46 protein-coding genes, 2 pseudogenes and 1 riboswitch (1 of these 49 cut by a window edge) are annotated in these 57403 nt (G+C 73.4%); of the genes and pseudogenes, 32 read left to right on the forward strand and 16 right to left on the reverse strand.

Features of this window, described 5'->3' with window-relative positions; translation table 11 throughout:
• Positions 1-120 precede the first annotated feature (120 nt).
• From ACFYTE_RS37080 to ACFYTE_RS37090, 3 genes and pseudogenes are all read left to right on the forward strand, one after another.
• A pseudogene (locus tag ACFYTE_RS37080) lies at positions 121-573 on the forward strand (HAD family hydrolase); the annotation flags it as partial.
• 448 nt (positions 574-1021) lie between these two features.
• Positions 1022-1810 carry a carbon-nitrogen hydrolase family protein gene (locus ACFYTE_RS37085; protein ID WP_388720327.1) on the forward strand — a complete coding sequence of 263 codons (789 nt, stop codon included), beginning with the start codon at positions 1022-1024 and terminating at the stop codon, positions 1808-1810.
• A gap of 49 nt (positions 1811-1859) precedes the next feature.
• On the forward strand, positions 1860-3557 hold the full coding sequence (locus ACFYTE_RS37090; protein WP_388720330.1) for a flavin monoamine oxidase family protein: 1698 nt from the start codon (positions 1860-1862) through the stop codon (positions 3555-3557).
• A gap of 6 nt (positions 3558-3563) precedes the next feature.
• On the opposite strand, the gene ACFYTE_RS37095 is transcribed toward ACFYTE_RS37090, so the two are convergent.
• The 4 genes from ACFYTE_RS37095 to ACFYTE_RS37110 form a co-directional block, all read right to left on the reverse strand.
• Positions 3564-4493 (reverse strand): LLM class F420-dependent oxidoreductase, encoded by a 930-nt coding sequence (locus ACFYTE_RS37095; RefSeq protein WP_388720333.1) that lies wholly within the window; start codon positions 4491-4493, stop codon positions 3564-3566.
• An 89-nt stretch (positions 4494-4582) separates the two neighbouring features.
• Positions 4583-5278 carry a DUF5995 family protein gene (locus tag ACFYTE_RS37100; protein WP_388720335.1) on the reverse strand — a complete coding sequence of 232 codons (696 nt, stop codon included), beginning with the start codon at positions 5276-5278 and terminating at the stop codon, positions 4583-4585.
• 154 nt (positions 5279-5432) lie between these two features.
• Positions 5433-6842 (reverse strand): uracil-xanthine permease family protein, encoded by a 1410-nt coding sequence (locus ACFYTE_RS37105; protein WP_388720338.1) that lies wholly within the window; start codon positions 6840-6842, stop codon positions 5433-5435.
• A gap of 154 nt (positions 6843-6996) precedes the next feature.
• The gene (locus ACFYTE_RS37110; RefSeq protein WP_388720341.1) at positions 6997-8208 is read right to left on the reverse strand and encodes an MFS transporter; all 1212 of its coding nucleotides are present in this window, start codon (positions 8206-8208) and stop codon (positions 6997-6999) included.
• 143 nt (positions 8209-8351) lie between these two features.
• On the opposite strand from ACFYTE_RS37110, the gene ACFYTE_RS37115 reads away from it, so the two are divergent.
• The 10 genes from ACFYTE_RS37115 to ACFYTE_RS37160 all read left to right on the forward strand — a co-directional run bounded on the left by ACFYTE_RS37115 (position 8352) and on the right by ACFYTE_RS37160 (position 17775).
• Entirely contained in the window at positions 8352-9545 is a 1194-nt protein-coding gene (locus ACFYTE_RS37115; protein WP_388720344.1) for an ROK family transcriptional regulator, read from the forward strand.
• A 464-nt stretch (positions 9546-10009) separates the two neighbouring features.
• A riboswitch (FMN riboswitch) is annotated at positions 10010-10140 on the forward strand.
• A gap of 149 nt (positions 10141-10289) precedes the next feature.
• The gene (locus tag ACFYTE_RS37120) at positions 10290-10892 is read left to right on the forward strand and encodes a riboflavin synthase (protein ID WP_388720347.1); all 603 of its coding nucleotides are present in this window, start codon (positions 10290-10292) and stop codon (positions 10890-10892) included.
• Complete coding sequence (locus ACFYTE_RS37125; RefSeq protein WP_388720349.1) at positions 10889-11533, forward strand: nicotinamide riboside transporter PnuC; 645 nt, start codon at positions 10889-10891, stop codon at positions 11531-11533. The genes ACFYTE_RS37120 and ACFYTE_RS37125 overlap by 4 nt, the downstream gene beginning before the upstream one ends.
• Positions 11530-12873: a bifunctional 3,4-dihydroxy-2-butanone-4-phosphate synthase/GTP cyclohydrolase II gene (locus ACFYTE_RS37130; protein WP_388720352.1), complete on the forward strand. Its 1344-nt coding sequence runs from the start codon at positions 11530-11532 to the stop codon at positions 12871-12873. The genes ACFYTE_RS37125 and ACFYTE_RS37130 overlap by 4 nt, the downstream gene beginning before the upstream one ends.
• A gap of 21 nt (positions 12874-12894) precedes the next feature.
• Positions 12895-13380, forward strand: coding sequence for a 6,7-dimethyl-8-ribityllumazine synthase (ribH, locus tag ACFYTE_RS37135; RefSeq protein WP_388720355.1), 486 nt, complete (start codon positions 12895-12897; stop codon positions 13378-13380).
• 33 nt (positions 13381-13413) lie between these two features.
• Positions 13414-13686, forward strand: a complete 273-nt coding sequence (locus ACFYTE_RS37140) for a phosphoribosyl-ATP diphosphatase (RefSeq protein ID WP_007491392.1) — start codon at positions 13414-13416, stop codon at positions 13684-13686.
• A 113-nt stretch (positions 13687-13799) separates the two neighbouring features.
• Positions 13800-14666: an ATP phosphoribosyltransferase gene (hisG, locus tag ACFYTE_RS37145; RefSeq protein WP_388720359.1), complete on the forward strand. Its 867-nt coding sequence runs from the start codon at positions 13800-13802 to the stop codon at positions 14664-14666.
• Between the two features lie 22 nt (positions 14667-14688).
• Complete coding sequence (locus tag ACFYTE_RS37150) at positions 14689-15153, forward strand: PH domain-containing protein (RefSeq protein WP_388720362.1); 465 nt, start codon at positions 14689-14691, stop codon at positions 15151-15153.
• Between the two features lie 205 nt (positions 15154-15358).
• On the forward strand, positions 15359-16693 hold the full coding sequence (locus ACFYTE_RS37155; RefSeq protein WP_388720364.1) for a hemolysin family protein: 1335 nt from the start codon (positions 15359-15361) through the stop codon (positions 16691-16693).
• Positions 16690-17775, forward strand: coding sequence for a hemolysin family protein (locus tag ACFYTE_RS37160; protein ID WP_388720367.1), 1086 nt, complete (start codon positions 16690-16692; stop codon positions 17773-17775). Before ACFYTE_RS37155 ends, ACFYTE_RS37160 begins: the two co-directional genes overlap by 4 nt.
• 33 nt (positions 17776-17808) lie before the next feature.
• On the opposite strand, the gene ACFYTE_RS37165 is transcribed toward ACFYTE_RS37160, so the two are convergent.
• Positions 17809-19683 (reverse strand): AAA family ATPase, encoded by a 1875-nt coding sequence (locus tag ACFYTE_RS37165; RefSeq protein ID WP_388720370.1) that lies wholly within the window; start codon positions 19681-19683, stop codon positions 17809-17811.
• A 430-nt stretch (positions 19684-20113) separates the two neighbouring features.
• Complete coding sequence (locus tag ACFYTE_RS37170; RefSeq protein WP_388720373.1) at positions 20114-20713, reverse strand: uridine kinase; 600 nt, start codon at positions 20711-20713, stop codon at positions 20114-20116.
• A 308-nt stretch (positions 20714-21021) separates the two neighbouring features.
• On the opposite strand from ACFYTE_RS37170, the gene ACFYTE_RS37175 reads away from it, so the two are divergent.
• The 3 genes from ACFYTE_RS37175 to ACFYTE_RS37185 all read left to right on the forward strand — a co-directional run bounded on the left by ACFYTE_RS37175 (position 21022) and on the right by ACFYTE_RS37185 (position 23380).
• The gene (locus ACFYTE_RS37175; RefSeq protein ID WP_388720376.1) at positions 21022-22392 is read left to right on the forward strand and encodes a peptidase C39 family protein; all 1371 of its coding nucleotides are present in this window, start codon (positions 21022-21024) and stop codon (positions 22390-22392) included.
• A 139-nt stretch (positions 22393-22531) separates the two neighbouring features.
• Positions 22532-22669: an SCO1431 family membrane protein gene (locus tag ACFYTE_RS37180; RefSeq protein WP_388720379.1), complete on the forward strand. Its 138-nt coding sequence runs from the start codon at positions 22532-22534 to the stop codon at positions 22667-22669.
• 51 nt (positions 22670-22720) lie between these two features.
• Positions 22721-23380, forward strand: a complete 660-nt coding sequence (locus ACFYTE_RS37185) for a TetR/AcrR family transcriptional regulator (protein WP_388720382.1) — start codon at positions 22721-22723, stop codon at positions 23378-23380.
• 52 nt (positions 23381-23432) lie between these two features.
• On the opposite strand, the gene ACFYTE_RS37190 is transcribed toward ACFYTE_RS37185, so the two are convergent.
• Positions 23433-24674: a glycoside hydrolase family 18 protein gene (locus ACFYTE_RS37190; RefSeq protein WP_388720385.1), complete on the reverse strand. Its 1242-nt coding sequence runs from the start codon at positions 24672-24674 to the stop codon at positions 23433-23435.
• A gap of 338 nt (positions 24675-25012) precedes the next feature.
• On the opposite strand from ACFYTE_RS37190, the gene ACFYTE_RS37195 reads away from it, so the two are divergent.
• Positions 25013-26188 (forward strand): acyl-CoA dehydrogenase family protein, encoded by a 1176-nt coding sequence (locus tag ACFYTE_RS37195; RefSeq protein ID WP_388720388.1) that lies wholly within the window; start codon positions 25013-25015, stop codon positions 26186-26188.
• 775 nt (positions 26189-26963) lie between these two features.
• On the opposite strand, the gene ACFYTE_RS37200 is transcribed toward ACFYTE_RS37195, so the two are convergent.
• A complete protein-coding gene (locus ACFYTE_RS37200; RefSeq protein ID WP_388720391.1) occupies positions 26964-27407 on the reverse strand; it encodes a hypothetical protein in 444 nt (147 codons plus the stop codon).
• 268 nt (positions 27408-27675) lie between these two features.
• Between ACFYTE_RS37200 and ACFYTE_RS37205 the strand changes: the two genes are divergently transcribed.
• The 4 genes from ACFYTE_RS37205 (at position 27676) to fxsA (ending at position 31792) form a co-directional block, all read left to right on the forward strand.
• Complete coding sequence (locus tag ACFYTE_RS37205; protein ID WP_121888443.1) at positions 27676-28116, forward strand: Lrp/AsnC family transcriptional regulator; 441 nt, start codon at positions 27676-27678, stop codon at positions 28114-28116.
• A gap of 110 nt (positions 28117-28226) precedes the next feature.
• Positions 28227-29840 carry an amidohydrolase gene (locus ACFYTE_RS37210; protein ID WP_388720394.1) on the forward strand — a complete coding sequence of 538 codons (1614 nt, stop codon included), beginning with the start codon at positions 28227-28229 and terminating at the stop codon, positions 29838-29840.
• A gap of 534 nt (positions 29841-30374) precedes the next feature.
• On the forward strand, positions 30375-31178 hold the full coding sequence (locus tag ACFYTE_RS37215; protein ID WP_388720396.1) for a polyprenol monophosphomannose synthase: 804 nt from the start codon (positions 30375-30377) through the stop codon (positions 31176-31178).
• A 47-nt stretch (positions 31179-31225) separates the two neighbouring features.
• Positions 31226-31792 (forward strand): FxsA family membrane protein, encoded by a 567-nt coding sequence (gene fxsA / locus ACFYTE_RS37220; protein WP_388720399.1) that lies wholly within the window; start codon positions 31226-31228, stop codon positions 31790-31792.
• A 131-nt stretch (positions 31793-31923) separates the two neighbouring features.
• Here fxsA and ACFYTE_RS37225 read toward each other — a convergent pair whose 3' ends face one another.
• From ACFYTE_RS37225 to ACFYTE_RS37240, 4 genes are all read right to left on the reverse strand, one after another.
• Positions 31924-32298 (reverse strand): RNA polymerase-binding protein RbpA, encoded by a 375-nt coding sequence (locus ACFYTE_RS37225; RefSeq protein WP_003977404.1) that lies wholly within the window; start codon positions 32296-32298, stop codon positions 31924-31926.
• Between the two features lie 278 nt (positions 32299-32576).
• On the reverse strand, positions 32577-33920 hold the full coding sequence (locus ACFYTE_RS37230) for an MFS transporter (RefSeq protein ID WP_388720403.1): 1344 nt from the start codon (positions 33918-33920) through the stop codon (positions 32577-32579).
• A 67-nt stretch (positions 33921-33987) separates the two neighbouring features.
• The gene (locus ACFYTE_RS37235; protein ID WP_388720406.1) at positions 33988-34755 is read right to left on the reverse strand and encodes a glycerophosphodiester phosphodiesterase; all 768 of its coding nucleotides are present in this window, start codon (positions 34753-34755) and stop codon (positions 33988-33990) included.
• Positions 34752-35405 carry a YitT family protein gene (locus ACFYTE_RS37240; protein ID WP_388720409.1) on the reverse strand — a complete coding sequence of 218 codons (654 nt, stop codon included), beginning with the start codon at positions 35403-35405 and terminating at the stop codon, positions 34752-34754. The genes ACFYTE_RS37235 and ACFYTE_RS37240 overlap by 4 nt, the downstream gene beginning before the upstream one ends.
• Before the next feature lie 99 nt (positions 35406-35504).
• Here ACFYTE_RS37240 and ACFYTE_RS37245 point away from each other — a divergent pair, with 99 nt between their 5' ends.
• Positions 35505-37013: a PLP-dependent aminotransferase family protein gene (locus ACFYTE_RS37245; RefSeq protein WP_388720412.1), complete on the forward strand. Its 1509-nt coding sequence runs from the start codon at positions 35505-35507 to the stop codon at positions 37011-37013.
• 258 nt (positions 37014-37271) lie between these two features.
• Here ACFYTE_RS37245 and ACFYTE_RS37250 read toward each other — a convergent pair whose 3' ends face one another.
• On the reverse strand, positions 37272-39245 hold the full coding sequence (locus ACFYTE_RS37250; protein WP_388720414.1) for a hypothetical protein: 1974 nt from the start codon (positions 39243-39245) through the stop codon (positions 37272-37274).
• Positions 39246-39285: 40 nt separating this feature from the next.
• Positions 39286-39480, reverse strand: coding sequence for a hypothetical protein (locus ACFYTE_RS37255; protein WP_121888451.1), 195 nt, complete (start codon positions 39478-39480; stop codon positions 39286-39288).
• Between the two features lie 337 nt (positions 39481-39817).
• Here ACFYTE_RS37255 and ACFYTE_RS37260 point away from each other — a divergent pair, with 337 nt between their 5' ends.
• The 5 genes from ACFYTE_RS37260 (at position 39818) to ACFYTE_RS37280 (ending at position 45355) form a co-directional block, all read left to right on the forward strand.
• On the forward strand, positions 39818-40210 hold the full coding sequence (locus ACFYTE_RS37260; protein WP_388720418.1) for an ankyrin repeat domain-containing protein: 393 nt from the start codon (positions 39818-39820) through the stop codon (positions 40208-40210).
• Between the two features lie 301 nt (positions 40211-40511).
• Complete coding sequence (locus ACFYTE_RS37265; protein WP_388720420.1) at positions 40512-41930, forward strand: HEAT repeat domain-containing protein; 1419 nt, start codon at positions 40512-40514, stop codon at positions 41928-41930.
• A 139-nt stretch (positions 41931-42069) separates the two neighbouring features.
• Entirely contained in the window at positions 42070-43197 is a 1128-nt protein-coding gene (locus tag ACFYTE_RS37270) for a glycosyltransferase family 4 protein (RefSeq protein ID WP_388720422.1), read from the forward strand.
• On the forward strand, positions 43194-44501 hold the full coding sequence (locus tag ACFYTE_RS37275; protein WP_388720425.1) for a glycosyltransferase: 1308 nt from the start codon (positions 43194-43196) through the stop codon (positions 44499-44501). The genes ACFYTE_RS37270 and ACFYTE_RS37275 overlap by 4 nt, the downstream gene beginning before the upstream one ends.
• Entirely contained in the window at positions 44498-45355 is an 858-nt protein-coding gene (locus ACFYTE_RS37280) for an SGNH/GDSL hydrolase family protein (protein WP_388720428.1), read from the forward strand. Before ACFYTE_RS37275 ends, ACFYTE_RS37280 begins: the two co-directional genes overlap by 4 nt.
• 4 nt (positions 45356-45359) lie before the next feature.
• Here ACFYTE_RS37280 and ACFYTE_RS37285 read toward each other — a convergent pair.
• Positions 45360-45972 (reverse strand): annotated as a pseudogene (locus ACFYTE_RS37285) (biotin-dependent carboxyltransferase family protein); the annotation flags it as partial.
• Positions 45973-46280: 308 nt separating this feature from the next.
• Between ACFYTE_RS37285 and ACFYTE_RS37290 the strand changes: the two are divergent.
• The 3 genes from ACFYTE_RS37290 to ACFYTE_RS37300 all read left to right on the forward strand — a co-directional run bounded on the left by ACFYTE_RS37290 (position 46281) and on the right by ACFYTE_RS37300 (position 53537).
• Entirely contained in the window at positions 46281-47807 is a 1527-nt protein-coding gene (locus ACFYTE_RS37290) for a hypothetical protein (RefSeq protein ID WP_388720431.1), read from the forward strand.
• 52 nt (positions 47808-47859) lie between these two features.
• Entirely contained in the window at positions 47860-48738 is an 879-nt protein-coding gene (locus ACFYTE_RS37295) for a hypothetical protein (RefSeq protein ID WP_388720434.1), read from the forward strand.
• A 95-nt stretch (positions 48739-48833) separates the two neighbouring features.
• Complete coding sequence (locus ACFYTE_RS37300) at positions 48834-53537, forward strand: hypothetical protein (RefSeq protein ID WP_388720437.1); 4704 nt, start codon at positions 48834-48836, stop codon at positions 53535-53537.
• Between the two features lie 69 nt (positions 53538-53606).
• On the opposite strand, the gene ACFYTE_RS37305 is transcribed toward ACFYTE_RS37300, so the two are convergent.
• Entirely contained in the window at positions 53607-54140 is a 534-nt protein-coding gene (locus ACFYTE_RS37305) for a hypothetical protein (RefSeq protein ID WP_388720488.1), read from the reverse strand.
• Between the two features lie 421 nt (positions 54141-54561).
• On the opposite strand from ACFYTE_RS37305, the gene ACFYTE_RS37310 reads away from it, so the two are divergent.
• Together ACFYTE_RS37310 and ACFYTE_RS37315 are read left to right on the forward strand one after the other, a co-directional pair.
• Entirely contained in the window at positions 54562-57396 is a 2835-nt protein-coding gene (locus tag ACFYTE_RS37310; protein WP_388720440.1) for a nitrate- and nitrite sensing domain-containing protein, read from the forward strand.
• A protein-coding gene (locus tag ACFYTE_RS37315; RefSeq protein WP_388720443.1) for a roadblock/LC7 domain-containing protein crosses the window boundary here: on the forward strand, positions 57393-57403 show its 5' portion. It continues 424 nt past the right edge of the window; only the first 11 of its 435 coding nucleotides appear in the window; its start codon is at positions 57393-57395; the stop codon falls past the right edge of the window. The genes ACFYTE_RS37310 and ACFYTE_RS37315 overlap by 4 nt, the downstream gene beginning before the upstream one ends.

Raw genomic sequence — 57403 nt, forward strand, 5'->3', positions numbered from 1 at the left:
GGGGGGGGGGGGGGGGTGGGGGGGGGGGGGGGGGGGGGGGCGCGCGCCCCCCCGGGGCCGGCGCCCCCCCGGGGGGGGGGGGGGGCGGGCGGGCCCCCCCCCCCCGGGGGGGGGCGGCCCGCGGCGGCCGGACGCCCGGCCGCCGACCTCGCGGACGCGCTGCACCGGGAGTTCACGGCCCGCGTCCGCACGGGCGTCGTGCCCCGCCCCGGCGCCGTCGACCTGCTCGACGCGCTCGGCCGGGCCGGCACCCCCACCGCCCTGGTCACCGCATCCCCGCGCACCGTGGCCGACATCGTGCTCGACGCCCTCGGACCCGGCCGGTTCGCGGTCTCCGTCACCGCCGACGACACCGGCCGCACCAAGCCCGCCCCGGACCCCTACCTCGCCGCCTGCCGCGCCCTCGGCGTCGACCCGGCGTCCTGTGTGGCGGTCGAGGACACCCACACCGGAGTCGCCTCCGCCGAGGCGGCCGGCTGCGCCGTCCTGGCCGTGCCGTCCCTCGCGCCGATCGACGCCGCGCTCGGCCGCACCGTGCGCGACAGCCTCGTCGGCCTCACCCTGGACGACCTGAGCGACGTCGCCGCGTCCCGACTCGGCAGCGGGCCGGTGCCGGCGCGCGGGCGGCGGCGCTGAGCTGGCCGAAGGGGCGCGGGGAACTGCGCGACCAGCCACGGCGGTGCCGCAGGCAACCGACGGCACGGTGTGGCACATCCGGCAGAGCGCTCAGTGCGTCCCGACTCGGCAGCGGGCCGGTGCCGGCGCGCGGGCGGCGGCGCTGAGCTGGCCGAAGGGGCGCGGGGAACTGCGCGACCAGCCACGGCGGTGCCGCAGGCAACCGACGGCACGGTGCGGCACATCCGGCAGAGCGCTCAGCGGCGGGTGCGCAACGAATCGCCGGGTGGGTCCGGATGCGCGCAATGAACCGCTCGTCTGCGCGCAACGGGTCCTTCTTGTCCGGCCCGCACGCCGACCGTACGGTCTAGGTGGCCCCAACCCCCTGCACCGGTGAGGATCACGCATGCGCACCGCCCTGCTCCAGAGCTCCGGCCGCCCCGGCTCCGCCGCCGAGAACCTCAAGGTCCTCGACGAGGCCGCGGCCCGCGCCGCCGCCGCGGGCGCCGCGCTGCTGGCGACCCCGGAGATGTTCCTGACGGGGTACGCGATCGGCGCGGGCATCGGCCGCCTCGCCGAACCCGCCGACGGCGACTGGGCCGACGCGGTCGCCGACATCGCCTGCCGGCACGGCCTCGCGATCGCCTACGGCTACCCGGAGCGCGCGGTCGCCGACGTGCACAACTCCGCCCAGCTGATCTCCGCCGACGGCACCCGGCTCGCCGGCTACCGCAAGACCCACCTCTTCGGCCGCTTCGAGCACGACCACTTCACCCCCGGCGACCGGCCGGTCGTCCAGGCCGAACTGGACGGCCTCACCGTCGGCCTGCTGATCTGCTACGACGTCGAGTTCCCGGAGAACGTCCGCGCGCACGCGCTGGCCGGCACCGACCTCCTCGTCGTGCCGACGGCACAGATGCACCCGTACCAGTTCGTCGCCGAGTCGCTGGTCCCCGTGCGGGCCTTCGAGAACCAGATGTACGTCGCCTACGTCAACCGGGTCGGCCCCGAGGGCGAGTTCGACTTCGTCGGGCTGTCCACGCTGGCCGGACCGGACGGCACCGCCCGCGCCCGGGCCGGCCGCACCGAGGACCTGCTCATCGCCGACGTCGACCCCGGCTTCCTGGCGGCCTCCCGCGAGGCCAACCCGTATCTGCGTGACCGCCGCCCCGGCCTGTACCGCTCCGTCGTCTGAACCCCCTTACATCCCACCCGAGTTCACCCGCGCAAGGAGTCCCCACCCCATGACGTCCACGGTGCCCGGTGCCGCCGGGCACGCCCCCGGGCAGCAGCCGCCGATCACCATGTTCGGACCGGACTTCCCGTACGCGTACGACGACTACCTCGCCCACCCGGCGGGCCTCGGTCAGATCCCCGCGACCGAGCACGGCACCGAGGTCGCGGTCGTCGGCGGCGGCCTGTCCGGCGTGGTGACCGCCTACGAGCTGATGAAGATGGGCCTTCGGCCCGTCGTGTACGAGGCCGACCGGCTCGGCGGCCGGCTGCGCACGGTGGGCTTCGACGGCTGCGACCCGTCCCTGACGGCCGAGATGGGCGCGATGCGCTTTCCGCCGTCCTCCACGGCGCTCCAGCACTACATCGACCTGGTCGGCCTTCGGACGCGTCCCTTCCCCAACCCCCTCGCCGAGGCGACGCCGTCGACCGTCGTCGACCTCAAGGGCGAGTCGCACTACGCCGAGACGATCGACGACCTGCCGCAGGTCTACCGGGACGTCGCCGCCGCCTGGCACAGGTGCCTCGAAGAGGGTGCGGACTTCTCCGCCATGAACCGGGCGTTGCGTGAGCGGAACGTACCGCGCATCCGGGAGATCTGGGCCCGGCTCGTGGCCGAACTCGACAACCAGACCTTCTACGGCTTCCTGTGCGACTCCGCGGCGTTCCGCTCCTTCCGGCACCGGGAGATCTTCGGACAGGTCGGCTTCGGCACCGGCGGCTGGGACACCGACTTCCCCAACTCCATCCTGGAGATCCTGCGCGTCGTCTACACCGAGGCCGACGACCACCATCGCGGCATCGTCGGCGGCTCCCAGCAACTGCCGCTGCGCCTGTGGGAGCGCGCGCCGGAGAAGATCGTGCACTGGGCGCGGGGGACCTCCCTCGCGGCGCTGCACGACAACGGTGCGCCCCGGCCCGCGGTGACCCGGCTGCACCGCACGGCGGGCAACCGGATCACGGTGACGGACGCGCACGGCGACATCCGCACCTACCGGGCGGCCGTCTTCACCGCCCAGTCCTGGATGCTGCTCTCCCAGATCGCCTGCGACGACTCGCTCTTCCCGATCGACCACTGGACGGCGATCGAGCGCACCCACTACATGGAGTCCAGCAAACTGTTCGTCCCGGTCGACCGGCCGTTCTGGCGGGACAAGGACCCCGCCACCGGCCGGGACGTGATGTCGATGACGCTCACCGACCGGATGACGCGCGGCACCTATCTGCTCGACGACGGCCCGGACCGGCCGGCCGTGATCTGCCTGTCCTACACGTGGTGCGACGACAGCCTGAAGTGGCTGCCGCTCACCGCCCGGGAGCGGATGGAGGTCATGCTGAAGTCCCTCGGCGAGATCTATCCGAACGTCGACATCCGGAGCCACATCATCGGCAACCCGGTGACGGTCTCCTGGGAGAACGAGCCCTACTTCATGGGCGCGTTCAAGGCCAACCTGCCCGGCCACTACCGCTACCAGCGGCGCCTGTTCACCCACTTCATGCAGGACCGGCTGCCCGTCGACAAGCGCGGCATCTTCCTCGCGGGCGACGACATCTCCTGGACCGCCGGCTGGGCCGAGGGCGCCGTGCAGACCGCGCTCAACGCGGTCTGGGGCGTGCTGCACCACCTCGGCGGGGCGACGGACCCCACCAACCCCGGCCCCGGCGACGTCTTCGACGCGATAGCCCCGGTGGAACTCCCCGAGGAATGAACGCGCTCAGACGCCCGCGGCCCGCGCCGTCTCGTACACCTCAGCGGCGACGTCCTTGAGGTGTGCGGCGTCGCGGGCGCCGCTCTGGAGGTCGACGAGGATCTCCTCCGGGCCGACGGCCGCGTGCGCCACCAGGTCCTCGACGATCTGGCCGACATCGCCCTGGAAGGGCCGTCGGTCGGTGCCGCCGTACGGCGCTGCCGACAGGGCCGTGTTCACCCGCAGGACCGTCCGGACGGGCTCCGTACGGCCCCGCTCGGCCGCCAGGTCCTGCACCTGCCGCCACTGCGCGGCGAACCGGTCGGCGCCCGTGGCCACCGGCAGCCAGCCGTCGGCGTGATCCACCAGCCGCCGCAGCGCCCGCCCGCCGCCCGCGGCCAGCAGGATCGGGATCGGCCGGGCGGGCTTGGGCCCGACCACGGCCGAGGCGATCTTGGTGATGCCGCCCTCGTAGCGCACCGGGTCGGGGCCCCACACCGCCCGGCAGACCTCGATCAGCTCGTCCAGCACCCGGCCGCGTTCCTCGAACGGCCGGATGCCGGCCGCCGCGTACTCGTCGAGGGACCAGCCCGTGCCGAAGCCCGCGAGGACCCGGCCGCCGCTCGCGGCGTCCAGCGAGGCGAGGGCCTTGGCCAGCTGGAACGGCTGGTGCAGCGGCGCGACCAGCACACTGGAGCCGAGCCGGGCCCGTTCGGTGGCCGCCGCCGCCAGGGTGAGCGTGACCAGCGGCTCGGCGACCTGGCGGTAGCCGTCCGGCCAGGCAAGCCCCTCGATGCCGTACAGCCCCTGGGTGGCCGGCTCGGGGAACAGGGCCCGTTCGAAGACCCACAGGCTGTCGTAGCCGATCCCTTCGGCAGCGCGCGCCACATCGGGCACGTCCCTGCCGATGGAGTACTGCCGCATCTGGGGAAGACCGAGACCGAGCCGGATCGCCATACCGCTGCTCCTTCGCAATCGGGGTGCCTGCCGGTCAACCTAGCTGCGACATACACAGGTTTGCGGGCGACGCTCGCGCAATGGCCGGATCAGTCCGGCAGCGGGGTGAGCAGCAGCCGGCCCGCGAGGCCGACGGCCGCGTCGAGGCGTTCGGCCAACTCCTCGGCGAGGTCCCCGCACCGGCGCAGCGCCCACAGCGCCCGCGCCGCCGACCAGGCCGCGTCCCGGGCCCGCTCCAGGCTCCAGGAACCCAGCAGATGGGTGAGCGGGTCGGCGATCTGGAGGAGGTCGGGCCCCGGCATCAGATCCTCCCGGACGCGTTCCTCCAGCGAGACGAGGAGATCGCCCACCCGGTCGAACTCGTCCTCCAGGTCGTCGGGTTCACAGCCGAGCGTCCGGCAGGTGTCCACCACGGCGAGCGCCAGGTCGTGGCCGACGTGTGCGTTGACGCCCGCCAACGCGAACTGCAGCGGCCGTACGCCCGGATGGCGGCGGAGCTGGAACAGGGGCCGCCAGCAGGCGGGCGCGCGCCGGCCGTCCGCCGCCGCGTCCACCGCGGCCAGATACCGGTGCGCGAACCGGACGTCCAGCGCGGCCGCGGCCCGCCGGTCGGTGAAGTACCCGGCATCCAGGCGCCGTTCCACCTCCTCGGTGACCGTGAGGTAGACGCGGTTGAAGACCGCGACCCCGTCCCGGGCCGGCAGGGCGGCGTCCAGGGCGCGCATCCGCGCGACGACGGAGTCCACCGTGTGGACGGACGTCGTGAACTGTTCCAACTGCGCCATGGGGGCAGGGTCCCAGCCCGAGGCCGCCGCGTGTGCCGACGGGCCCGACGCGTCCCCGGAACGGGGGAACCGGCCCGTCGTGCGGGGGATCGCGTCACAGGGCGGGGCACCGCGGGCCGCGAGGGCGCCGCGGGGATGTGCACGCCAAGTACGCCTAAGAACCGGCGCGGTGGCCGCCCCCGTCGGGGCTCGCGGTCTCGTCGTAGGCGGAGGTGCCCTCGTCCAACAGCGGCTGCTGTCCCTTGAGATGGGCGGGCGCAAAGGCGCGCAGCGCGTGGTAGCCGGTGATGACGACCAGCGTGCCGAGGGCGATCCCGCTCAGCGAGAACGTGTCGGTGACCTTCATGGAGACGTTGCCGACGCCGATGATGATGCCGGCGGCGGCCGGGACCAGATTCAGCGGGTTGCGCAGGTCCACCCCGGCGTGCAGCCAGATCTGCGCGCCGAGCAGGCCGATCATGCCGTACAGGATGACGGTGATGCCGCCGAGCACCCCGCCCGGGATCGCGGCGACGACCGCGCCGAACTTGGGGCACAGGCCGAAGAGCAGCGCGAAGCCGGCCGCGGCCCAGTACGCGGCCGTCGAGTAGACACGGGTGGCGGCCATCACGCCGATGTTCTCGGAGTACGTGGTGTTCGGCGGGCCGCCGACGGCGGTCGACAGCATCGACGCCACGCCGTCCGCCGAGATCGCCGTGCCGAGCCGGTCGTCCAGGGGGTCACCGGTCATCTCGCCGACCGCCTTGACATGTCCGGCGTTCTCCGCGACCAGCGCGATGACGACCGGCAGGGCGACCAGGATCGCCGACCACTGGAAGGACGGGCCGTGGAAGGAGGGCAGTCCGATCCAGTCGGCCTTGCCGACGCCGGACAGGTCCAGGCGCCAGTGGTCGGTGAGCTTGCCGCTCGCGTCCACCGAGTGGATCCGGCCGAAGATCCGGTCGAAGGCCCAGGAGACGACGTATCCGAAGACGAGGCCCAGGAAGATCGCGATACGGGACCAGAAGCCGCGCAGACAGACCACGGCCAGACCGGTGAAGAGCATCACGAGCAGCGCCGTCCACTGGTCCTGCGGCCAGTAGGTGGACGCGGTCACCGGTGCCAGGTTGAAACCGATCAGCATGACCACGGCGCCGGTGACGATCGGGGGCATCGCCGCGTGGATGATGCGCGCCCCGAAGCGCTGCACGGCGAGCCCCACCAGGAACAGGGCGACGCCGACGACGAAGACCGCCCCGGTGACCGTCGCGCTGGTGCCGCCCTGGGCGCGGATGACCGCGGCGACGCCCACGAAGGACAGGGAGCAGCCCAGGTAGCTCGGCACCCGGCCGCGGGTCGCGAGCAGGAAGATCACGGTCGCGACGCCCGACATCATGATCGCGAGGTTGGGGTCGAGGCCCATCAGGACGGGGGCCACGAAGGACGCGCCGAACATCGCCACGACGTGCTGGGCGCCGAGGCCCATCGTGCGGGGCCAGGACAGCCGTTCGTCGGGGCGTACCACCGCTCCGGGCGCGGGCGTGCGCCCGTCGCCGTGCAGCTTCCAGCGCACGCCGAGGTCCATGGTGAGGTTTCGCTTTCTCTGTACGTGAAGAGGATCCGGACCATTGTCAGGGGTACCTGGCGGTCCTCCGCCCACCTGGTCCTTCTCATGAATCCGGTTCACATACATGATCCAGGCGTCCGATGGTGGTGTGCAGCGCCCCGAAGGGGCGGGCTCAGGGGCGGGGGTCGGGGACCGCCGTGGCCGGGCGGCTGACCTCGGTCCGGGCCCGCCCGTCAGGGCGCAGCACGCCCGCGAACACCGCCAGCCCGCACGCCAGCACGGTCACCAGGCAGAACGACACCATCAGGCTGGTCGCCTGGGCCACCCCGCCGATCAGGCTGGGCGCGATCAGGCCCGAGGTGTAGGTGATGGTCGCCACGCCCGCGATGGCCTGGCTCGGATTGGTACCGCTGTGCCCTGCCGCCGCGAAGCACAGCGGTACCACGACCGCGATGCCGAACCCCATCAGCGCGAACCCGGTCATCGCCACCGCCGGATGCCCCGCGACCACGATCAGCAGGCCGCCGGCCGCGGCGAGCACCCCGCCCGCCCGGACCGTGCGCACCGCGCCGAAGCGGTTCACCACCGCGTCCCCGGCGATCCGGGCGATCGCCATGGTCAGCATGAACCCGGTCGTGGAGGCCGCGGCGAGTCCGGCGGAGCTGTCCAGCCGGTCCCGCAGGAACACCGCCGACCAGTCGAGGCTCGCGCCCTCCGCGAACACCGCGCAGAAGCCGACCGCGCCGATCAGCAGCGCCGAACGGGGCGGCAGCGCGAACCGCGGCGGCGGCTCCTCGTCCTCGGCGGGCTGGAGGTCCAGCACCCAGCTGGCGGCCGAGACGCCGAGCAGCGTGAGGACGGCCGCCGCGAGCCCGAAGTGCAGCCGCGCGTCCGAGCCCAGATGCGCGGCGAGGGTGCCGGCGGCCGAGCCGATCAGGGCGCCCGTGCTCCACATGCCGTGCAGCCCCGAGATGATCGACTTGCCGAGCAGCCGCTCCACCTCCACCCCGAGCGCGTTCATCGCCACGTCGGCCATGCCGGCACTCGCGCCGTAGGCGAACATCGCCAGGCACAGCGTGTACAGGTTCGGCGCGAGGCTCGGCAGGATCAGCGAGAGCGTCCACAGTGCGATCAGCCCGCGCAGCGCGGTGCGGCTGCCGAAGCGATGGCTGATCCGGCCCGCCACCGGCATCGAACACGCGGCGCCGAACGCCGTGAAGGCGAGCGCGAACCCGAGTTGTCCCGCGCCCAGGGAGGCATGGTCCTGGATCCAGGGCACCCGGGTCGCGAACGAACCGGTGACGGCCCCGTGCACGGCGAACACGGCCGCGACGGCGTACCGGGCGTGTTTCACCTCACCTTGCGCGTAGCGCACGCCACTCATGTTCCGGCCCCTCCCTGGACGGTCGCCCCGCTGTCTCGGGCGTAAACTATCAGGGACCCTGCCTGATAGATAGGGAGTATCGCCGCCGTCCCGGCATGCAGTGGCCGGCCCGCCGGCTCCGCCGATCTGGGAGGATTCCCGTCATGCCCGCATCCCCGAGCACCGCCCGGGCCATCAACGACCGGCTCGCCCTGCGGCTGCTGCAGGAGGAGGGCCCGCTCACGGCAGGGCAGTTGAAGCAGCTGACGGGGCTGTCCCGGCCGACCGTCGCCGACCTCGTCGAGCGGCTCGCGGACCGCGGCCTGATCACGGTCGTCGGCGAGTCCGGTGAGCAGCGCCGCGGCCCGAACGCGCGGCTCTACGGCATCGTCGCCGACCGCGCCCACCTCGCCGCGCTCGACGTCCGCACGGAGGGCGTCTCCGTGCTGGTGTCCGATCTGCTGGGCCGGGTGCTCACCGAGGCGTCCGTACCCATCGCCGGGGACATCGGGACCGGGCCCGCGGTGGAGCAGGCGGTGACGCTGGTGGAGCGGGCGGTGAAGGAGGCCGGGGCCGACCGGCTGCACACCGTCGGCATCGGCGCACCGGGCCTGATCGATCCGGCCACGGGCGAACTGCGCGACTCCACCGGCCTGCCCGCCTGGCACCGACGGCTGGTCGCGGCCCTTCAGGAGCGCCTGCCCGAGGCCCGGGTCAGCGTCGAGAACGAGACCAACCTCGCCGCCCTGGCCGAGCAGCGCGAGGGCGCCGTCCGGGACCGCGACACCTTCGTCCTGCTCTGGCTCGGCCACGGCGCGGGCGCCGCCGTCGTCCTGGACGGCGCCCTGCGCCGCGGCGCCTCCGGCGGCACCGGCGAGATCGGCTTCCTGCCGGTCCCGGGCACCTCGACGCTGCCCTCGGCGACGGACTGCAAGGGCGGCTTCCACTCCCTGGCGGGCGCCGCGGCCATCGAGGCGCTGGCCGACGAGTGCGGGCTGACCGGCGCCGCGGACGACGCGGACGGGCCGCGCGCCGCGGGCCTGGTGCGGACGGCCGTGACCGGGGCCGCCACGGCGGCCGCCGACCGCTTTCTCGCCGCCCTCGCCGACCGGATCGCCATCGGCGCGGCCTCCGTCGTCGCCGTCCTTGACCCGGGCTGCGTGGTCCTCGGCGGAGAGGTCGGCCAGGCCGGCGAAGACCCGCTCGCGGACCGGGTGCGAGAACGGGTGCGGCGGATGTCGCCGCTGGTCACCGACGTACGGCCGAGCACCCTCGGCGGCGCGGCCGTGCTCCGCGGAGCCCTGCTGACCGCCCGGGAACGCGCCCAGGACGACCTGTTCGCCCCGGCGGACCGCTGAGCGGTGAGCGCTCCGCGGGCAGGGCCGGGAAGTGCCGTCGGTCGGCTGCGGCGGCATCGTGGCCGGTCGCGCAGTTCCCCGCGCCCCTTCGGGGCGCTGCCGCACCACGGCGGACTTCGTTCGACCCGCTTGGACGTCGGTGGCCCACTCGGCCCGCCACGCCGCCGCCCGCTCGCCCCCGCCGGTCGGCGTGCTCGCGCACGGCCTGCCAGAGGTCGCCGGCAGGCTGGCGGCCCGGCGGCGGGCAAGGGCCGTCGTCACCGCCACCGGGCCCGCCCGCACCCTAAAAGGACTAGACCAGTAAGGTCAATGGGTTTGAATCACTGTCAGGCGCCTTCCCGGCCGGGGGAGTTGACCTGGGGCGGTCCGGTGGGCGAGCCCGGCCCGCCGCGCTGTGAGCCACCCCACACGGCCGCCCTGCCGGGACGGGGATTCGCCGTGGCACACTGGGCGTGTACCAGAAGCAGCGCACTCCGGGGTCGGTGAAAGTCCGAACCGGCGGTTACAGTCCGCGACCCGGTCGCTTCCAGCGACCGGTTGACCAGGTGAAATTCCTGGACCGACGGTTAAAGTCCGGATGGGAGGCAGTGCGCGGCGGGCGGGCATCCGTGCACGCCGCCGTCTTGGGACACGTCCCCTGTGGACGGGTCCGTCCGGCGTCGTTCCCCGAGTGCTCATCCGCTTCTTCTGTCGTCATCGACAGGCCCCGGAGTCCGTGCCCGAAGAGGCAGGAGGACCCGGGAAGTGTTCACCGGAATCGTCGAAGAGCTGGGTGAAGTCACCGCCGTCGAGAACCTGGGCGATGCCTCCCGCTTCCGGCTCCGCGGACCCGTCGTCACCGAGGGCGCGCGGCACGGCGACTCCATCGCCGTGAACGGGGTCTGTCTCACCGTCGTGGAGCACGAGGGCGAGGAGTTCACCGCGGACGTCATGGCCGAGACGCTGGACCGCTCCAGCCTCGGCGTCCTCACCGTCGGCTCCCGCGTCAACCTCGAACGCCCCACCGCCGTCGGCGCGCGCCTCGGCGGGCACATCGTGCAGGGCCATGTGGACGGCACCGGCGAAGTCCTGGAACGCACCCCCTCCGACCACTGGGAGATCGTGAAGATCTCCCTGCCCGCGGACCTCGCACGCTACGTCGTCGAGAAGGGCTCCATCACCGTCGACGGCATCAGCCTCACCGTCGTGACGGCGGGCGAGGACCACTTCACCGTCAGCCTGATCCCGACCACCCTCGCCCTGACCACGCTCGGCCACAAGCAGCCCGGCGACCCGGTCAACCTGGAGGTGGACGTCATCGCCAAGTACGTCGAGCGGCTGCTCGCGGACCAGGGGGCGACCCGGTGACCTGGCTCAACTCACAGGCGTTCACCCTCTTCGGCCAGCACATCAAGTGGTCCGACATGATCGGCAACGTGATCGGCCTGGTCGGTCTCGCCTTCGGCTGGCGCCGCTCCCTGTGGAGCTGGCCGACGCAGTTCCTGTCCGGGCTCATCCTGTTCGCCGCGTTCGCCACAGCCCACCTCTCCGGCAGCGCCGGCAAGCAGGTCGTGGTCATGGTCGTCGCCGGCTACGGCTGGTGGCAGTGGAACCGCGGCTCGGCACGGGGCGCGGACGGCCACATCGCCGTACGGTTCGCCACCTGGTCCGAGCGGGCGGTCCTGCTCGTCGCCGCGGCCGTCGGCACCCTCGCCGTGGCCGGGCTGTTCCACGCCTACCCCTCGCTGTCCTGGGACCCCTGGCCCGACGCCTACATCTTCGTCGGCACCATCGTCGCGATGTACGCCCAGGCGCGCGGCATGGTCGAGTTCTGGCTCGCCTGGCTCCTGGTGGACGCCGTCGGCGTCCCGCTCAACTTCGCCAACGGCTTCGCCTTCTCCGGCTTCGTCTACGTCATCTACGGCGCACTCGTCCTGTGGGGCCTGCGCGACTGGTGGCTGCGCTCCCGCAAGGCCGCGCGGCCCGTCATGGAAGGAGCGCCCGCATGACCGCGGCACCGATCCTGTACGGCACCGACGGCACCGACCACGTCGAGGACATCGCCCTCGACCCAATCGAGCGAGCCGTCGCGGACATCGCGGCCGGCCGCCCCGTCGTGGTCGTGGACGACGAGGACCGGGAGAACGAGGGCGACCTCGTCATCGCCGCCGAGAAGGCGACTCCCGAGATCATCGCCTTCATGATGAGCGAGTGCCGCGGACTGATCTGCGCCCCCATGGAGGGCGCGGAACTCGACCGGCTGGCACTCCCGCAGATGGTCGAGGACAACACCGAGTCCATGAAGACCGCGTTCACCGTCTCCGTGGACGCCTCCTCCGAGCACGGCGTGACGACCGGGATCTCCGCCGTCGACCGCGCCACCACGCTCCAGCTGCTGGCGAGCGGCAAGGCCGAACCGGGCGACCTGGTCCGTCCGGGCCATGTCTTCCCGCTGCGCGCCCGGTCGGGCGGTGTCCTGGTCCGCCCCGGCCACACCGAGGCCGCCGTCGACCTCGCCCGGCTCGCCGGGCTGCGGCCGGCCGGCGCGATCGTGGAGATCGCCGGTGAGGACGGCCGCATGCTGCGCCTGCCCGAGCTGATCCCGTTCGCGCGCAAGCACGGCCTGACGATCATCTCCATCGAGGGCCTGATCGCCCATCTGCGCGCCGCCGCGGACATGACCCCGGTCAAGCAGCGCGTGCCGGTGCCCGCGCCCGGACCCGCCGTGCGCCGCGAGGCCGAGGTCGGCCTGCCCACCCGACACGGCACCTTCACGGCCTACGGCTACCGCTCCACCGCCGACGGCGTCGAACACGTCGCCCTCGTCCACGGCGAGATCGGCGACGGCGAGGACGTCCTGGTCCGCGTCCACTCCGAATGCCTCACCGGCGACGTCTTCGGCTCGCTGCGCTGCGACTGCGGCCCGCAGCTGGACGCCGCCCTGGACCGGATCCGGGACGAGGGCCGCGGCGTCGTCGTCTATCTGCGCGGACACGAGGGCCGTGGCATCGGCCTGCTGTCCAAGCTGCGCGCGTACGAACTCCAGGAACGCGGCCGGGACACCCTGGACGCCAACCTCGAACTCGGCCTGCCCGCCGACGCCCGCGACTACGGCGCAAGCGCCAGGATCCTGGACGACCTCGGCGTACGCAGCGTCCGCCTGATGACCAACAACCCCGACAAGACCGACGCGCTGCTGCGCCACGGCATCAAGGTCACCGGACGCGAGCAGATGCCCGTGCACGCGGGCGAGCACAACCTCCGCTACCTGCGCACCAAGCGGGACCGGATGGGCCACGACCTGCCCTGGCTGGACGCACCGGCCGGGTCGGGCTGCGGCAACCAGTAGGAAAGAACACCGAGGAGACACGTGAGCGGCAAGGGTGCACCGGAACTGTCCGTGCGGAACGTCGGCGACCTCAGGGTCGCCGTCATCGCGGCGCAGTGGCACGAGAAGGTGATGGACGGACTGGTGGACGGCGCCCTGCGCGCCCTGCACGACCTGGGCATCGACGAGCCCACCCTGCTCCGGGTCCCCGGCAGCTGGGAGCTGCCGGTGGTCGCCAAGGTGCTGGCGGGCCGCGGCTACGACGCGATCGTCGCCCTCGGCGTCGTCATCCGCGGCGGCACCCCGCACTTCGACTACGTCTGCCAGGGCGTCACCCAGGGCCTGACCCAGGTGTCGGTCGAGACCGGCGTACCCGTCGGCTTCGGCGTGCTGACCTGCGACACCGAGGAGCAGGCCGTGGACCGGGCGGGCCTTACAGGCTCCCGGGAGGACAAGGGACACGAGGCGGTGACCGCCGCCGTCGCCACCGCGGCCACACTCCGCTCGGTATCCGAACCCTGGCGCTGAGGAGTCCCCGCAACCGCGTAGGGTGGGACCACCATGTCCAAGAAGACGTTCGAGGAGCTTTTCACGGAGCTCCAGCACAAGGCCGCCCACGGCGACCCCGCGACCTCCCGCACCGCCGAACTGGTCGGCAAGGGAGTCCATGCCATCGGCAAGAAGGTCGTCGAGGAGGCCGCCGAGGTCTGGATGGCCGCCGAGTACGAGGGCAAGGAGGCGGCCGCCGAGGAGATCTCCCAGCTGCTGTACCACGTCCAGGTGATGATGGTCGCCCGCGGTATCTCCCTCGACGACGTCTACGCCCATCTGTAGACCCGAGCGGCCGAACCCGCCACGGGCGCCCACGCCCCACGCAGGCCCCGTAGTCCCCGTAGTTCTCGTAGGTCTCGTACTGTCACTCCCGTCACACGAAGGAAGCCGACCTCATGCTGCGCATCGCCGTCCCCAACAAGGGTTCCCTGTCCGGCCCTGCGGCGGACATGCTGCATGAGGCCGGCTACCGGCAGCGCCGGGAGTCCAAGGAACTGAGGACCGTCGACCCGACGAACGAGGTCGAGTTCTTCTACCTCCGCCCCCGTGACATCGCGATCTACGTCTCCTCCGGCCGCCTCGACATCGGCATCACCGGCCGTGACCTGCTGGTCGACTCGGGCGCCAACGCCGAGGAGATCCTTCCGCTCGGCTTCGCCCGCTCCACGTTCCGCTACGCCACCAAACCCGGCACCGCGTCCGGCGTCGCGGACCTGGGCGGCAGGACGGTCGCCACCTCCTACGAGGGCATCGTCGCCAAGCACCTCGCCGACCAGGGTGTCGACGCCTCCGTCGTGCACCTCGACGGTGCCGTGGAGACCGCCATCGAACTCGGTGTCGCCGAGGTTATCGCGGACGTCGTCGAGACCGGCACCTCGCTGCGCAACGCCGGCCTCGAAGTCATCGGCGAGCCGATCATGAAGTCCGAGGCGATCGTCATCCGCCGCACCGGCGCGAGCGCCGATGCCGCCGAAGACTCTGTCGAGCCGAAGGTCCAGCAGTTCCTGCGCCGGCTCCAGGGCGTCCTGGTCGCCCGGACGTACGTGATGATGGACTACGACTGCCGCGCCGAGCACCTGGAGCAGGCCGTCGCCATCACCCCCGGCCTGGAGGGCCCGACCATCTCGCCGCTGCACAACGAGGGCTGGGTCGCCGTCCGCGCCATGGTCCCGGCCGAGGACGCCCAGCGGATCATGGACGACCTGTACGACATCGGCGCGCGGGCCATCCTGACCACGGCCATCCACGCCTGCCGCCTCTGACCGACAAGGAGGCCGCACCCGCATGTCCGCGCTGCCCGAACCGCCCACCCTGCCCATCACCTTCCGCCCGCACCTCACCCGGGTGATCCTGCTCACCGCCGGAGCGGCGATACTCCTGGTGATAACCGGGGTCGCGCTGGCGCTGGAACAGCTCGGCCCGGGGGAGCGGCTCAGCTTCGTGCTGACCGGGGCGCTGATCTTCTGGGTGCTGGCCCAGCTCGCCCGGGTGAAGGTCGTCGCCGACGAGTCCGGCGTCACCGTCGTCAACATTGTCGGCAGGCGGCGCCTGGACTGGGCGGAGATCCTCCGGGTGAACCTCCGTCCGGGCGACCCCTGGGTCTTCCTCGACCTCAGCGACGGCACCAGCCTGCCCGCGCTCGGCATCCAGCCGGGCATCGCCAAACAGCGCGCCATCGCCGACGCGAGCGCCCTGCGGGCGCTCGCCGAGGACCGCGCCGGACAGGGCCCGGACCGACATCGGAGCTGACTTCGGGCCGTCCACCCTGCCGCGGTGGCCGCTGTCTTGATTAATCTGGTGGGCGGAGGCGTTCCCGTTGTGCCTCCGCCCCTGCTGCGCCGCCCGGTGCACAGGGGTTCCTGCTACCCGAGGAGTGACCCTCTCCGGCGATGGACGGATCGTCCTGTAGTACCTGCGCCGCCCCCTCCCGACATACCGCGGAGGCGGCGGCATCATGACCACCCCCCTGCTGCTCCTCGCAGCCGCATTCCTGCTGATCCTCGCCAACGGCTTCTTCGTCGCGGCCGAGTTCGGCCTGGTGACGGTCGAGCGACCGGACGCCGAGAAGGCCGCGGCCGAGGGCGACCGGCGCGCCCGCACGGTCGTCGAGTCGCTGAGGGAGCTGTCCTTCCAACTTTCCGGCACCCAGCTCGGCATCACCATCACCTCCCTGGTGGTCGGCATGCTCGCCGAACCGGCCCTCGCCGAGCTGCTGAGCGGCCCGGTCACCGCGACCGGCATCCCCGACGGCGCCGTCCCCGGCGTCGCCGTGGTCGTGGGCATGCTGCTCGCCTCCGCGATCCAGATGGTGATCGGCGAACTCGTACCGAAGAACTGGGCGGTGTCCAGGCCGTTGCAGGTCGCGCGGTTCGTCGCGGGTCCGCAGCACCGGTTCGCCCGCCTGTTCCGCCCGGTGATCGCTGCGCTCAACGCGGTCGCCAACCGGCTGGTGCGCGCCCTCGGCGTCGAACCCGCCGAGGAACTGGCCTCCGCCCGCACCCCCGGCGAGCTGGTCTCGCTGGCCCGGCACTCCGCCCGGGCGGGAGCCCTGGAACAGGACACGGCGGACCTGTTCGTGCGCACCCTGTCGCTGGGTGAGCTGACCGCGCAGCACGTCATGACCCCGCGGGTGAAGGTCAGCGCACTCCAGTCCTCGGCCACCGCCGAGGACGTCGTCAACCTCACCCGGGCCACCGGGCTGTCCCGCTTCCCCGTCTACCGGGAGAAGATCGACGAGATCGTCGGCATGGCCCACCTCAAGGACGCCCTGGCGGTCCCGGCGCACGAGCGGCTGCGCACCCCGGTCGGCCGGATCGCCCACAAGGCGCTGCTGGTACCGGAGACCCTGCCCGTGCAGCCGCTGCTCGCCCGGCTGCGCAGCGAGCAGCCCATCGCGGTCGTCGTCGACGAGTACGGCGGCACGGCGGGGGTGGTGACCCTGGAGGACATCGTCGAGGAACTCGTCGGCGAGGTCCGCGACGAGCACGACGGCCAGGATCTTCCCGAACTCGCCGTGGCGCCGCCCGAGGACGGCAGGCCCGCCTGGGACGCGGACGGCAGTTGCCGCGTCGACGTCCTGCGGCGGATAGGTCTCGACGTGCCCGAGGGGCCGTACGAGACCGTCGCGGGCCTGGTCGCCGATCTGCTCGGCCGCATCCCGGCACCGGGCGACCGGGCCGAGCTGCCCGGCTGGCGGCTGTCGGTGCGCCAGGTCGGCCACTACCGGGCGGAACGGGTCCGGCTGGTGCGCACCGCCACCGTGGCCGCGGTCCCGGAGGCGGTCCGATGAGCCTGCTGCAACTCGTCTTCGCCGCGCTGCTGGTGCTCGCCAACGGCTTCTTCGTGGGCGCCGAGTTCGCGCTGGTCTCCGTGCGCCGCAGCCAGATCGAACCGCTCGGCAGCGCGCGGGCCCGCCAGGTGCTGTACGGCCTGGAGCACCTGCCGCAGATGATGGCCGCCGCCCAGTTCGGCATCACGGTCTGCTCGCTGACCCTGGGCGCGGTCGCCGAGCCGACGGTGGCGCATCTACTGGAGCCGGTCTTCGAATGGATCCATCTGCCGCACGGCATGATCCACCCGCTCGGCTATGTCATCGCCCTCGCCGCGGTGGTCTTCTGCCACCTGGTGATCGGCGAGATGGTGCCGAAGAACCTGGCGATGGCGGCGCCGGAGAAGGCCGCGCTGTGGCTCAGCCCTGGTCTGGTCGCCTTCGCCCGGCTGTGCCGGCCGATCACCGTGGCGCTCGGCGCCTGCGCCCAGTCCATCCTGCGGCTGTTCCGCGTCGAGCCCAAGGACGAGGTCGAGGCCGTCTTCACCAGCGTGCAGCTGGGCCGGCTGGTGGAGGACTCCGGTCAGGCCGGGCTGCTCGGCCCCGAGGAGCAGGAGCGCCTGGAGGACGCGCTGGAACTGGGCTCGCGCCCGGTCACCGACGTACTCCTCAAGCGTGAGTCGCTGGTGACGGTGCCCCCGTCGGTCACGCCCGGGCAGATCGTCCGGCTCACCGCGCGGACCGGCTTCTCCCGCTTCCCGGTCGCCGCGGAGACCGGCGCCTTCATGGGCTATCTGCACGTGAAGGACGTACTTGACCTGGAGGACTCCGAGCGGGCCGTGCCCCAGCAGGTGTGGCGTCCGATGACCACGCTCAGGGCCGAACTGCCGCTGGACGACGCGCTCACGGTGATGCGGCGGGCCGCCACCCACCTGGCGCAGGTGGCCGACGCGTCCGGCCGGATCCTCGGCCTGGTCGCGCTGGAGGACGTACTGGAACTGCTGGTCGGCGAGGTACGCGATCCCGCGCACCGGCAGGCCGCCGGGCCGAAGGTCACGGAGCCGCAGGTGAGCGGGGAACCGGAGGAGGCGCTGGCCGGCTGAGCCGGGCCCGCGCCGGGCCGCGGGAGGCGTGGGTCACATGGCCGACGGATCCTGCGGCCCGCGCCCCGACAGCACCTCCCCGTACGCCTGCATCAGGTCGGGCAGCCGCAGTGTCGCGAGGTCGTCCCGGGACAGCGCACCGGGGTATCCCGACAGCCGCAGATCCCGGTAGGCGCAGCTCTTCTCGTACAGGGTGCGCAGGAACCGTCCGTTGCCCAGCTCGTCGAGCCACCCCTGGTCGACCACGTGCCCGGCGATCGACCGCAGCTCCTCCAGCGCCTCCTCGTCCCACGCGTCCCCGTTCTCCGCGGCCAGCACCTCGCCGATCGCGGTGAGTTCGAGCGGCCGGTACGAGGGGAAGTCGACGCGGGTGGTGAAGCGGGAGGACAGCCCGGGGTTGGCGGCCAGCAGCCGGTCCATGCCCTCGGGATAGCCGGCCAGGATCACCACCAGGTGATCCCGGTTGTCCTCCGCCCGCTTGAGCAGCACCTGCAGGGCCTCGTCGCCGTAGGCGTCGCCCTTGCCGTAGCCGGAGTTGGACAGCGAGTAGGCCTCGTCCACGAACAGCACGCCGCCGATCGCGGAGTCGATCAGCTCGTTGGCCTTCACGGCCGTCTGCCCCAGGTACTCGCCGACCAGGTCGGCCCGCTGCGCCTCCACGAGGTGGTCGCCGCCGAGCAGCCCGAGGGCGTAGAAGACACGGCCGAGGATCCGGGCGACGGTGGTCTTGCCGGTGCCCGAGGGTCCGGAGAAGACGAAGTGGCGTTTCGGCGGCTGGACCGGCAACCCCTGGCCGGCCCGCAGCCGTGCCATGTTCAACTGCGCCGACAACGCCTTGACCTGGCGTTTCACCGGTTCCAGCCCGACCATGCGCTCCAGTTCGGCAAGCGCCTCCTCCAGCAGGGCGGGATCGGTGGGCCCCGTGGGCAGCGGCGGCGACGGCACGCCCGTCTTCGCGCGCACCGCCGGATCGGTCACCGACGGCAGCGGGCCGGCCGGCGGCAGGTCGGGCTCGGGCAGCCGCAGGTCGCGGCCCTCGCTGCCGAAGAGGGGGTCGAGCACGTCCGGGCCGTCCACGCTGTCCTGGCCGGCTCCGGCGAGCATGATCGCCGCGAGGTCCGCGGCGTCGTCGTATCCGTCGTACCCGTCGCCCTCGGCGATCGCGGCGAGCCGGGCCGAGGTGTCCATGAAGGCGGGGTCGACCCGGTGCACGGCCCGGTACAGGGGGAGGGCGGCGGCGCTGCGGCCCGTGCCCTCGTGGGCGCGGGCCAGCCAGTAGCGCAGCTCCTTGCGCTGCGGCTGCTCGCTGCGGCAGCGCATCAGGGCCGCCGACAGCAGCGGTTCGGCCTGGCCGTACATCTCCAGGCGGACCCGGGCCATGCCGCCGAACAGGCCCGCCTCGATGCCGAGCAGGGCGTCGTCGAGCAGCGGGTCGGTGTGCCGGACGAGCTGATCCCAGTCCTTGACGAGATACGCGCGGCAGGCGTGCAGAAAGCGGACCTGCGGGTCGGTGTCCACGGGCGGCAGCCCGGCCAGCGCCCGGTCCAGCTCCGGCACATGGCGGCCGTCGAGCCAGTGCGAGGAGTGCGCGAGCAGCAGGTCGCGCGGGCTCTCCAGCACCGGCTGCACCCACCAGCCCAGCCAGTACCAGGAGTTGAGGCTGCGGCGGTGCCGGGAGCGCTGTTCCCCGAACCGGTCACGGTGCCGGAACATCCGCAGCAGCGCGGTCGTCGTGTCCACGCGCAGCGCGTGCAGCCCGAGCCAGGCGTCCGCCATCGCGGGATCCATCCGCACCGCGGTGCGGAACTCCTCCTCCGCCTGCGGATAGGCGCCCACGGTGTAGGCGTCCACGCCTCGCAGCCAGGCGAGGTCGGCCGGGGCCTCGGGGCCCCGCGTGCCGAAGTCCATCACGTCCCCCACAAACCGTGCCCCCGTTGGTTCACCGCCGGGCGGCTGCCCGGCGGCTGCCTTTGGTCGAACCGCTGTGCCGCGGACCGGAGTTGCAGGTGCGCGAAGCAGCCGTTCGTAGGTCGCACCAGGGGCATCGTACCCGCGCGTCGGGTGCGCGCCGAAGGGTGTCGCACGGCCCGTTTGACGAGGTGGGAGCAGATGGGGCGCACACGGCGCGGTGACCGAGGGTGATCGGATCGCCGCGTTGGGCGTCCGGAGGGGGCATGCGGGCAGAACGAAGCCCCCGGTCACGGGGGAACAACCGGGGGCTTCGCGTCTGTGGGCGGCTCCGAGTGGCCGCACATTGAGAACGTAAGTCCTGTACGGCCCCCGGGTCAAGCGGAGTTGAAGCACTCGAAGAAGTTCTCATGCAAGGGCCTTCACAGATTCAGCACATAGCGGATGGTCCATCACCGTGCGTGACGTTCGGTGTGGATCCGCGGGTCGCGGCGGGCCCCGGCAGCACCTCGTACCCCTTCTGTGACTGGAGCACCAGCAGGTCGGCATGGGGGCGCGAGGGGTCTTCGGCGAAGTGCCGGCGCTCCGCCCCGACCCAGCGGGCCCAGAACTCCCGCTGCTCGCTCCCGTCCCGCCGGCGGCCACGGGCCCAGGAGACCTCGCGAGCCAACTCCATCCACAGCAGGCGCGCCAGATACGGCCGCAGCGCGCGGCGGCCGGCCCCGACGCCCTCGACGAGGACGACGGACGCGGCCGGCAGCGCGCGGGGCGGGCCGAAGGAGCGGGCCCGCCAGTCGTAGGGTGCGTATGCCGCGCTCTCGCCCCGGGCCAGCGGCTCGATCACCTGGGTCAGCAGCCGCCCGGTCCAGCCGAACAACTCGTCGTGGCTGGCGATGTCGTCCAGGTGCAGCACCGGCGCCCCGCCCAGCGCGGCGGCCAACGCCCCCGCGAACGTGGACTTTCCCGAGCCGGCGTGGCCGTCGACGCCGATCAGCCGGACCGGACCGCAGGACGGCGCGAGGCCGCGCAACCGGGCGGCGAGTTCGCGAATGACGGTTCCTCCGGGGGCGAGAGAGAGGGAGATTATCCGGAATCATCCTAGGGACGCCCCCGCCGGGGCGTGCGGCGCCCCCGCCGGGCCGCTCCGGCGGCCGTGCCAGTGGACGAGACCAATAATCATGGGCGTGGCAAGGGCCGAAGAGCTGGCAGGGGCATGCCGCCTGATCCATAGTTGGCGCACAACCGCACGGCGATCGAGCCGACGGGCGGCACCGCCCGGGGCCGGACCGCCGTGGACCGGACCCGTCCCGACTCGGACACCTGGGGGTAGTTCCGCCCATGAGCAGAGCCGAACAGCCGTCCCGCAGAACCGTCCTGGCCGCCGCGGTCGCCGCCGCGGTGACCTCCGGCGCGGTCGTCACCGGCACCGGGCCGGCGGGCGCCGCGACCGTCTCCGACGCCGACGAACCGGGTCCCGACCGACCCGTCGACAACCGCGCCTGGACCACGTACCGCGACTGGCGTTCCGGCGTCGCCGAGGGCGTCGTGGCCGTCGCGGGGGTCCGCCCCGGCGTGGTGATCGGCGCCCCCGCGGGCACCACCGACTACACGGACCCGCACACCGGCACCACCGCCGCCTGGGAGTACGCCACCTGGACCTCCCCGGTCCATCGCCTCTGCGTCCCGGCCACCGAGGCCATCGCCTCCTGGAACGCGCGCACCCCGGACGGCACCTGGATCCAGATCGAGCTGCGCGGGACGTACTCCGACGGCACGGACACGCCCTGGTATGTGATGGGCCGCTGGGCGGCCGGGGACCAGGACATCAAACGGACCTCCGTGGACGGCCAGTCCGACGGCAGGAGCAGCATCTGGACGGACACCTTCGCCGTCGACGACGCCTCCACCGGCCTGCGTCTGGTGTCCTACCGGCTGCGGCTCACTCTGCTGCGCAGGCCCGGCACGCAGCTGACCCCCACCGTCTGGCGGCTCGGCGCGATGGGCTCCGACATCCCCGACCGCTTCACCGTCCCGGCCGCCCCGCCCCGCGTCGCCAGGGAGCTGATCGTCCCGCGGTACTCGCAGGAGGTGCACGTGGGCCAGTACCCCGAGTACGACAACGGGGGCGAGGCCTGGTGCAGCCCCACCTCCTCGCAGATGATCATCGAGTACTGGGGCGGCCGGCTCACCCCCGAGCAACTGTCCTGGGTCGACCCGAGTTACGCCGACCCGCAGGTGGACCACGCCGCCCGCCACACCTACGACCACCAGTACCGGGGCTGCGGCAACTGGCCGTTCAACGCCGCCTACGCGGCCACGTTCCGGGGGCTTCAGGGCGTGGTCACCCGGCTCGGCTCGCTCACCGACCTGGAGCGGCTGATCGCGGCGGGCATCCCGGCCATAACGTCCCAGTCGTTCCTCAAGACCGAGCTGACCGGCGCCGGGTACGGCACCTCGGGGCATCTGATGACCGTGATCGGCTTCACCGCCGAGGGCGATGTGATCGCCAACGACCCGGCTTCGCCGAGCAATGAGGCGGTGCGCCGCGTCTACCTCCGGCGGGAGTGGGAGAACATCTGGCTCAGGACCAAGCGGTACAACGCCGGTGGCGCGGTGGTCTCGGGCACCGGCGGCGTGTGCTACCTCTTCTTCCCGGTCCGTCCGACGCCGCGCCAGCGCAGGGCGCTCGCGGCGGTGGGCGTGTGCTGAGACAGGCGGCACGGCCCCCGGGGCGCGGGGGCCGTGCCGCCTGTGACCAACCTCTCCGCCGCACGGGCCGTGGGCGGTGGCATGGTGGACGGCACGGTGGGGGGAGTCCACCCAGCACAGCCGACCCCAGTGAGACGCCATGACCGCACACTCAGCCGCCGCCCGCACCCGCACGGGCGGCCCCCGCGACGACGGCCCGAAGATCGTCGAACACGTCCTGGGCTGGACCCTGGTCGCGGTCCTGGCGATGCTCGTGACCCAACTGGGGCTGCTGTGACGTTCTGACATACTGCGGATGTCCCGCAGCCTGTTGAGACCAGGGTCCGAATTGCCTATCGACCAACAGCCCGCCGTCACCCGGCCGCGGGCGCGCGGCACCGAGCGCTCGCTGGCGCGTCGTGCCGAACTCATCGCCATCGGGCGGAAGTTGTTCGCAGACACTTCTTATGACGCGCTCTCCATGGACGACATCGCCCGGCAGGCACATGTCGCCAAGGGGCTGATCTACTACTACTTCCGGTCGAAGCGCGGCTACTACCTGGCGATCATCGAGGACTCCGTCGCGCACCTGGTCGGCTACGCCGCGAGCGGCCTGGAACTGCCGGCCGCGGACCGCGTGCACCGCACCATCGACAGCTATCTGCGCTACGCCGAGCACCATCAGGCGGCCTACCGCACCATCGTCAGCGGCGGCGTCGGTTTCGACGCCGAGGTGCATGCCATCCGGGACGGCGTGCGCGAGGCGATCGTCACGACCATCGCGCAGGGCGCGTACGGCCGCGGGGACATCGCGCCACTGGCCCGGATGGGGCTGCTCGCCTGGGTGTGCAGTGTCGAGGGCGCCGCCCTCGACTGGATCGCCCGCCCCGAACTGCCCCGCGACATCATGTGCCAGTTGCTGGTGAAGACGCTCGGCGGGGCCCTGCGCGCCATCGAGGAGCTGGACCCGTCCTATCCGGCGCCCCCGCCGGCCCGCCGCGACGGCTGAGGCGGGACGCGAGCCTTTCGGCCCCCGCCCCGCCCGCCCGGCCGCGCCGGGTCTAGTCGACGGCCTTGATCAGTTCGCCGTTCGAGGTGTCCCCGCTCAGCTCCCAGAGGAAGGTGCCGCCCAGGCCCTGCTGGTTCTTGTACGTCATCTTCGAGGCGATGGTCGACGGGGTGTCATAACTCCACCAGTCGTTGCCGCACTTGGCGTACGCGGTGCCGCCCACCGTGCCGGTAGCCGGGCACTTGGTCTTGAGCACCTTGTAGTCGTCGATGCCCTGTTCATAGGTCCCCGCCGCCGGGCCGGTGGCCGTGCCGCCCGGGGCGGCCTGGGTGACGCCGGTCCAGCCGCGGCCGTAGAAGCCGATGCCGAGCAGCAGCTTGTCGGCCGGAATGCCGAGGCCGGTCAGCTTCGTGATGGTCGCCGAGGTGTGGAAGTCGGCCTTCGGGATGCCGGAGTAGGAGGTCAGCGGCGAGTGCGGGGCCGTCGGGCCGGCCGCGTCCCAGGCGCCGAAGAAGTCGTACGTCATCGGGTTGTACCAGTCGACGTACTGCGCGGCGCCCGCGTAGTCCGCCGCGTCGATCCTGCCGCCGCTCGTGGCGTCGGCGGTGATCGCCGAGGTCACCAGGCTGCTGGAGCCGAACTTCGCGCGCAGCGCCGCCATGAGGTTCCGGTAGGCGTCCCGGCCGCTGGTGTCGCAGCTCAGGCCACAGGCGTTCGGGTACTCCCAGTCGATGTCGATGCCGTCGAAGACGCCCGCCCACTTGGAGTTCTTCACCAGGTCGTAGCAGGACTGGGCGAACGCGGCGGGGTTCTTCGCGGCCTCGCCGAAGCCGCCGGACCAGGTCCAGCCGCCGAAGGACCACAGGATCTTCAGGTTCGGGTGCTTCTTCTTCAGCTTGAGCAGCTGGTTGAAGTTGCCGCTCAGCGGCTGGTCCCAGGTGTCCGCGACGCCGTCGACGGACTCGGCGGCGGTGTAGGTGCGGTCGGTCGCGGCGTAGGAGTCGCCCATCGCGCACTTGCCGCCGGTGACGTTGCCGAAGGCGTAGTTGATGTGGGTCAGCTTGGCGGCCGAGCCGGAGGTGTCGATGTTCTTGACGTAGTACTTGCGGTCGTAGGTGCCCCATTCGGTGAAGTAGCCGACGACCTTGGAGCCGGCCGCGGCCGCCCTGGGCGCGGTGGGGGAGGCGGCCGTGGCGGTGCTCGCTCCGGCCAGCAGCCCGGCGCCGAGGACGGCGCAACACGCGGCGGACAGCAGCGCCCGCAGGGGACGGCGGGGACGGTGGGACGTGTGCATCGGTGTGTCTCCTCGTGGGGGAGAGGGGAACGCGTGCCGATTGGCATGAACGCGGTCAAGCGTTGATCCGAGAGGTTAGGAGGACTAGACCACTCGGGTCAATGGTTCGGACCAATTTCGGGGGGCCGAAGCCGCCGGGACGTTTCTTGAAGTAAGCGGTCGTTAACTGGTGACTGGAGGGTGCCGATCGGGCATACTCACAGCGCAGAGCCGCTGGTCAGCCGCTTCCGCGACCCGGGAGCGCGCACCTCGGCCGGAACCGGAGAAGACCAGGCGGCGCCGCCCCACCCAAGGCGCATGTCCGCCGGTGCGCCCGACACAGGGAGGAGACCGTCGACATGTCCGACCGCGCCCCTCAGCCGGTGGAGCGTCAGCTGCCCACGGCCGAGGCCAGGGACCTGATCTCGCTCGTCCGCGAGATAGCGCACCGCGAGATCGCCCCGCGGGCGGCCGAGGAAGAGGAAGCCGGACGCTTCCCGCGTGAGGTCTTCACCCTGCTCTCCGAGTCCGGCCTGCTCGGCCTGCCCTACGACTCGGAGCACGGCGGCGGTGACCAGCCGTACGAGGTCTACCTCCAGGTCCTGGAGGAGCTGGCAGCGGCCCGGCTCACCGTCGGCCTCGGGGTCAGCGTGCACACCCTGGCCTCCTTCGCGCTCGCCGCCCACGGCACCAAGGAGCAGCGGGCCGAGCACCTGCCCGCCATGCTCGGCGGCGGGCTGCTCGGCGCCTACTGCCTCTCCGAGCCGTCCTCCGGCTCGGACGCCGCCTCGCTGCGCACCAAGGCGGTGCGCGGCGAGGACGGCGACTGGGTGATCACCGGCACGAAGGCCTGGATCACCCACGGCGGCATCGCCGACTTCTACACCGTGATGGCCCGCACCGGCGAGGACGGCCCCCGCGGGATCACCGCGTTCCTGGTGCCCGGCGACGCCGAGGGCCTGAGCGCGGCGGCGCCGGAGAAGAAGATGGGCCTGAAGGGCTCGCCCACCGCGCAGGTCCACTTCGACGGCGTGCGGGTGCCCGACGAACGGCGCATCGGCGAGGAGGGCCAGGGCTTCGGCATCGCGCTGTCCGCGCTCGACTCGGGGCGACTCGGCATCGCGGCCTGCGCGATCGGCCTGGCCCAGGCGGCGCTCGACGAGGCCGTCGGCTACGCCACCGGCCGCAGGCAGTTCGGGCGGCCGATCTCCGACTTCCAGGGCCTGCGCTTCCTGCTCGCCGACATGGCCACCCAGATCGAGGCGGGCCGGGCGCTGTACCTGACCGCCGCCCGGCTGCGCGACGCGGGGCGCCCGTTCGCCAAGCAGGCGGCCATGGCCAAGCTGCACTGCACCGACACCGCGATGCGGGTGACCACCGACGCCGTCCAGGTCCTCGGCGGGTACGGCTACACCGCCGACTTCCCGGTGGAGCGCTACATGCGCGAGGCCAAGGTCCTGCAGATCGTCGAGGGCACCAACCAGATCCAGCGGATGGTCATCGCCCGCCACCTCGCGGGGCCCGAGACTCACTGATCCGGCCCGGCGCAGCCGGCAGGGCCGCCAGCCGCACCCACTCCGGGTCGTCGCGGCCCGGCAGGGTGCGGCCCCGGTCGGCCCAGGCGCGCAGCAGATCGCGGTAGATGGGCGGGTCCTGGGGCTGGGGCGGGAGAACCGATTCCGCGGTCCGGTGGACGAAGAGCCGGCGCGGCCGGCCGGCTGTCGATTGCGTGCGGGACATGCCTGGGCAACGCCGCCGCGGCCACCCGGGTCACCGGGCGCCGCATTCGACTGTGAGTTCAACCGCGTCCGTCCGCGGTCCCCTCCTCACCCGAATGCCTGACGCGGGGTCGATCTCGGTGCATACGGGCGCGGACCACGCCCGGCGCTGCTGCGCACCCCTCGGCGGCCACCCCTGCACCGGGGCGCCCCGTCCCGGCCCACCCGCCGGCTCCCGCCCGGCCACGCACCAGGCCGCCCGGCGCCACCATGACCACATCCCGGTGGCCGAGGCCCGGTTCGCGCTGCCGGTGGTGGGCACTGCGTGCGGTGGGACGTCCCCGCCCCGCGCGCTCGCCGCGCCGGGCTGTTCGACACAACCGCCCCGCGCACCGCCGATCAGGGCCCGTTCGACCGGCCGGGCCGTGGCCGCGGAGCCCGACGTGTGGTCATGGGAGAACGCGCGCATCGGAAACGTCGTCCATGGCCTTCGGGGAAGCCGCTGTGCCGGCGGGGCCGGGCGCATCGATCCTGCACCACGACAGCCTGTGCGCCATGGTGCAGGGCGGTGGTCCGGACCGGGCGAGGCGGCTCAGGCGGCCTGGCCGCGCATCGTCGGCACGCGCATCGGGCGCGAGCCCGGGCCGCCGACGTGCGAGAAGGGCTGCGTGCGCCAGTTCAGACCCTGGGGCAGCGTGAGCAGAAGCGCGGTGTCCTGCTCCTGGGGTTCGAACGACTCGTCGGCGGAGCGGGCCTCGGCGGCCGAACGGCCGGTGCCCGCGCACACGGTGAGGCCGAACGGGTTCCACGGCGAGGCGCACAGCGCGTGCTCCGGCAGCACGTCCTCGTCCGCCAGCAGGGCGATGGGCTGCGCGCAGTCCGGGCAGATCACCCGGTACATCTCGAAGGTGTCGTAGGCGTCGAGTTCGTCACTGTCGTAGGCGTCGGATTCGACGCCCTCCGGCTGCGGCTCGACCGTGAGCGCCGGCTGCTGCCGCTTGGACGCGGTACGACCGGGGCGCTTAAGACTCTGCATGGGATTCTCCCCCTCGGGCTGGGCCGTGAAGGCGCTGCGGCCTCGACCACAGCAAGCACTTCCCGTCCGCTCTCGGCGGTAATCACGAGACCATCACGGAGCCCGTCCGGTGAGTGTGGCGTTCGTCACATGCCGTGCGCAGGTGCCCGGTGCGGCGCATTTGTCCCTCCATGGACCCCCGCTCGGCTCCCGGGGACATCACAAACCGGCTATGACCTGGGTTGCCCGGGTATCCGAGCAGATCAAGCGCACTGTAGGTTTTGGCGCCATGGAGGAGCTGGACCGTCAGATCGTGCAGCTGCTCGTCAAGGACGGGCGGATGAGCTACACCGACCTGGGCAAGGCCACGGGCCTGTCCACGTCGGCCGTGCACCAGCGGGTGCGCCGACTGGAACAGCGCGGTGTCATCCGCGGCTACGCAGCGGTCGTCGACCCCGAGGCCGTCGGGCTGCCCATGACGGCCTTCATCTCCGTGAAACCGTTCGACCCCAGCGCGCCCGACGACATCGCGGACCGCCTCGCCGGCGTCCCCGAGATCGAGGCATGCCACAGCGTCGCCGGCGACGAGAACTACATTCTCAAGGTGCGCGTGGCCACACCGCACGAACTGGAGGAACTGCTGGCCCGGCTGCGCACGTTGGCGGGCGTGTCCACCCGTACGACGGTGGTGCTGTCGACGCCCTACGAGGCCCGGCCGCCGAGGATCTGAACCGCCCCGCTCCCCGCGCCCGGCGCGCGAAGATCGGCGCACCCCCGTCGGCGCGCCCCGGCGCCGCCCCGGGTGCCGTCGAGCCGGTGGTGCGCGAGAGACTGGCGGGCATGAACGAGCGCCCCGCCGACCCGAAGACCGTTCTCCTGCGCCGCGGAGAAGTGCACAGCCCCGCCGACCCCTTCGCGACCGCCATGGTGGTGGAGCGCGGCCAGGTCGCCTGGGTCGGTTCCGAGGGCGCCGCCGACGCCTTCGCGGACGGCGTCGACGAGGTGGTCGACCTGGACGGCGCCCTGGTCACCCCCGCCTTCACCGACGCCCATGTGCACACCACCGCCACCGGCCTCGCCCTCACCGGCCTCGACCTGTCCGCCGCCGGCACCCGCGAGGCCGCGCTGGACCTCGTACGGGACTTCGCCGCCGCCCGCCCCGGCGACCGGGTGCTGCTCGGGCACGGCTGGGACGCGGCCCGCTGGCCCGGCGGCCGGCCACCGACCCGCCCGGAACTGGACGCGGCCACCGGCGGACGCCCGCTGTACCTGTCCCGCATCGACGTCCACTCGGCCGTCGTGACCACCGCCCTGCTGGACCTCCTGCCCGGCGCCGTCACGCGCGAGGACACGCCGCTGACCGGCGACGACCACCACGCCGTGCGGGCCGCCGCGTTCGCGGCCGTGACCCCCGCCCAGCGGGCCGAGGCCCAGCGGGCCGCCCTCGCGCGGGCCGCCTCCCTCGGCATCGGCACCCTCCACGAGTGCGGCGGCCCGCGGATCTCCTCCGAGGACGACTTCACCGACCTGCTGCGGCTCGCCGCGCGCGAGCCCGGCCCGCGCATCGTCGGCTACTGGGCAGAACAGGCCGACGAGGGCGTCGCGAAGGCCCGGGAACTCGGCGCGCTCGGCGCCGCCGGCGACCTGTTCGTGGACGGCGCCCTCGGCTCCCACACCGCCTGCCTGCACCAGCCCTACGCCGACGCCGACCACACCGGCGCCGCCTACCTCGACGCCGCCGCGGTCACCGCGCATGTGATCGCCTGCACCGAGGCGGAACTCCAGGCGGGCTTCCACGCCATCGGGGACGCCGCCGTGACGGCCGTGGTCGAGGGCGTGCGGGCCGCCGCCGACAAGGTCGGCCTCACCCGGGTCCGCGCCGCCCGGCACCGGGTGGAACACGCCGAACTGCTCACCCCGCAGACCATCGCCGCCTTCGCCGAACTGGGCCTGACCGCCTCCGTCCAGCCCGCCTTCGACGCCCTGTGGGGCGGCGAGGACGGCATGTACGCGCGGCGGCTCGGCCCGCGGCGGGCCCGTGCGCTCAACCCGTTCGCGGCCCTGCTGCGTGCGGGTGTCCCGCTCGCCCTCGGCTCCGACAGCCCCGTCACCCCCCTCGACCCCTGGGGCACGGTCCGCGCGGCGGCCTTCCACCGCACGCCCGAGCACCGGATCTCCGTGCGCGCCGCGTTCACCGCGCACACGCGCGGCGGCTGGCGGGCCGTCGGCCGGGACGACGCGGGCGTCCTGGTGCCCGGGGCGCCCGCCGACTACGCGGTGTGGCGCACCGACGCGCTCGTCGTCCAGGCCCCCGACGACCGCGTCGCGCGCTGGTCGACCGACCCCCGCTCGGGCACCCCCGGCCTGCCCGACCTGACCCCCGGCCGTGACCTGCCGGTCTGTCTGCGCACCGTGGTGGGCGGCCGGACGGTGTACGTACGCCCGGCCGAGTGATCTCCGGGGGCGGCGGGCCGACGCGGCCCGCCCGCCCCTGCGTCGCGCGACCTGCGCATCCTCCGTACCGCCCCCGAGCAGGCCGGTATCGGTGCAGGTCAAAGGGCTGTTGACAGGCTGCGGCCGAGGGCCGGTAGGTTCGGCCGAGTCCACCACCGGACGCCCGACCGGGGAGCTTCCGCGCAGGCGTCGCAGCGCCGCTGGGTCAGGGACGGTGTGCCGCACCGGGGCACCGTCGCTGGGAACCAGGCTCAGCGCCCGCGCCGACGAGGGAACGTTCCGGCCGGTCGGGGAGGTGCGACCCGGGTGGGGCCCGGACGCTCAGTAGACAACGGCTTTCGGTCGACCCGCAGCCAGCGGGTGCCAGGTCGGCCCGAAGGGCACCGGGCCCCCATCCGCAGCGGGGCACCCGCGCGGGGCGCGCACTCTTACCCCGCTCTTGCGGAATCGACACCGCCATACGCACGAGGCGTCACGTCACCGCAGGCGGCGGCCACTATGGTGGACGCCTGCGCACGACATGAAGGGGCAGCAGTGAACGACGGCGACGGGACCCCAGCGGCACGGGCCGGGGCGAGGCACTTCGGCCCGCTCGGTACGGCCTTGGTGATCATCCCGACCTACAACGAGGCGGAGAACATCAAGGCGATCGTCGGCCGGGTACGCACGGCCGTCCCCGAGGCGCACGTGCTGGTGGCGGACGACAACAGCCCCGACGGCACGGGCAAGCTCGCCGACGAACTGGCCGCGCAGGACGACCACGTCCGGGTGCTGCACCGCAAGGGCAAGGAGGGCCTGGGCGCCGCCTACCTCGCGGGTTTCCGCTGGGGCCTGGAACACGGCTACGGCGTGCTCATCGAGATGGACGCCGACGGCTCCCACCAGCCCGAGGAACTGCCCCGCCTGCTGACCGCGCTCAAGGGCGCCGACCTGGTGCTCGGCTCCCGCTGGGTGCCCGGCGGCCGGGTGGTGAACTGGCCCAGGAGCCGGGAGGTCATCTCCCGCGGCGGCAGCCTCTACTCGCGCCTCGCCCTCGACCTGCCCCTGCGGGACATCACCGGAGGCTACCGCGCCTTCCGCCGCGAGACCCTGGAGGGCCTCGGTCTTGGCGAGGTCGCCTCCCAGGGCTACTGCTTCCAGGTCGACCTCGCCCGCCGCGCCGTCAAGGCGGGCTTCCACGTCGTCGAGGTGCCCATCACCTTCGTCGAACGGGAACTGGGCGACTCCAAGATGAGCCGCGACATCCTCGTGGAGGCGCTGTGGCGGGTCACCGCGTGGGGCGTGGGCGAACGGGTCGGCAAGATCGCGGGCAAGGGCAAGCCGCCCCAGGAGCGTTGATCGTCCTCCTTATCCCGCACTGAGCCGGACCCAGGCACACTGGGAGCATGACGACTGGCGCTCCGACCCCTCCGCACCCCGCCGCCCGGCCCCGGCGCTCCCGGCCGCGCCGGTATCTGCCGCTGGGCATCGCCGTCTGGCTCGTGCTGGAGATCTGGCTGCTGACCCAGGTCGCCGGCTTTGCGGGCGGCCTCACGGTGTTCCTGCTTCTGGTGGCCGGTGTCGTGGTCGGCTCGGTGGTCATCAAGCGGGCGGGTCGGCGCGCCTTCCGGTCTCTGAACGAGGCGTTGCAGCGCGGTGTCCCCCCGGAGCGCGGCGGCGGCAACGGCCTGATGATGCTCGGCGGGCTGCTCCTGATGATGCCGGGACTGATCTCGGACGCGGCGGGCCTGCTGCTGCTGATCCCGCCGGTGCAGAAGGCCGTGAGCCGGTATGCGGAGCGGGCCTTCGAGCGCAGGCTCTCCCGGTCGGCCCCCGGCTCCCTCGGCGACGCCTTCCAGCAGGCCCGCATTCACCGCCCCGACGGCAAGGTCGTCCAGGGTGAGGTCATCAGGGAGGACGCGGACGGGCCGGGTGACGCGGCACGCGAGCCGCGCCCGCCCCTGACCCGCTGAGGGGCGTGCGGCCCGCGCCGCACAGGGGTCACGCACAACCCGGGGTCACGCACAACCGCGGGCGCCGTACGTCTCGATCACGTACGGCGCCCGCGGTGATGCACGTGCGTTGTTGGTGTTCCGGCCGCCCGCTAGGCGGACTTGCGGCTGTCCCGGGGATGAACCGCGATGTTCATCGCCCCGGAGCGCAGCACTGCCAGGCGCTCCTCAAGGACCTCTTCCAGTTCCTCACGGGTGCGCCGCTCCATCAGCATGTCCCAGTGCGTGCGCGCCGGCTTGGCCTTCTTCTCCTCCGGGCCGTCACCGTCCACCAGGAGCGCCTGGGCACCGCAGACCTTGCACTCCCACTCCGGCGGGATCTCCGCCTCGACCGAGAAGGGCATCTCGAAGCGGTGCCCCTTCTCGCATGCGTACTCCACGGCCTGGCGCGGAGCCAGGTCGATGCCGCGGTCCGTCTCGTAGCTGGTCACCACGAGGCGCGTACCGCGAAGAGCTCGCTCACTCATGAATCGTGCCTCCCGGGCTTGTCGCCCACAGGACAGGTGTCGCTGTCGTCGTCATCCGGTCAACGTCCGGTCGGCGGTAAAGATTCCCGTTCCGAGTCCCGTTCCGGGTCATGCGTCGCCGTCGTAGCCGCCCCTTGTTCTACCCACCGGCGCCCGGTTTGTCACATCTGCTAGCAGATGTCACCCAGCGTTTCAGCAGCTTTGACGCGCAGTAACGGTACGCCTGGCAGGCCAAACGCGTACACTACCGCCCTTTCGCCTCGGGCGCTAAATCGGCGCTAAATCTTCTCGGGGACGGGGTTGCCCGCCGCGCTGATCGCCCGCCGCACCGGCACCCGCGCGAGCAGCGCGAACCCGATGACGAAGAAGGCCACCAGCGAGATGATCGCCGAGCGGTAGCTGCCCGTCAGCTGGTAGGTGAGACCGAACAGCAGCGGACCGAGCCAGCTCATGCCGCGGTCGCTCACCTCGTAGGCCGCGAAGTACTCGGCCTCCTTGCCCGGCGGGACGAGGTGCGAGAACAGCGACCGGGACAGCGCCTGGCTGCCGCCGAGCACCAGCCCGATCCCGGCGGCCAGCACGAAGAACCCCACCGGCACCCCGGCGGGCAGGAGGTACCCGGCCGCCAGCGTGAGCGTCCAGGCGACGAGCGACCCGAGGATCGTGCGCTGCGCGCCGTAGATCCTGGCCAGCCGCCCCATCGCCAGGGCCCCCGCGACGGCCAGCACCTGCACCAGGAGCACCGCCACGATGAGCGTGGACTGGCCGAGCCCCAGTTCCTCGGAGCCGTACACCGATGCCTGCGAGATCACCGTCTGGATGCCGTCGTTGTAGACGAGGTACGCCAGCAGGAAGGCCAGCGTCAGCGGGTGTCGGCGCATGTCGCGGACGGTCGCCGCCAGCTGCCGCAGCCCCGGGGCCGCGACGGGGGCGGCCGTGGACCTGCGGTCCCGCAGCCGGCGCAGCGGCACCAGCGCGAAGGCACCCCACCACAGGCCGGCCGAGGCCAGGCAGATCCGTACCGCGGCCGTCTCGGAGAGACCGAAGGAGTCGTGGGCCGAGTAGAGGACCAGGTTGCCGACCAGCACCAGGGCGCCGGCCGCGTAACCGAAGGCCCAGCCGCGCGAGGAGACCGCGTCGCGCTCCTCGGGCGGGGCGATCTGCGGCAGATAGGAGTTGTAGAGCATCATCGCCACGGACTGCGCGGCGTTCGCGACGACCAGCAGCACCCCGCCGAGCAGATAGCGGTCCCCGTCCAGGAAGAACAGGGCCGTCGTCGCCCCGGCACCCGTGTAGGCGGCCACCCCGAGCAGGTGCTTCTTGCGGCCGGTGCGGTCGGCCAGGCCGCCCACCAGGGGCATGACCACGACCGCGAGGACCACGGACAGGGACACCGAGTAGGCGAAGAAGGACCCTGCCCGCACGGGTATCCCGAGCGGGTGCACGAAGCCGTCGGCGTCCGCCGCCGACTTCGCGACCGACGTCAGGTACGGGCCGAGGAAGACGGTGACCACGCTCGTCGAATAGACCGAGCACGCCCAGTCGTAGAAGTACCAGCCGCGCTGCTCGCGCCGCCTGTCGGCGACGTCGTCCGCCCCCGCCCGCACGGTCTCAGTGCCCACCCGTGCCCTCGCCTTTCCGCTGGAGGTGCCGCCCGAAGCGCCGTGCGCGATCCGCCGGGACCGGGGTTCAGGCCCAGACGCCGCGGTCCTGCATGACGTTGCGCAGCGTGTCGATGTGATCGGTCATGATGCCATCGACTCCGAGGTCGAGGAGCCGGTGCATCCGATCCGGTTCGTTGATCGTCCAGACGTGCACCTGCAGCCCGAGCGCGTGGGCGGCGCGCACGAAGCGATGGTCGACCACGGGGACGCCCGACTGGGACCCCGGGACCTGGGCGGCGACCGCGGACCTGCGCACGGCGGCGGGCAGTCCCCAGGAGCGCAACCGAAGGCCGAGCACACCCCGGGTGCCGAACGACGTGGCGAGCCGCGGCCCGGCGAGCCGCTGGGCGCGCAGCACCCGCGCCTCGGAGAACGAGCCGGCGCAGACCCGGTCCCAGGAGCCCGTGCGCTCGACCAGGTCGAGGAACGGCCGCAGCGTCGGCTCCGTCTTGAGGTCGACGTTCCAGCGCACCTCGGGGAACGTCTCCAGCAACTCCTCGAAGAGCGGCACCGGCTCTTTGCCCGCCACCCGCGCCTGCCGCACCCGCGACCACGGGAGGTCGGCGATCCGGCCCGCTCCGTCGGTGACCCGGTCGAGGGTGTCGTCGTGGAAGGCGACGAGCCTCCCGTCCGCCGTGAGATGCACATCGGTCTCGATGTAGCGATAGCCGAGGCCGACCGCGCGCCGGAACTGCGCCACGGTGTTCTCCAGGCCGTCGGCGGCGCCGCCCCGGTGGGCGAACGGGATCGGGCCGGGATGGTCGAGGTACGGGTGGCGTGTCGCGGTGCTCACGGACGCAGTATCACCCGTTCGGGTGACCCGGTGGCAACGGCCGTGCTGCGGCGGGATGCCGACGGGACGGCGAACACCCGCAGGAAGAGCTGCGCCAGCGGGCCGATGGACACCGCGTACAGCACGGTGCCCACGCCGATGGTGCCGCCGAGCGCGAAGCCGGTGACGACAACGGCGATCTCGATCGCCGTGCGCATCAGCCGGATCGAGCGGCCGGTGCGCCGGTGCAGCCCCGTCATCAGGCCGTCCCGCGGGCCCGGACCGAAACGCGCCGCTATGTAGAGGCCGGTCGCCACTCCGTTGAGCACGACGCCCGCGACCAGCAGCGGGATCCGCGCGGCGAACGCGTGCGCGTCGGGGACGAGGGCGAGCGTGCCGTCCATGGCGAGGCCGACGACGAAGACGTTGGAGACCGTGCCGAGGCCCGGCCGCTGGCGCAGCGGGATCCACAGCAGCAGCACCGCGGCGCCCACGGCGATCGACACCACACCGATGGTCAGCCCGGTGAGCCGGGCGAGGCCCTGGTGCAGCACGCCCCACGGCTCCAGGCCCAGTCCCGCCTCGACGAGGAGCGCCGCACTCGCGCCGTACAGCGCGAGCCCGGCGTACAGCTGGATCAACCGTCGCCCGAGACGGTCCTGAGTGGACAAGAGGCACCCCTGGTGGTGTCGGTGGCCTGACTCATGACACTCTGTGGCAGGGAAAGAAACATCATCCAGGGCCAATTCGAGGAAGGTGGACCGATCACCATGGCGCAGTGGACCTCGGCGGTGGGTGCCGCGCAACTCGCCCGGCTGCTCACCCCCCAGCAGAACCGCCCGGCCGGGCCCGGCACCCGCCGTCCGCCCGCCTACCGGGCGCTCGCCGACGGCGTCCGGCTGCTGGTCCTGGAGGGGAGGGTGCCGGTGGCCGCGCGACTGCCCGCCGAACGCGAACTCGCGCTGGCGCTGTCCGTGAGCCGCACCACGGTCGCCGCCGCCTACGAGGCGCTGCGCACCGAGGGATTCCTGGAGTCCCGGCGCGGAGCGGGCAGTTGGACCGCCGTACCGGCCGGGAACCCGCTGCCCGCGCGCGGCCTCGAACCGCTCCCGCCCGAGGCGCTGGGCTCGATGATCGACCTCGGCTGCGCGGCCCTGCCCGCGCCGGAGCCATGGCTCACCCGTGCCGTCCAGGGCGCCCTGGAGGAACTGCCCCCGTACGCCCACACCCATGGCGACTACCCGGCCGGGCTCCCGGCCCTGCGCGCGATGATCGCCGAGCGCTACACCGCGCGCGGGATCGCGACCATGCCCGAGCAGATCATGGTCACGACCGGTGCGATGGGCGCGATCGACGCCATCTGCCACCTCTTCGCGGGGCGTGGCGAGCGCATCGCGGTGGAGTCGCCGTCGTACGCCAACATCCTCCAGCTGATGCGGGAAGCGGGTGCCCGGCTGGTCCCCGTCGCGATGGCCGAGGGGCTTTCCGGCTGGGACCTGGACCGCTGGCGCCAGGTGCTGCGCGAGGCGGCGCCCCGGCTCGCCTATGTCGTCGCCGACTTCCACAACCCCACCGGCGCGCTCGCCGACGACGACCAGCGGCGCCGGCTGGTGGACGCGGCCCGCTCGGCGGGCACCGTGCTCGTCGCCGACGAGACGATGAGCGAGCTGTGGCTGGACGAGGACCTCGACCGTGCCACGATGCCGCGGCCGGTCTGCGGCTTCGACCCGGCCGGCTCGACGGTGATCACGGTCGGCTCGGCCAGCAAGGCCTTCTGGGCGGGGATGCGCATCGGCTGGGTGCGCGCCGCCCCCGATGTGATCCGCAGTCTGGTCGCGGCGCGCGCGTACGCCGACCTCGGCACCCCCGTGCTGGAGCAGCTGGCCGTGAACTGGCTGTTCAGTACGGGGGGGTGGGAGCAGGCGGTAGAACTGCGCCGGGGCCAGGCCCGGGAGAACCGGGACGCCCTGGTGGCGGCGGTACGGCGGGAGCTGCCGGGCTGGGAGTTCGCGGTGCCCCGCGGCGGGCTCACGCTGTGGGTGCGTGCGGGCGGCCTGTCGGGTTCGCGGCTCGCGGAGGTGGGGGAGCGGGTCGGAGTCCGGGTCCCCTCGGGCCCCCGCTTCGGTGTCGACGGCGCCTTCGAGGGCTATGTACGGCTGCCGTTCACGGTCGGCGGAGCGGTGGCGGACGAGGCGGCGACCCGCCTGGCGGCAGCGGCCCACCTGGTCGCGACGGGCGTGACCACCGGGACCGAGGCACCGCGGACGTTCGTCGCGTAACGGGGACCGAGGCGCCGCGGACGTTCGTCGCGTAACAGTGAGCGACCGTCCCGGCCGGGGACTCGTCGGACGGGGTCCGGTCGGCGGGCGCGGCACGGGTGGCGGCGGGCCTCCGCGTCCGCGCGGCGTTGCGGTTCGCCTGGCGGTGGCGGTGGGAAGGGAGGAGGTCGGGGGCGCGGCCGGTGCCGGTGGATGCGGGCGGCGTGGACGGGGCGGTCCGTCTGGCCCGGTGTCGGCGCGGCGGGGCGGTTCGGTCGCTCAGGTGGCGCTCTCCGCGGCGACGGCGTCCGCCGCGAGGGCCTTGGCGAGGGACGTCTTCGCGGGCACCGTCTCCGCCGGGACCGTCTCTACCTGGACCGTCTCCGCCGGGACCTTCTCCGTCCGGACCTTCTCCATCTCGGTCCTGTCCGAGGGGACTTTTTCCGTCGGGCCTTTCTGCGTCGGGCCTTTCTCCCCGGGGACCGTCTTCACGGAGACCGCTTCCACCGGGACCGTCTTCAACGGGACGGCTTCTGCCGAGTACGTCTTCACCGGGACCACTTCAACCGCGAACGTCCGCACCGGGACCGCCTCCACCGGGACGGTCTTCACCGGGACCGTTTCCACCGAGGCTGTTTCCGCCGGGGTCGGCTCTGTCGCTGTCGTCTGTGGCTGCGGTTCCGCCGGGGCCGGCTCCGTCGCCGTCGTCGGTGGCTGCGGTTCGGTCGGTTCCGCGGTCGCGGGTGTGGTGCGCGCAGGGAGCAGCGCCAGCACCGCCTGCCGGTCGGCCTCGCTCGTGGCGTCGTCGTACGGGTCCGGCGTCGCGGGGACCTGCAACCGCAGCACGGGGCCGTCGCCCAGCCGGGCGTAGCCGCGCCCCGGCGGCACCTGGGCCGGAGCCGTCGTGTGCGGCGGCACGCCGAGAACCGCCGCCGACTGCTCCGGCGTCACGGGCCCGAGCACGACACGCGCGCGCGTGTGCTGGCGTACCGCGTCGCCGAGGACGTCCGCGTTGTCGAAGCCCTCCGCGACGACCACCGTCACCTGGGCCGCCCGGCCGTGCCGCAGCGGCACCTGGAGCAGGGACTGCGGATCTTTGCGGCCCTCCGCGGCGGCCAGGTGGGTGAGGGCGCCCGGCCGGTCCAGCAGGATCCACAGCGGCCGCCTGGTGTCGTCCGGCGGCGGATGCCCGGCCTGCCGGGCCCGGTTGGCCGCGATGAGCCGCCGCTCCGTCTCATGCGCGGCCCACTCCAAGCTCGCCAGCGCCCCGGTGAGCCCGCACTCCACGCCGAGGACACCGGCCCGGCCGGTGAGGCAGGCGTACTCGCCGGTGCCGCCGCCCTCGACGATCAGCACATCGCCGTACTGGAGCGCCTGGAGGGCGACGGACCGCAGCAGCGTCGAAGTCCCGCTGCCGGGCCGGCCCATCACCAGCAGATGCGGCTCGGTCGAGCGGATCCCGGTGCGCCACACCACCGGCGGGACGTCGCGCTGCTCGCCGCCGTAGCCGAGCGGGAGCGTGCGTTGCACCTCGGATGGGTCGGTGAAGCCGAGCACCGTCTCGCCCGGCGCGGTGACGAAGCGCTGGGCGGCGATGTCGGTGGGCAGCGGCGCGAGGACGCCGACCGTGAGCTGGTTGGCCTCCTCGTCCCACGCGAAGTGGTACTCGCGGCCACGCCCGGCCTTGGCGGCGAGCAGCTGCTCGATCCGGGCGCGGGCCCCGGCCTCGCCGTCGGGGAAGTAGGCCGGGTAGCGGATCACCAGGTGGGCCACGCGCCCCGTGTCGTCGAAGTCGTACTGGGGGAAGGCCTTCTCCCAGTCCCCGCCGTGGTCGAAGAGCGGCGCCGGGTCCTCGGGGGCCGAGAAGTAGGGCACCAGGGACTCGTACAGCGACCGCAGGCGCTGCATCTGGGACTCGTCGGGACCCTCGGGCTCGGCCGGGGCGCGGTCCCGGCCGTGCCAGGCCGCCGCCGCCATCAGCGCGATGGCGGCCAGCAGCGGTCCGTACGGGGCGAGCGCCACGACCAGGACCACCGAGGCCGCCAGAAACAGCAGCGGCCCGCGTTTGTCCTTGGGTGTGTCCGCCCACTTGCGCCGCCCGGCCGCGGCCAGCCGGCCCAGCCCGCGCGAGACGGTGATCAGCGGGTGGAGGACGTCGGTGGCGCTGTCGGCCGCCGTCCGGGCCAGCTCCCGGCTCCTGGCGATCTGCGCGCTGCCGTTGCTCAGAATGCGGGGGAGGGGGCGCCGGGCCACTGCTTTCTCCTGACGGTGCGTGCGGGCGGGACGGTCGGCGTCAGAACTTGATACCGCCGAGGAGGCTCGCCAGGCTCTCGCCGCCCGCCTTGATGCTCGGGGCGATGGCCGTGCTGGCGAGGTAGAAGCCGAACAGGGACGAGACCACGGCGTGCGACGCCTTGAGGCCGTCCTTGCGGAAGAAAAGGAAGACGATGATGCCGAGCAGGACGACGCCTGACATGGAGAGAATCATTTGCGGTCTCCTGGTGTCGAGGGGGGACAGTCACCGTGAGTACTTCCAGCATCACAGCATGTATCTATACGATAAAAGGTGCAAATGGGTGAAATAGGGGGGACTTCCCCCAGGTGGCGGAGCCGTCTTGGCCCGGTCGGGCAGGGTTCACCGGGTCGGCGGACGTGGCTCCCGTGGCCGGTGGGACTCGCGATGATCTTTACCTCGGGCGCATCCGGCCATGTGCCCCGGCCAGCCAGTACGCTGGCGATTCACCCGTACGGCCCGGGTTCACCCCGCTGCCGTAGGCTCTGTCAGTTCCCCAAAGGCCCGAAGTGCAGGAGAGGCGGTCCGGCCGATGAGTGAAGCCCCCGACCCCGACGTCGTGGAGCTGGCGACCAAGATCTTCGATCTGGCCCGGCAGGGGCGGACCGAGGCGCTGGTGGCGTACCTGGACGCGGGTGTTCCGGCCAACCTCACCAACGACCGCGGCGACACGCTCGTGATGCTCGCCGCCTACCACGGCCACGCCGAAGCGGTGCGCGCCCTGCTCGCCCGGGGCGCCGACGCGGACCGGGCCAACGACCGGGGCCAGACCCCGCTCGCCGGCGCCGTCTTCAAGGACGAACCGGAAGTGATCAGAGCCCTTCTGGACGGCGGTGCCGATCCCGCCGCGGGTACTCCGTCGGCCGTCGACACCGCCCGGATGTTCTGCAGGACGGAACTCCTGGAATTGTTCGGCGCACAGTGATCCGAACATTCTGACCAGGCACGACACGGAAAACGGGGGAGGCGGTAAAGGGCCGCCGGAAATACGGTCGCGGCAGGAGAAACCCGCGAGTCATCATGACGTCGTGATTTACGGACGCGATGGCTGGGCAGGTGTTGCCGCACCGCGCGGACCGTGAAGCGGTCCGCATGGGCCACCGACGAGAGGCAGAGGAAGATGGTCTACAGCAAGCAAGAGACGGCGGGCGCCCCGACGTTGTGTCACGCGGCCAGGTAGTGCGCGTTCCCCGGTTGCGTCGACGCTTGATGTGAGGCTGTTTCCCATGTTCGATCCGGTCATAGCGCCCAGTGGCACGTTGCTCGGCCTGCTCCAGCGGGGCCGCGGCGACGGCACCCTGCACGCGCTCACCGCCCCCCGCGCCGAAGCGCTCGCGGCACTGAACCACTGCGTGCTGCACGACCCCCGCCACGACTGGCAGGTCGAGAACCGCTCCCTCTACTACGCCCGCCTCTACCTCGACCTGAACGGCGAGCTGGACGCGATCGAGGCGCACCTCTTCGACCCGGAGGACGTCCTTGAGCCCGACGAGTCCCGCACGGGCCTCGCGCTGGCCGTGCTCGGGCACCTCGCCTCGTACGGCAGGCACGACGCGCTGCGCCTGCTGCGCCGCTACGCCGCCCACGGCGCCAACTGGGCCTGGGCCCTGGACGAACTCGCCCTGCGCGACGACGACGCGGCCCTGCGCGCACTCGCCGTCCCCGTCCTGGCCCGCTTCGGCACGGACGCCGAGGGCGAGGCCGAACTGGCCGCCGCCGTCCGCGACGCCTTCGAACCGAGGCCGTGGCGGCTGTGGGCCGACGATCCGCGGGAATCCGTCGCCACGCGCGTGCGTGCCGCCCAGGAGACGGGCTGCTTCGACCGGTGGCAGCGCCAGCTGCGATCGACCGGACCGCGTCCGGGCTGGAGCGTGCAGGCCGTCCTCGAATGGGCCCAGCAGGGCGTGGAACGCGGCACCGTCCTGCATGTTCCCGCCGCCCGCTGTCTCGCCGCCGTGGCGGGTCCTGAGGACCGGCCGGAGATCGTCCGCGCCGCCCAGGACGGCACCGAGGGAGCCCGGTGCACCGCCCTGCGGTACCTCGCCGACAGCAACGACCCCGAAGCCCTCGGCCTGATCGACGCCGCGGTGACCGGCGGCCCGACGCCCGTCGCGGAGGCCGCCGTCGACGCCTTCGAACGGATGCGCAGCGTCGCCGCCGTCGACCGGGCGCGCGGCTGGGCCCACAGGCCCGACGCCCTCGGCGCCGCCGCCGGACGCATGCTCGCCTGCCGCGGCACGGCCCGTGACAGCGAACTCGTCCTCGCGGCGCTGCGAGAGGCCGTACGCGGCGAGGGGCCCGACGCGCCCACCCTGTGGACCCTCGTCGACGGTACCGGGCGCCTCGGCATCGCCTGCGCCGCACCCGTTTTGCGCCATGTCTACCGCGAGACGGCCTCCTCCCACCTCCGCGGCCGGGCCGCCCGCGCCCTGGCCGCCACCGACCCCTCGTTCGCCACCGGATTCGCCGTCGAATGCCTCTGGGACTGCGAGGAGACCACGCGCGAGGTGGCCGCCCGGCATGCCGAGACCGGCGACGCCCGGGTCGTCGAGCGGCTGCGCCGGCTCGCCGCCGATCCGGCCGAGGAGGCCGAGGTCCAGACCGCCGTACGCAGCCGCATCGCACCCGACGGGCGGTTCGCGTGAACACGGGGTGACTCATGGGTCAGGAGCGGATGGACACGGGCTGACCTGCTCGGGTGTGCAGCGCAACGCTCATGGGACGTTCCTCGTTCGGAAAGATCCACGTTGACGCGGCCACGTCCAGTGCGGCGAGAACACGGGTATGCGTGTCGTCATCGTGACCGAATCCTTTCCCCCCGATGTGAACGGCGTGGCCCACTGCGCGCTCCAGACCGCCCGGCACCTCGTCGATAGCGGTCACGCCCCCCTCGTCGTCGCTCCGGCTCCCGCTCCCGGAAACAGGCCCGACGCCTTTGCGCCGTGCCCCGTCGTCCATGTCCCCTCCCTACCGCTCCCGGGCTACCCCCAGGTCCGCGTCGCCCTCCCCAGCCGACGCCTCGCCGCGGCGCTCGTCGAACACCGCCCCGACGTCGTGCACCTGGCCAGCCCCTTCGTCCTCGGCGTCCGCGGCATGGCCGCCGCGGCCCGGCTCGGCATCCCCACCGTGGCCGTCTACCAGACCGACCTCGCCGGTTACGCCCGCACCTACATGGGCGCGGGTGAGGCGGCGGCCTGGCGGCGCATCCGCTCCGTGCACTCCGCCGCCGACCTCACCCTCGCCCCGTCAAGCGCCGCCCTGAACGACCTGGAGACGCACGGCGTGCCCCGGCTACGGCTGTGGCCGCGCGGCGTGGACACCGACCGCTTCCGCCCCGACCACCGCGACGACGCGCTGCGCCGGGAACTCGCCCCGAACGGCGAGGTGATCGTCGGCTACGTCGGCCGGCTCGCCCCCGAGAAGCAGGTCGAACTGCTCGCCGGTGCCTGCGGCCTTGAGGGCGTGCGGGTCGTGGTGGTGGGCGACGGGCCCAGCCACGCCCACCTCACCGAGGCCCTGCCGGGCGCGGCCTTCCTGGGCCGGCGCACCGGCGACGAACTCGCCCGGATCTTCGCCTCGCTGGACGTCTTCGTGCACACCGGCCCCTTCGAGACGTTCTGCCAGACCGTCCAGGAGGCCATGGCCAGCGGCGTGCCGGTCGTCGCGCCCGCCGCCGGCGGCCCGCTCGACCTCGTCGCCCACGGGCACACCGGGCTGCTGGTCCCGCCGCGCGACGCGGACGCCTTCCGGGACGCCGTGCGGACCCTGGCCGTCGACCCGGCGCTGCGGGCCGGGTACGGCGCCGCCGGGCGCGCCACCGTGGAGGGCCGCACCTGGGCCGCGATCGGCGACCGGCTGATCACGCACTACGAGGACGTGCTCGCCGCGCGCAAGACGGCGGTGGCGGCATGAGCGGCGACTCCCTGCGCATCGTCAGGCTCGCCAACTTCGTCGCCCCCGCGTCCGGCGGCCTGCGCACCGCGCTGCGCGAGCTGGGCAAGGGCTTTTGGGCGGCGGGCCACGAGCCGGTGCTGATCGTGCCCGGCGAGCGCCACAGCGACCGGGACACCGAGCAGGGCCGGGTCATCACCCTGCCCGGCCCGCTGCTGCCGGGCACCGGCGGCTACCGGGTGCTGCTCGACAAGCGGCGCGTCGCCGCCCTCCTGGAGGAGCTGGCCCCGGACCGCCTGGAGGTCTCGGACCGCACGACACTGCGCTGGACCGGCCGCTGGGCCCGGCGGGCCCGCGTCCCCGCCGTCATGGTCTCCCACGAGACCGCCGACGGCGTGCTGCGCACCTGGGGCCTGTCGGAGGACCTGTCCCGGCGGGCCGCCGACGCCCTCAACGTCCGCACGGCGCACACCTACTCACGGGTCGTGTGCACCACCGAGTTCGCCGAGCGGGAGTTCGTCCGCATCGGTGCGCGCAACGTCGTACGAGCCCCGCTGGGCGTGGACCTGACGGACCGGCACCCGGCGCTGCGCGACGGCGGGCTGCGCGCCGTCCACGCGCGCGCGGACGAGACGCTGCTGGTCATGTGCTCCCGGCTGTCCGTGGAGAAGCGGCCGGGGACGGCACTGGACGCGCTGGAGGCGCTGCTGCGGCGCGGGCGGCGGGCGGTGCTCGTGGTGGCCGGGGACGGCCCGCTGCGGGCACGGCTTGAGCAGCGGGCGCGGGAGCGCGGGCTGCCGGTGACCTTCCTCGGGCACGTCTCCGACCGCAATGAGCTGGGCGCGCTGCAGGCCTCGGCCGATGTGGCCCTCGCGCCGGGCCCGGCCGAGACCTTCGGGCTCGCCGCGCTGGAGGCCATGGCGTGCGGCACACCCGTGGTGGCGAGCGCGTCGTCCGCGCTGCCCGAGGTCATCGGGACCGCCGGGGCCACCGCGGCCGACCACGGAGAGGCGTTCGCCGACGCCGTCGAAACACTCCTCGTGCGGCCCGCGGCCGAGCGGCGGCACTGCGCACGCGCGCGTGCGGAGTGCTTCGGATGGGGCGCCGCGGTGGAGGCGTTCCTGGCGGCCCACGACGCGCCGGTGAGCCGTCGGCGGGACGAGGACGACGACGTGACGGCAGCGTCCCGTCGCACCGACGGCGACCCGTCGCTACCGTCCCGTTGCGACGCGGACCGGACGGCGACGGCCCCCCGAGCCCCCCGCTCCGACGTGCACGACGTGTCCGCGCCGTCCCGTCGTGTCGTGCCGGAGGGCGTGGCATGAGACCCGTCCGTTTCGTGGCGCTCGGGGACTCACTGACCGAGGGCGTGGGCGATCCCGTCGGCGACGGGTGGCGCGGCTGGGCCGAGCTGCTGGCCGACGGGATCGCCGAGAAACCGGTGGAGTTCACCAACCTCGCGGTCAGCGGGGCGCAGACGCGCGACGTACTGGAGCGCCAGACCCCGGACGCACTCGACCTGCGCCCGGACATCGCCTCCGTCGTGATCGGTGTCAACGACACCCTGCGCTGCACCTTCGACATCCACGCGGTGGCCGCCCGGCTCGACGAGGTCTACGCGGCGTTCACCCGGCAGGGCACCGTCCTGCTCACCGCGTGCCTGCCCGACCCCGGCGCGATGCTGGGACTGCCGGGCGCGCTGGCCCGCCCGCTGGCCCGGCGCCAGCGCGCGGTCAACACGGTCGTCCACGCGCTGTCCGAGCGGTACGGCGCCGTCCACCTGCACGCGGCCGAGGGCGCATGGCTCACCGACCGGGCCATGTGGAGCGCGGACCGGCTGCACCCCGGCGAGCGGGGCCACCGCCAGCTCGCGCTGCGCTTTCACGCGCTGCTCGCCGCGGCGGGCGCCGCGACCGGCACCGCGCCCTCGCCCGAGCCGGAGTTCCCCGCGCCGACCAGGTCGGCGAGCCTGTGGTGGCTGGCGACCGCCGGCACCGGCTGGGTGGCCAGGCGCTGCACCGACCTGCTGCCGCAGCTGCTCAGGCTGGCCGCCGACGAGATGCGGCACCGCGCGCGGGGCACCAGCGCCCGGCTCGACCTGCGGGCCGCGGCCGCCGTGTCGGCGGCCCTCGCCGCCCTGTCGGTGGCGGAGCGGACGGATGCCGCGGACGCCGCGTGAGGGCTCAGCGGCGCCGCACGGCCACGAAACGGACCGGGGTGCCGGGCACCGCCTGCGCGGCGGCCGGCAGGTCGGCGGCGCGGAGCCGGCAGGTCGGCGGCGCGGACCACCGCGATCACCGGGTAGCCCCCGGTGGTCGGGTGGTCCGCGAGGAAGACCACCGGACGCCCGTCCGGCGGCACCTGCACCGCCCCCAGGACCATGCCCTCGCTGGGCGGTTCACCGGCATGCGCCCGTTCCAGGGCGGGCCCCTGCGTACGCAGCCCGATCCGGTTGCTCGCGGACGCGACCCGGTACACGCGTGATGCGAAGCCGCGGACGGCACGCGGCGTGAACCAGTCGTCGCGCGGGCCCGGCGTCACGCGCAGCACGAGCTTGGCCGGCGGGCGCGGCTGCGGGGCGACGTCCACGCGCGCGTGCGGACCCGGCGGGTCGCCCAGGGGCAGCACCACGCTGTCCGCGAGCGGCGCAGGACCCAGCCCGGACAGCAGATCCGTGGACCGGCCGCCGCGGACCGGCTCCCCGTCGATGCCGCCGGACACGGCCACATAGGCGCGCACCCCGAGGACGGCCGTCTTCACCTCCGGCAACTGCCCGGCGGGCACCACCACCGGCGCGTGGCCGAGCGGCTGCTCAGCATCTAGCTGGCGGACTCGCTGGAACGGGTCGTGGAGGTCTACCGGCGGCGGGTCGGCGAGAACGGCCGGGGCGCGGGCTGAGGCGGGCGGTCGGGGTGGGGTCGGCGGGCGCGGGCTGCGGCGGGCGGGCCGGGGCGCGGGCTGCGCCGGGCGGTCGGGGTGGGGTCGGCGGGAGTGGGCGGTGCGCGGGCAGGCAGGGGCATCGGGGCGAGGCCGTCGCTGCTGTGACGGCCGTCGCTTCTGCGTCGTTTGGGTCGTTGTCAGACCGAGGACCTAGTCTGTGCACCGTGACTTCGCCTGCATCCACGGACAGCGTGCCGCCGCAGCTCAGCGCGGGGCCGCGCCCCGCCCCGGGCCCGGCCGCCGACGAGGGGCTGGCGCGGCGGCTGCGCGCGCTCGCCTGCACCGCGCCGCTGCACGACCTGGACGCGCGCAAGGCCAACCTCGCCGGCGAGTACTCGGTGTACGGCATGGCGGAGGTGGCCCTGGCCGCCATCGACCTGGTCACGCTCAACATGGACTTCGACACGGGCGCCGACCACGAGCAGATCGTCGCCCGGCTCATCCCGCGCATCGCCGCCCAGGCCCCGCGCCGCCCGGTGGCCGAGCACGAGCGCGTGGCCCGCTGGGTCCTGGAGAACCTGATCAACGTCGGCAGCGTCGACCGCGGCTTCCGCGCCGTCTACGGCACGTTCGCGCCGGACGGCACCTACGTACGCCGCGACTACGACTTCAAACTCGTCGAGGAGGTCCCCGGCCCCGGCGGCACCGTCTACCTCCGCACCACCGACGAAGCCGTCAACGTCCTGGTCGGCGCCCTCGACACCGACGTCACCAGCGCCCAGATCGCCGCCGAGGTCAAGCTGGAGGTGCTGATCAACCGCGGCCGCCTGGCCGACGCCCAACTCGCCGCGGAGCAGGCGCGCTACCGGACCGTGCAGTACTCGGAAACGCTGCGCAGGGCCCTGGAGGCCACCCGGCGCAACGTCCGCGCGGTGGACTGGCTCAACGCCGTACCCGACATGATCGCCGAGGCCCTGGACCATGTCGCCGACCGCTATCGCCACGAGAACGCCATCCTCACCAACATCCGCAAGGCACGCGACGAGTCCGAGGACCCCGGGCACAAGCGCCGCGCCGCCGAACTGGTCGACATCGTCAAGGACTGCATCCGGCGCCACACTCAGCTCCAGTCCCGGCTGCTGGAGGCGGGCCCGCTGTTCCGCGCCGAACAGGACCGGCAGGCCTTCGCCACCCCCCTGACCACGTCCGGCATGGACCTGTACGGCCACCTCGTCGCCCCCGTCCTCCCGCTGCCCGTTCAGCGGGCGGTCAGGGTCACGGACGCCTTCTTCGCACGCGGCACCGGACTGCGCACACCGGTGTCGGTACGGGTCGGTGACCTTCTCGACATCCTGCTCACCCCACCGGTGGAGCGGGAGCACCTGGGCGCCGAGATGCCCGAGCCCGATCTGATCGCCACACCGGACGACAGCCGGTTCAGCGACGAGCAGCTGGCCGCGGCCACGGAACTGCTGGACCTGCCGGCGGACGCGCCGCGCCGGCTGTCCGGGCTGCTCGCCGAGGCGCGCCGCCGGGACCCCGAACTGCCGTACCTGGTGGCACTGCTGGCCGTGCACGCGGCCAGCCCTCCGGTCGGCACCGCCTACCGCCAGGGCGAGCAGAAGCTCCTGTTCGCCGTGGACGACGGTACGGAACTGGACGACCCCGAGTTCGGCGGCGCCGACCTGATCGTCGGCACCGCCCTGCTGGACTCGGCGGGCATGGCGGCCGACCGGACCGAGGCGGCATGACCCGACCCGACCGTCCCACCCGACCAGGCCAGCGCAGCAAGGAGCCCCGACCGTGACCGAGCACGCCGACCGCAGCGAGCCCGAGCCCGCCGCCACGCCCGCGGGCTCCGCCGTCACCCCCGCCGACGCCGCGGACGCCGCCCGGCTCGTCGCCTTCGGGCTGCAGCCCAAACTGCAGCCCGCCCGCGACCAGGAGTACACGGAACTGCTGCGCCGCCACCGCGAGGACCCGGCGTTCGCGCGGCTCGCGGACGCCGTGGCCGCAGGGCTCGGCCTGGTCGTGCTGGAGGTGTCCCCGCGCGCGGGCATGGCGGTGACCGCCGCCGAGGACTCCGTCTTCGCCGTCCGCATGGGCGACTACGCCCGCCGCACCGCCGCCGACTCCCAAGACCGGTTTCTGCACGGCCTCGCCCATCTCGCGGTCGCCGCGCTGGCCTTCCCCCGCCCGGAGGACCTTGCCGACGACGGCTACATCGGGCGGGTCTCCGTCAACGGCGTCGACGCGTTCGTACGGCAGGCCTGCCGGCGTCTCGAAGAGCGGGCCGCGGAGCAGGGCGAGAACACCGACCCGGCCACCGACGCGCCCGGCCTGGAGGCCGCCTGGCGGATCTGGGTGCGGCGCAGCGCCACCGGTGCCACCAAGGACGCCCGCCGGCTGGCCGGTTCCACCACCGGCATCGTCGGCAAGGCGGTCGCCTTCCTCACCGACTCCGGGTTCCTGCAGAGAACCGGCGACGACAACGGCGGCACCTACCGCACCACGGCGCGCTACCAGCTCCAGGTCCGCGACATGGCAGGCGGCGCCGCCATGGCCGAACTGCTCGAACTCGGCGTCGTTCCGGTCACCGACGGCACGGCCAGCCTGCTGCCCGCCGAGGACACCGACGACCTGGATCTGGTGTCCGACGCCGGGCTGCCGTTCCACTCCTGACGGCCCGGCCGCCGCGCCTGACCGTAGCCCTGACCCTCCGTAGCCCTGCCTTTCTTTAGTCCTGCCCCTCCGAAGACCTTCCACGAGAGTCCGCCATGTACGAGCTGTCCCGGGTCCGCCTCTACTCCATCGGTCCTGCCGGTGCGCGCTACGCCGACACCGTGCTCGACCTGCGGGGCGTGGGCGAGCCGGTGCCCGACCCCGCCCCCACGCAGGCGGAGTTCTTCGAGGAGGAGCCCGTCGGACCGCCGCGCCGCCCCGCGCCCGCGGGCGTGCTCTTCCTGGAGAACGGCGGCGGCAAGTCCGTCCTGCTCAAACTGATCTTCTCGGTGATGCTGCCGGGCCACCGCAACACCCTCGGCGGCGCCAGCTCCGGCGTGCTGCGCAAGTTTCTGCTCGCCGACGACTGCGGCCATGTGGCACTGGAGTGGCAGCACGTGCAGACCGGCGAATGCGTCGTCGTCGGCAAGGTCAGCGAATGGCGCGGACGGCAGGTCTCCAACGACCCGCGCAAGTTCGCCGAGGCCTGGTACTCCTTCCGGCCGGGCCCCGGACTCAGCCTCGACAACCTCCCCGTGGCCGAGTCCACGGCCGTGCGCCCGCCCGCCGAGGGCCAGTCGGGGGCCCAGGGCCGCCGGCGCACCATGAAGGGCTTCCGGGACGCCATCACCGAGGCGGGCAAGGCGTATCCGCACCTGGAGGTGCACTGGGAGGAGATCCACGAACGCTGGACCGAGCACCTGGGCGACCTCGGACTCGACCCGGAACTCTTCCGCTACCAGCGGGAGATGAACGCCGACGAGGGCGAGGCGGCCGGCCTGTTCGCGGTCAAGAAGGATTCCGACTTCACCGACCTGCTGCTGCGCGCGGTCACCGACACGCGGGACACCGACGGCCTCGCCGACCTGGTCGGCGGCTTCGGCAACAAGCTGGGCCGGCGCGCCGAACTGATCGCCGAACGGGACTTCACGGCCGGGTCGGTCGACCTGCTCGGCCGGATCGTCGAGGCCGCCGAAGCCCGCGCACGCGCGCGTGACATCCACGTCGGCGCTGAGCGCCGCACCCGCACCCTCGCCCGGCGGCTGTCCGCGCGAGGCGTCGTGGAACGGGTGCGGGCCGCCGACCTCGCCCAGCGGGTCACGGCCGCCGCGCACACCGTCACCCGCTCCGAGGACGCGCGTGAGCGCAGCGCGCTCATCGCCGCCGAACTCGCCTACCGGCACGCCTCACTGGCGCTCGCCGCCGGCGAGAAGTCGGCCACCGCACAGAAACGCGAACTGGCCGACGCGCGCACCCTGCACTCCGCCTGGCAGGCGGCCGAGGCCGTGCTGCGCCACCGCGCCGCCGCCGACCGCGTCGCGCGCGTGGCCACCGCGATCCAGGAAGCCGAACGGGACGCCGCCCCGGCCCTGGCCGCCCGCGCCAAGGCCGCCGTGGACCTCGTACGGGCCCTGCACGCGGCCGCCGAGAACGCCGAGACCCTCGCCAACGAGGGGGAGGAGCGCGCGGCCGCCCTCCAGGAGGCAGGCGAGGCGGCCCACCGGGACTCGACCGCCGCGGCCACCGAGGCGCAGCGCGCCCGCAGCGAGATCGGACACCTCAGGCAGCGCCTGACCGAGGTCGAGCAGGAGACCGCCGAGGCGGTACGCGCGGGCTGGCTGGACGACAGCGCCCCCGACGCGGACCCGGCCCGCGCCGCCCTCGCGGCCAGCGACGCCGAGAAGACCGCCGTGGCCGCCTGGGACACAGCCCGCGACGCGGCGCGCACGGCGGCGGACCACGCGCGCGAAGCCGCTTCCGCCGAGTCCCGCGCCGAGCTGACCGCCGCCCGAGCCGCGGACGCGGCGACCGCCGCCGAGCGCGCCCACCAGGCCGAACACCGCATCGCCGAGGCGCTGGCCGCCGAGGAGCGGCTGGGTGAACTGCTCGGCCTGCCGGGCACCCGGGGCGGCACGCGGGCCGGGGTGCCCGCACCGCGCGCGGGCGGCGACACCTCCCGGGCCCCGGACCCGGGCGCGGCACCCGGCGCCCCTGCCGAGGCCGCCGCCGCGGACGGCGCCCGCCCCGACGGCGACGAACCCCTCACCCCCGAGGACCTGGACCGCTTCGCCGACGAACTGCGCGCCCTGCTCGACGACTCCGTCTCCTCCGCCGAACGGCACCTCTTCGAACTGCGCACCGCCGCCGCCGACGACGCCCGCATCCTCGGGGCGCTCGGCGACGGCGGACTGCTGCCGCCCGGCCCCGATGTGCTCGCCACCGTCGAGTTCCTCGGAGAACACGGCATCCCCGCGTTGCCCGGCTGGCGCTACCTCGCCCAGGCCGTCGACCCGGCCGACCACGCGCGTGTGCTCGCCGCCCGCCCCGAACTGGTCGACGGCGTGATCATCACCGACCCGGACACCCACGCCCGTGCCCGCGAAACCCTCGGGGACGCCGCGCTGCTGCCGCGGTCCGCTGTGGCCGTCGGCACCGCCGCCGCCCTGCTCGCCCCGACCCCCGCCGCCGACGCGAGCGACGGCGAGGTGTTCCTGGTACCGCCGAACCCGGCCATGCACGACGAGTACGCCGCCGACGAGGAACGGCAGGCGCTGCGCGCCCGTGCCGCCGAGCGGGACGAGGAGATCCGCGCGCTCGCCGCACGGCTCGCCAAGGACCGGGAACTGGCCGCGCGGCTCGCCTCCTGGCGCACCGGCTGCCCGGCGGGACGGCTCGTCGAACTGGCCCGCGCCGCCCGGGACGCACGCGTGTTCGCCGAGGAGTCCGAGGCGGAACTCGCCGAGGCCCGGACCGCGCGCGCAGAGGCCGACGAAGCCGCCGCCGAGGCCGCCCAGGCTCGCGACGAACGCCAGGAGTCCGCGCAGAAGGCCCGGCGCGCCGCCGACGCGCTCGCCGGGCTCGCCTTCCGGCTGCGCGAGCGCTCCGGCTGGCAGGCCAAGCTGCGTGAACTCGCCGACGAGGCCGCCGAGTCGGAGGCCAGGGCCCAGGTCTGCCTGGAGCGCGCCCGCGCCGCCGACGAGGACCGCCGCGCCGCCCAGCGCGCCGCCGACGACGCCCGCCGCACCGCCCGCGCGCTGCGCGCCGAGCGGTCCGAGATCGCGGGCGCACCCGACGACGTACCCGCAGCCGAGGGCGACGGCGATGCCTCGAAGGCGTCCCTGCCCGCCCTCCGCGAGGCCTACCGCGCCGCCTCCCAGGTGTACGAGAAGGTGGGCGTCGGGGCCGACCTGCGCGCCGAGCAGGCCCGCGCGGAGAGCGACGAGAGCGCGGCCCGCGCCGAACTGGACCGGCTCAGCAACAAGGTCCGCACCCGGGCCGAACAACTGCTGCAGTCGCCCGACGGCTCCGACGGCCCCTCCCGGCAGGCCGCCGCCGCACGCGCCGAGGAGCTGGTCCAGCTCCTGGAGACCCGCATGTCCACCGCGAGTGAGCAACTGGGCCGGCTGCGCGGCGAGGCCGAACGGCATGCCCCCGAGGACGGCGACGCGCACACCGAACTGCCCGAGGAACTCCTGCCGCGCGACGCCGAGCACGCCCAGGCGCTGCTGCGCACCGCCACGACCGAACTCGCCTCCCGCACCGAAGCGTTGGCCCAGGCCCGCGACGCGCACGCCGAACTCCTCGCGGCCCACCGCGCGGCCGAGGACGCGGCCGGCGGCTTCGACGAGGTCGCGGCCATGCTCCGCGACCTGCTGCGCGAGCACGCGGCCGACGAGGAGCAGGAGGAACCCGAGCCGTACCCCGGCTTGCTGGAGGAGGCCAGACGGTCCGCCGCCGAGGCCCGGCGCTCGCTGCGCGGCTGCGCCGCCGACCTGTCCGCCGCCGAGGCCGCCGTGCGCGAGGCCGGCGACGTCCTGGTCCGGCACGCCAACTCGACCCGCTACGAGCAGGTGCGCACGCCAGCCCGGCAGCAGATCCGTGAGCTGCCCGCCGCCGCGCTGCCCGAGCACGCCCAGAAGTGGGCCGATGCCTTCGCCCCCCGACTGCGGGTCCTCACCGACGAGTTGGCGCAGCTCGAACGCAACCGCGACTCCATCGTGGACCGGCTGCGCGGACTGGTCGAGTCGGCGCTCGCCACCCTGCGCTCCGCCCAGCGGCTGTCCCGGCTGCCCGAGGGGCTCGGCGAGTGGTCGGGACAGGAATTCCTGCGCATCCGCTTCGAGGAACCCGACCAGGCCACGCTCACCGAACGGCTCGGCGAAGTGATCGACGAGGCGACCCGCGCCGCCCTGAAGAAGAACTCCGACCTGCGGCGCGACGGCATGTCCCTGCTGCTCCGCGGCGTCGCCGCCGCGCTGCGGCCCAAGGGCGTGGCCGTCGAGATCCTGAAGCCGGACGCCGTCCTGCGCGCCGAACGCGTCCCCGTCGGACAGATGGGCGACGTCTTCTCCGGCGGCCAGCTGCTCACCGCCGCGATCGCCCTGTACTGCACGATGGCCGCCCTGCGGTCGAACGACCGCGGCCGGGACAGGCACCGGCACGCCGGCACCCTGTTCCTCGACAACCCCATCGGCCGCGCCAACGCCACCTATCTGCTGGAGCTGCAACGCGCCGTCTCCGACGCGCTAGGCGTGCAGCTCCTCTACACCACCGGCCTGTTCGACACGACGGCACTGGCCGAGTTCCCGCTGGTCATCCGCTTGCGCAATGATGCCGACCTGCGAGCCGGGCTGAAGTACATCAGCGTGGAGGAACACCTGCGACCGGGACTTCCGCAGCAGGCCGCGGCCGGGGAAGCGGTGCACAGCGAGATCACGGCGACCCGCATGTTCAAACGCCCGGCGCCCAGCACGCCCTGACCGGGACAGCGGCGGAGCGCCACGGGCTGTCGGCGGGCGGCCACGGCCCCCGTCGACGCCGCCCCGGCCTCAGGAGTGCGACAGCTGGCCGGTGCCGCCCCGCCGGCGTATCCGCTCCCGTTCCCGCGCGGCGGCCTTCGCCTGCCGCCGGGCGGTGCGCCGCTCCCGGCGCAGCGACCGCGCCGTGCTGCTCGGCACCGAAACCACGCCATTGCGCTGGTTCCAGACCTGGCGCGTCACCCAGACGTCGAGCACGCCCCAGGTGGCGACCACCGTGCTGACCACACTGCTGATGACCATCGGGAAGGCCAGCCAGGACCCGGCCAGCGTGCACAGGAAGGCCACCATCGCCTGCATCAGCGTCACCGCGATGATGATCACCGCCCGCACCGCCGCCGTACGCACCGGATCGGGCATCCGGCGTCTGCGCGCGGGTTCCTCGACCCACAACGGTCGGTACGCCGGCTGACGTCCTACCCCGGCGGCCTCGGCAGCCCACTCCTGGGACGCAACGCCGCCGCCCGTCGCCTCCGGGACCCGCCGTGCCGTCCCGCGCCCCACCACGCCGTCCTCGGGCGCCTCGCGCCGCTCCGCCGTGCCCATCGACATGTCACTCCCCACCGCCGGCAGACCCCTCCTCCGGCGCCCCGAGGCACCGGCTCCCCTGTGGTTGCCCGGCTTGCGCTGATTTACGCCGCCAGGATGGTGGATGCGGCTCCTGTGGCCGATTCCGCCCCCCATTTCCCGTAGAGAAGGACGAACGACGCGTCAGGAAGATTCCCGACTCCCGAAGAATTTCGGCCAACCGGCCCTGCGTACCGGACCGGACCCCCGAGCCGCGGACGCCGGAACCGAGGCGGCCATCTCCCGTAATGCCCGGACAACTCGCCATGTCCCAGAAGTGAAGGTGAAGTTCAGGCTCCGGACATGCCTTCGAGTTGCCTCTGCGACGGTAGTAGGCTCGCGCCGTTTGTTGACGCACCTGTGCACCCCCGTCCGCAGGGGGACCGAGCTGGGGGAGGCCATGCGTTTTCGCGGGAAGTCGATCCGCCGGAAGATCGTGGCGCTGCTTCTCGTGCCGCTGGTGTCCCTGGCCGCCATCTGGGGCTTTGCGACCGTGCTCACGGGTCGGGAGGTGGCCCGGGTCTTCAATGTTTCGCGCGTGGTGGAGAAGATCGAGTACCCCACCGAGGACACCGTCCGCGCCCTGCAGCAGGAACGCCGCCAGACCCTCGTCTACCTCGCCGACCCGCGCGCCTCCGACGCCCTCAGCGCCCTGCGCCGGACCCGGACCGCCACCGACGAGGCCATCGCCGAGGCCCGGAAGAACGCCGAGACCTCCGACGTCCGCGACAGCATGAGCGCGGGCGACGACGAGCGGCTCACCGCGGTCCTGGACGCGTTCGACGGCGTCAACTCCCTGCGCCGCAGCGTCGAGGACGGCACAGTCACCCGCCATCAGGCCCTCGACCTCTACAACCGCGTCGTCGACCCCTGCTACTCGCTGCTGGCGAGCCTCGACGGCGTCGACGACGTGGAGATGGACACTCAGGCCCGCGCCCTCGTCAATGTCAACCGTGCCCGCGAACTCCTCTCCCGCGAGGACGCCCTGCTCGGCTCCGCCCTGGTGGTCGGCAGGCTCTCCCGGGACGAGACCCGCGGCATCTCCGACCTCGTCGCCCAGCGCACCCTCCTGTACGACATCAGCCTGCCGCTGCTGCCGGCGGCTGAACGCGACCGCTACGACCGGTTCTGGAGGAGTGCCACCACCGCGCCGGTGCGGGTGGCCGAGGAGGCGGTCATCGGCTCCGGGGCGGGCACCGCGAACGAGGTCAGCGCCAAGAGCTGGGACGCTGCCGCGGGCACCGTGCTCGAAGAACTGCGCGACCTCGACAACCACGTCGGCGACCGCTATCAGGACCGCACCCGCCCCGTCGCGGTGAGCGTGATCGTCCAGGCGGCCGTCGCCGGGCTGCTCGGACTGGCCGCGTTGCTCGCCTCCCTCGTCCTGTCCGTGCGGCTCGGCCGCGGACTCATCCGCGATCTGCGGCAACTGCGCCTGGAAGCGCACGAGGCGTCCGGTGTCCGGCTGCCCAGTGTGATGCGCCGCCTGTCCGCGGGTGAAAAGGTCGACGTGGAGACCGAGGCGCCGCGCCTGGAGTACGACAAGAACGAGATCGGCGAGGTCGGCCAGGCGCTCAACACCCTTCAGCGCGCCGCCGTCGAAGCCGCGGTCAAGCAGGCCGAACTGCGCGCCGGGGTCTCCGAGGTCTTCGTCAACCTCGCCCGGCGCAGCCAGGTGCTGCTGCACAAGCAGCTCACCCTGCTCGACAGCATGGAACGCAGGACCGAGGACACCGACGAACTCGCCGACCTGTTCCGCCTCGACCACCTCACCACCCGCATGCGCCGGCACGCCGAGGGCCTGGTGATCCTCTCCGGCGCCGCCCCCTCGCGCCAGTGGCGCAAACCCGTCCAGCTGATGGACGTCGTCCGCGCCGCCGTCGCCGAGGTCGAGGACTATGAGCGGATCGAGGTCCGCCGGCTGCCGCGCGTCGCCGTCACCGGCCCGGCCGTCGCCGACCTCACCCACCTGGTGGCCGAGCTGCTGGAGAACGCCACCGTGTTCTCCCCGCCGCACACGGCGGTCCAGGTCTTCGGCGAGCGGGTCGCCAACGGCTTCACCCTGGAGATTCACGACCGGGGCCTCGGCATGGCGGCCGAAGCACTGCTGGAGGCCAACCTCCGGCTCGCCGAGACACCGGAGTTCGAACTCTCCGACACGGACCGGCTCGGCCTGTTCGTGGTCAGCCGCCTCGCCCAGCGCCAGAACGTCCGCGTGTCCCTGCAACCGTCCCCCTACGGCGGCACCACCGCGGTGGTCTTCATCCCCGACGTGCTGCTGACCGACGACGTCCCCGACACCAACGGCATGGGCTTCCGGCTCGACCGGGACCGGACCGGGCAGGAGGCCGGCCGGCAGGAGCGGCGGGCCGCCGCCCTCGCCCAGGTGCCGGTGCAGCTGCCGGACCTGCCCGCGCCGGTCCTGGACGGCCCGGTGGAACTGGAGGCGCCCGTCGGCCTTGACGCACTCGACGACCTCCCGGGCGCCCTCACCGACGAGCACAGTGAACGCGGCGGACTCTTCCGCGCCCGACGCTCCCTCGCCCGTGCCGACGAGGAGGTCGCGGGCCGCACCGGCGCGGATCACCGGCCGTCCTCCGGCACGGCGGAGCGGGCGGGGACCGACGCCCCTCCGGACGCCCTGGTGCCGCTGCCCCGCCGCCGGACACCCAAGCTGGTCAGCTCGCACGGCCGGCCGATCAAGGAGCAGCGCTCCCGCAGGGGCCAGGACGGCGAGCCGTCCCCGGCCGATCCGCCCGGGGCCGAACCCCGTCTGGCGCCGCTGCCCTCCCGACGTCGGGACGAGACGGCCCTGCGTCCCGGCACCGGATCCGCGGCCCGTCTCGACGCACGCGGGGAAACCCCGGCCGACGGCCCGGAAGGGCCCTCCGCGGCCTCCCAGCTCCCCCGGCGCACCAGCGGCCCGGAGAACCGCTCCGGCGACGGCGAGGGCGGCACCGCCCCGCCGCCCGGCGGCACACCGCAGGAGACCCGATCCGGCACGGGACCGCTGCCGAGGCGCGTACGGCAGGCCAGCCTCGCCCCGCAGCTCAAGCAGGGGCCCGCGGGACGGCCCGGGAGCCAGACGGAACCCACCGAACGCGACGCCGAAGAGGTGCGCAGCCGGATGGCCTCGCTCCAGCGCGGCTGGCAGCGCGGCCGGGAGGAGAACGCCGCGGGCGACGAAGCCCGGAACGGCACAGCACAAGGAACGACTAAGGGGGACGGTCGATGACCGCACC

Source organism: Streptomyces sp. NPDC004629, from assembly GCF_042873595.1.
Taxonomy (GTDB): domain Bacteria; phylum Actinomycetota; class Actinomycetes; order Streptomycetales; family Streptomycetaceae; genus Streptomyces.

Excerpts from the sequence above, each read along its gene's own strand:
- ACFYTE_RS37085 (WP_388720327.1), top strand. The coding sequence starts at position 1,022 with ATGCGCACCGCCCTGCTCCAGAGCTCCGGCCGCCCCGGCTCCGCCGCC.
- ACFYTE_RS37090 (WP_388720330.1), top strand. The coding sequence starts at position 1,860 with ATGACGTCCACGGTGCCCGGTGCCGCCGGGCACGCCCCCGGGCAGCAG.
- ACFYTE_RS37095 (WP_388720333.1), bottom strand. The coding sequence starts at position 4,493 with ATGGCGATCCGGCTCGGTCTCGGTCTTCCCCAGATGCGGCAGTACTCC.
- ACFYTE_RS37100 (WP_388720335.1), bottom strand. The coding sequence starts at position 5,278 with ATGGCGCAGTTGGAACAGTTCACGACGTCCGTCCACACGGTGGACTCC.
- ACFYTE_RS37105 (WP_388720338.1), bottom strand. The coding sequence starts at position 6,842 with ATGGACCTCGGCGTGCGCTGGAAGCTGCACGGCGACGGGCGCACGCCC.
- ACFYTE_RS37110 (WP_388720341.1), bottom strand. The coding sequence starts at position 8,208 with ATGAGTGGCGTGCGCTACGCGCAAGGTGAGGTGAAACACGCCCGGTAC.
- ACFYTE_RS37115 (WP_388720344.1), top strand. The coding sequence starts at position 8,352 with ATGCCCGCATCCCCGAGCACCGCCCGGGCCATCAACGACCGGCTCGCC.
- ACFYTE_RS37130 (WP_388720352.1), top strand. The coding sequence starts at position 11,530 with ATGACCGCGGCACCGATCCTGTACGGCACCGACGGCACCGACCACGTC.
- ACFYTE_RS37140 (WP_007491392.1), top strand. The coding sequence starts at position 13,414 with ATGTCCAAGAAGACGTTCGAGGAGCTTTTCACGGAGCTCCAGCACAAG.
- hisG (WP_388720359.1), top strand. The coding sequence starts at position 13,800 with ATGCTGCGCATCGCCGTCCCCAACAAGGGTTCCCTGTCCGGCCCTGCG.
- ACFYTE_RS37150 (WP_388720362.1), top strand. The coding sequence starts at position 14,689 with ATGTCCGCGCTGCCCGAACCGCCCACCCTGCCCATCACCTTCCGCCCG.
- ACFYTE_RS37155 (WP_388720364.1), top strand. The coding sequence starts at position 15,359 with ATGACCACCCCCCTGCTGCTCCTCGCAGCCGCATTCCTGCTGATCCTC.
- ACFYTE_RS37160 (WP_388720367.1), top strand. The coding sequence starts at position 16,690 with ATGAGCCTGCTGCAACTCGTCTTCGCCGCGCTGCTGGTGCTCGCCAAC.
- ACFYTE_RS37165 (WP_388720370.1), bottom strand. The coding sequence starts at position 19,683 with ATGGACTTCGGCACGCGGGGCCCCGAGGCCCCGGCCGACCTCGCCTGG.
- ACFYTE_RS37175 (WP_388720376.1), top strand. The coding sequence starts at position 21,022 with ATGAGCAGAGCCGAACAGCCGTCCCGCAGAACCGTCCTGGCCGCCGCG.
- ACFYTE_RS37180 (WP_388720379.1), top strand. The coding sequence starts at position 22,532 with ATGACCGCACACTCAGCCGCCGCCCGCACCCGCACGGGCGGCCCCCGC.
- ACFYTE_RS37190 (WP_388720385.1), bottom strand. The coding sequence starts at position 24,674 with ATGCACACGTCCCACCGTCCCCGCCGTCCCCTGCGGGCGCTGCTGTCC.
- ACFYTE_RS37195 (WP_388720388.1), top strand. The coding sequence starts at position 25,013 with ATGTCCGACCGCGCCCCTCAGCCGGTGGAGCGTCAGCTGCCCACGGCC.
- ACFYTE_RS37200 (WP_388720391.1), bottom strand. The coding sequence starts at position 27,407 with ATGCAGAGTCTTAAGCGCCCCGGTCGTACCGCGTCCAAGCGGCAGCAG.
- ACFYTE_RS37205 (WP_121888443.1), top strand. The coding sequence starts at position 27,676 with ATGGAGGAGCTGGACCGTCAGATCGTGCAGCTGCTCGTCAAGGACGGG.
- ACFYTE_RS37210 (WP_388720394.1), top strand. The coding sequence starts at position 28,227 with ATGAACGAGCGCCCCGCCGACCCGAAGACCGTTCTCCTGCGCCGCGGA.
- fxsA (WP_388720399.1), top strand. The coding sequence starts at position 31,226 with ATGACGACTGGCGCTCCGACCCCTCCGCACCCCGCCGCCCGGCCCCGG.
- ACFYTE_RS37225 (WP_003977404.1), bottom strand. The coding sequence starts at position 32,298 with ATGAGTGAGCGAGCTCTTCGCGGTACGCGCCTCGTGGTGACCAGCTAC.
- ACFYTE_RS37245 (WP_388720412.1), top strand. The coding sequence starts at position 35,505 with ATGGCGCAGTGGACCTCGGCGGTGGGTGCCGCGCAACTCGCCCGGCTG.
- ACFYTE_RS37255 (WP_121888451.1), bottom strand. The coding sequence starts at position 39,480 with ATGATTCTCTCCATGTCAGGCGTCGTCCTGCTCGGCATCATCGTCTTC.
- ACFYTE_RS37260 (WP_388720418.1), top strand. The coding sequence starts at position 39,818 with ATGAGTGAAGCCCCCGACCCCGACGTCGTGGAGCTGGCGACCAAGATC.
- ACFYTE_RS37265 (WP_388720420.1), top strand. The coding sequence starts at position 40,512 with ATGTTCGATCCGGTCATAGCGCCCAGTGGCACGTTGCTCGGCCTGCTC.
- ACFYTE_RS37270 (WP_388720422.1), top strand. The coding sequence starts at position 42,070 with ATGCGTGTCGTCATCGTGACCGAATCCTTTCCCCCCGATGTGAACGGC.
- ACFYTE_RS37275 (WP_388720425.1), top strand. The coding sequence starts at position 43,194 with ATGAGCGGCGACTCCCTGCGCATCGTCAGGCTCGCCAACTTCGTCGCC.
- ACFYTE_RS37280 (WP_388720428.1), top strand. The coding sequence starts at position 44,498 with ATGAGACCCGTCCGTTTCGTGGCGCTCGGGGACTCACTGACCGAGGGC.
- ACFYTE_RS37300 (WP_388720437.1), top strand. The coding sequence starts at position 48,834 with ATGTACGAGCTGTCCCGGGTCCGCCTCTACTCCATCGGTCCTGCCGGT.
- ACFYTE_RS37305 (WP_388720488.1), bottom strand. The coding sequence starts at position 54,140 with ATGGGCACGGCGGAGCGGCGCGAGGCGCCCGAGGACGGCGTGGTGGGG.
- ACFYTE_RS37310 (WP_388720440.1), top strand. The coding sequence starts at position 54,562 with ATGCGTTTTCGCGGGAAGTCGATCCGCCGGAAGATCGTGGCGCTGCTT.